This is a genomic window from Bacillus sp. MSP13 (assembly GCF_000815295.1).
Classification (GTDB): Bacteria; Bacillota; Bacilli; order Bacillales; family Bacillaceae; genus Bacillus; species Bacillus vallismortis.
Map to the genome: position 1 here is coordinate 115,343 of NZ_JXAQ01000007.1, position 57,671 is coordinate 173,013.

Genomic DNA, 57,671 nt, shown 5'->3' on the forward strand with positions numbered 1-57,671 from the left:
AGCGGCACAGCCCACCTTTGCCCCGTGAAGAATCTGAGGCCGGTTTTTCTTCATTAATTCCATCTCAATCCAATGGGAAATGTGATGCTCTCCGCCAGATGCCGGGCGGGAATGATCTAAAGCCAGCATGACAAGACCCGATACAATTAAAGATTCCATTAAAACCTGTATGCCTGTTTCCGTTTTCATCGCAATGTCTTCTGTATGTGCGATACAGGCTTCCAGCGCCTCCTGAACGATCTTAGCCCCCGTTGGAGAATAAGGCTCGCCGGCAAGGTGGCGGGATATTTCCCAATCAGCTAAAGACGTGATTTTCCCGAGCATGTCGCCAAATCCAGCCGCCACCATTGTCCGGGGTGCCGCTTTTAATAGATCCAGATCAGCGAACAGCGCGGACGGGGCCTTCGTTTGGATGGTTGTTTTCGTCCCGTATAAAATAAGCGGCGCCCCTGCTGACGTAAATCCATCTACAGATGGAGCAGTCGGATAGGATATAAACGGCAAATCCCTCTGAAACGCTGCAAAGCGGACGATGTCATGAATCGTGCCCGAACCGACCGCGATCATGAGATCCGTTGTTTTTTTCGTATGGATCAGCGCATGAATGAGCGAGCGTTCATCAGCTGTCACATCTCCGGCTTCATTTTCCGGAATGATCAGGCACTCCGCCTGAAATCCTTCTTGATGCAAGCGGTTTTCCAAATCGCTTCCCGCAATACGATGTGTATTCGAGTCGCAGACAAGGACAATCTGTTTGTTGTTTTTACTTTTTACATAATCCAATAGCGAATCAGCTGCTTGTTTGCCGATAACAATTTCTTCAACTTCTATAGGAAGTGTCTTTTCTCCGGCGATTTCAAAAGCTTGCTCAACGTCAGCTGCGATACGATTCATAAGAGAATCCCCTCCTCAGCCAATTTGGTTATATCCTTAATGGATTCCAACACATAATCCGGCGTGTACAAACGCTGTTCACCCGGTTTCGCAGAACCAGTAAGAACTAAGGCGCTTTTCATGCCATAAAGCTTTCCCATCGCAATGTCAGATTCAAGGCTGTCTCCGATAATCATGCATTCATGCGCGGACAGCCCCATTGCTGTGCAGGCAGCCTCCGCCATCAGCCACGACGGTTTTCCGACAACTAGCTCTGTTTTCGCTTGAGCAGAAGCCTCTATCGCCCCGATCATCCCGGCCACATCGATGGCATTGCCATCTTCGTCCGGAAAAGAGCGGTCTTTGTTCGTAGCCATGATACGAGCGCCGCCGGCGGCAGCTTGAAAGGCCTGGTTTAAATCTTTGTACGTGAGCGTTTCATGAAGGGAGATCACCAGCCAATCCGCTTCCTTTGGCTCGTTCGCGTGCTGGACACCGGCCAGACTTATCTCGTCTGCCAAACCTTGTTCTCCAAGCACCCACACCTTTGAAAAACGATAATGTTTTTTCAGAAAAGCCGCTGTGACACTTGACGACAGAACAATATCGCTTACGTCCGCTTCAATCCCCGCGCCGAGAAGTTTTTTTCTGCACATGGCACGGGAGATATTTCCCCGGTTGCTCAGAAAGACGATTTTCTTCCCCATTCCCCGAAGCGTACTAATCGCTTCTCTTGCCCCTTCAATCAACTCATTTCCTCTGAATACAGTACCATCCAAGTCAATCAAAATGCCGGCCGGTGACACAACGGGATCATGACTGGCCATAATACGCATTTGCTCCGTGTTTTCGATAAAAATGCTTTTCATGAAGGACTGTATTGATTGGGTTTACATCCTTGTTCAGCATAACGGAGTGATAGGCCATTTCCGCAACCGTTTCTAATACAACTGCGTTATGAATGGCATTTAAGGCGTCCGTGCCCCAGCAGAACGGGCCGTGATTATTCACGAGTACACCCGGAACTTGTTCGTAGTTATGGTGCTGAAAAGTTTCAGCTATGACTTTTCCTGTATTCAGTTCGTAGTCATGAATGATTTCTTCATCGTACATTTCTCTTGTACACGGAATCGCGCTGTCAAAATAATCAGCATGGGTCGTGCCTAAAGGCGGTATGTCTCTGCCCGATTGCGCCCAGCTTGTCGCCCATTGAGAATGGGTATGGACAATTCCCCCGATGTTCGGAAAGGCTTTATACAAATAAACATGAGTAGGTGTATCTGAAGAAGGCTTGAGCGAGCCTTCGACGACCTCTCCTTCAAGGTTCAAAACAACCAAGTCATCAACTGTCAGATCGCTGTATTCGACTCCGCTTGGTTTGATGACAATTCTTTCTTTCTCACGGTCAATGCCGCTGACATTTCCCCACGTAAAGGTTACCAGCTGATGCTCTTGAAGCTTCAGGTTTGCAGCCAGCACTTCTTTTTTTAATGTTTCAAGCATGCTCCATCACCCTTCATGAATTCTTTTTGGCGGCAGATGAAAATTGAAGATTTTTGATTGTTTTCAGACGCTTCATGACATGGTTTTCTTTTCCGAAGTAGTGAACCAGCTCTTTATATTCAGCGTACAATTTTTCATACACCGCGGCGTTTTCGGCGTTTGGCGTATAAGATATATCTTTCATTTTTCCCATGTGCGCCGCTGCCTCTTTGATGTCATCGTATCCGCCGTTTTCTTTACCGGCCGCAAGCGCGCCGAAAATGGCAGATCCTAAGGCAGGGGCTTGCGGAGAACCGGAGATTTTAATGTCCATGTTTGTCACATCCGCATAAATCTGCATGACAAACGGGTTTTTCTCGGCAATTCCGCCGGCTGCGTACAGCTCCTCAATCGGAACCCCGCTTTCTTTGAACGTTTCGATAATCATCCGTGTTCCGTAAGCTGTCGCTTCAACTAACGCTCTATAAATCTCTTCAGGCTTCGTCAGCAGCGACATGCCAAGCAACATTCCAGTTAAATCAGCATCAACAAGAGTTGATCGGTTTCCATTCCACCAATCTAAAGCAAGCAGGCCGCTTTCACCCGGCGCTTGAAGGTTTGCTTTCTCACTCAGCAGCTCATGAATGCCAATGTTTTTTTCCTCTGCTTCCTCTCGATACGCTTGCGGGACACATGTTTTTACAAACCAGTCAAAATGATCGCCGACACAGGACTGCCCTGCTTCATATCCCGCGTAGCCCGGAAGAATTCCGTTGTCCACGACACCGCACATACCGGGCACGATATGTACGTCTTCGCCTAGAAGCACATGGCACGTTGAGGTTCCCATAATCATCAGCATTTTCCCTGGCTCTGTAATGCCGACCGCTGGTACGGAAACATGAGCGTCCACATTTCCAACCGCGACAGCTATCCCTGGAAGAAGGCCTGTCAGATGGGCCATTTTTTCAGTCAGTCCTCCGGCTCTTTCCCCTACTGAATGAATAGAACCCGCTAATTTGTCATTTGTAATCGTTTTCATTAAAGGATTTAATTTGCCAAAGAATTCATCTGACGGATATCCCGCTTTTTCACTCCAAATCGCTTTATATCCTGCTGTACAATTACTTCGTTTGAGCGAGCCGCACAGCTGGTACACGATCCAGTCTGCAGCCTCGATGATCCGGTCAGCCGCTTCATAAATGTGCGGCGCTTCTTCCGCAATCTGCATGACCTTAGGAATCATCCATTCTGATGAAATCTTCCCTCCGTACCGCTGTAAAAAAGCCTCTCCTTCTTCTTCAGCAATTTGATTCAGCCGATCAGCGTGTTTTTGGGCCGCATGGTGCTTCCAAAGCTTCACATAGCTGTGCGGCTCCTCTTCATATTCCGGCAGCATGCATAACGGCTGTCCTGTACGGTCAACCGGCAGGATCGTACATGCCGTAAAATCAATTCCGATCCCGATGATGTCTTTCGGTTCAACACCCGTCTGTTCGAGTAGAGCCGGAATAGTCGTTTCCAAGACTTCCAGATAATCAGCCGGATCTTGAAGCGCCCAGTCCCGCGGCAGCTTATGACCCGTTTTTGGAAGAACGGTGTCAATGACAGCATGTCTGTATTCTTTTACAGCAGCCGCCAGTTCCTCCCCTGTTTCGACATGAACGAGCACCGCTCTTCCTGATAAAGTTCCAAAATCAACCCCTATAGTGTAAGCCAAGTGAATTGCCCCTTTCTACTTTTGAAGCCGGTAAAGCGCCTCGTTCCATTTTAATTCGTGTTTCAGCTTGTGAATTGTCGTATCACGGGAAATGAAAACACTTTCGATCCCCGCCATTTCCGCCCAATCGAGCATTTGCTCCGCTGTTAGTTCATAAGACAAGCAGGTATGGTGTGCGCCGCCGGCTAAAATCCATGCCTCGGCTGCTGTTTTCAATGATGGCTCCGGCTTCCAGAGAACACGGGCGACCGGCAGATTCGGCATCTCTTTTTCAATTTCCTGTCCATTGACCTCATTTAACACAAGGCGGAAACGCCCTCCGATATCAACAAGGCTTGCTTGAATGGCTGAACCGCTGATGCCGTTAAATACAAAACGCGCAGGGTCCTCCTTGCCGCCGATAGAAAGCGGGTGAACCTCGATTTTCGGCTGATCCAAAGCGACAGTCGGACACACTTCCAGCATGTGCGAGCCTAGAATCATTTCATTTCCAGGTTCAAAATGGTACGTATAATCTTCCATGAAGGACGTTCTTTTTCCTACAGCCATGATTTTCATCATCCGTACAAGAGCCGCTGTCTTCCAATCTCCTTCGCCGGCGAACCCGTAGCCCTTCTCCATCAGGCGCTGAACGGCAAGCCCCGGGAGCTGTTTCATTCCATGCAGCACTTCAAACGATGTTGTAAAAGCTGAGTATCCGCCTTGTTCAAGAAAAGCGGTTAAGCCAAGTTCAATTTTCGCCTGTTCTTTAATCGACGCTACCTTTGCTTCGTCACGTTTTGTTTCCTCACTGATCACATAGAGACGGTCATACTCCGCATAGAGCGTGTCAACTTCATCGTCCGTAATGCGGTTCATCACTTCGACAAGGTCTCCGATGCCATATCCGTCAACCTGCCAGCCGAATTGAATATGCGCTCCTACCTTGTCTCCGTCTGTTACCGCGACGTGACGCATGTTATCTCCGAATCTGGCAACCTTAATATGTCTGCTTTCATTTAATGCAGCCGCCGTATTCATCCACTGGGATATTTCTTTCTTCACTTCTTCATCATCCCAATAGCCGGCAACGACTTTTCGGCTCAGCCCCATTCGCGAGTTGATATAACCGTATTCACGATCGCCATGTGCGGATTGGTTGCTGTTCATAAAATCCATGTCAATCGTACCCCAAGGGATATCGCGATTATATTGAGTATGCAGATGCATAAGCGGTTTTTGATAAGAGGAAAGACCCTCAATCCACATTTTTGCGGGAGAAAATGTGTGCATCCATGTAATGATGCCGGCGCATGTCTCACTGTACTCCGCTTCTCTTAACAGCTGTCTGATGGTTTCTGGTGAAGTGACGACAGGCTTGTGAGTGATTTTATATCTGGACGAAACCCCGCTGAGCCCCTCACAAATGCTTTTCGCATGCTGATCGACCAGCTCTAGCGTCTCTTCCCCGTATAGGTGCTGGCTGCCTGTCACAAACCAGAATTCATAATCCTTTGTCTGAAGCATGTAAACTGCCCCTTTCTTCCTATAGTAAAACGCTTTCAATTACCTAAACAGATACGGACTAATAACAACAAATAAACTATTAACAATTAATTTGTACGAACAACTTCATTATATTAGTAGGTTTATTTACTGTCAATCATTTTTGTATTCTTTTACAAAAAGAAATAATTGGTTACAAGGTTTTCAGGTGAAAAAACGTGCTCTTACATCTATGATTGCTCCGTCAATTCATCTTCCGATTTCGCTTTCCATTAGAAAAAGCCCTGATGTATCAGGGCTAAACAAAGAGAATAAGATGTGAACGATTGGCTTTATCTTAATAAGACGGCCAGCCTGAACTCCAATTCAAATCATTGATTAACATCTTTGGAATTCCGTTGTCTTTTGCATCATAAGCATGGCGCACGAGTATGTTCCCGTTTACGATATCCTGTCCGCCCGGCCCTTTCCACTGTTCATTGCCGGCATCCAGAATCGTACCTCCTCCATCCATCATGCTTCTACCGTTTCTGTCTACATAAGGACCTGTAATATTTTTCGATCTGCCATAAGCAATTTTGTACGTACTATTTACGCCTTGACAGCATTTATCGAATGAAACCATTAAGTAATAGTAGCCATTATTGTATGTTAATGTAGGGGCTTCCAGAGCGCCGCCGTTATTTGGTCTGGCTGCTATTGAATATAATGAACCAGTTGGTTTCATCGTAGATTTATTTAATTTTGTTAATTTAATTCCGCCCCAAAATGAACCGAATGCAAGCCAAGGATTTCCATCTTTATCAATGGTTAATTCAGGATCAATGGCATTATAATTATTGGCACTTGTTGACCGAGTAACTAGCCCTTCATCCTTCCAGTTGCCCGAACTGAGATTAGTAGCTGAAGCAAGGCCAATTAAAGAGGTATTGCTTCCAAACGAAGAAACAGAATAGTAAAGCCAGTACTTTCCGTTGTAATATGACACATCCGGAGCCCATTGGTTTCGTTCAAAATTAGGCACGTATTGGCGCCACCATGATAAAGGACTGGTGAAAATGGATTTTTGAACTCTCCATACCCCGTTGCTGTCCGCTTTCAGTACACGAAGTCCGTTTTCCTCTGTAAGCCCCGTCCCGAAGGCATACCAAGTATTTCCTTCCTTTGCCATCGTCGGATCATGCAGAAGCTCATTCGATGCCCCCCAAAAAGCGGCTGATGCCGGTAAAGCGGACAACATTAAAGCACCAGCTGTTAAAGCTGCACAAGAAAAACGCAATAACCCAGAAAACGCTTTCTTTTTCATGTTCTTCAAATCCTCCTTTTTTTGAGATATAGAAAACTCGTCTATCATCCAGACTAGCACATATTTTCTATATATACCCTTATTGTAGGGCTGCTTATTGAATTTGTACAGACAAAAAAATAGAATCCGCCTTTTATAGCGGATTCTATTGATTTTTATTCGTATGTGATCTGGTCAACTGTCTTTTGGTCTAATTTCTTAATCACTTCTGTAATTAATTTGACCGCATTTTCATAATCATCACGATGCAGCATAGCCGCGTGTGTATGAATGTAGCGGGTTGCAATGGTAATGGACAGCGCAGGAACACCATTTGCCGTCAAATGGATGGCTCCCGAATCCGTTCCGCCGCCGGCAATGGCATCAAATTGGTACGGAATGCCAGCTTCCTCCGCCGTAGCCACAACGACATCCCGCAAACCTTTGTGAGAAACCATGGATGCATCATATACGATAATCTGCGGTCCTTCGCCCATTTTACTTTGCGCTTCTTTCTCAGAAATCCCAGGTGTGTCCCCTGCTATTCCTACATCAACACCAAACGCAATATCAGGCTGAATGGTGTAAGCTGCTGTTTTCGCCCCTCTCAAGCCGACTTCTTCCTGCACGGTACCCACGCCATACACAATGTTTGGATGGGCTGTGTTTTGTAAATTTCTTAACACATCAATGGCAATCGCACAGCCGATGCGGTTGTCCCACGCCTTCGCCAAGAGGAATTTTTCATTGTTCATGACTGTAAATTCAAAATGAGGAACGATCATATCTCCCGGAAGCACGCCCCATTCCAAGGCTTCTTCTCGGCTTGAAGCTCCAATATCAATAAACATCTCTTTTATTTCCACTGATTTTTTTCTTGCTTCAGGAGATAAAATATGAGGCGGCTTTGAGCCGATAACCCCTGTGATTTCCCCTTTTTTTGTCACGATGGTGACACGCTGGGCCAGCATTACCTGAGCCCACCAGCCGCCAACGGTTTGGAAACGGATAAAGCCTTTATCAGTGATTTGTGTCACCATAAAGCCGACTTCATCCAAATGACCGGCGATCATAATTTTCGGGCCGTTCTCCACACCTGTTTTTTTGGCAATTAAACTGCCCAGCCGATCCGTAGTCACCTCATCAGCAAATGGTTCTATGTATGATTTCATCACTTGCCTTACTTCTCTTTCATTGCCCGGTATGCCTTTTGCATCTGTTAAATCTTTCAGCATGGTCAGTTGTTCATCTAATTTTGCCATGTTCCAAAAACCTCCTTCTTGTCCTGCATTCTTATTATACAAAACCTGACGCTAACCATACGACTATTTCACTTGAAAATCGGGTATATGTTTTTAGAACTTTTCTTTTAAAAAAGTGAAACCTTTTTCTGTTCTCTTCGTATTACATCAGATCATCACAATAAGGGAGGTGCCTTCACCCAATGTTTACCATGGTTCTAAGGCTGATATTGCTTGCACTTTTTGCTTATTGTATTTATGCTGCAGTCAAATATGTCGCCAGTCCAAAGAGAAGGCTCAAACTGGCCCAATCAAAAGAACTTTTTTATATTATCGATGAACAGAACAATGCCCGAAAGAACTTTCAACTGACGTATAAAGGCGTGCTTTTTGAGGGAGAAAAGCATATTCCTTCCAAAGATCATCCGCTGTTTATCCATACCATTTTTGTTTGGACAGAATCTCCTGAGAAGCTGAGGCATTTCTCTGCAAAAGATTTCAAGAAGATTGAAGAAAAAGTGCTGGAACGATATCCGAATTGCAAGATTGACTGGGACCAGCCCATTAAACTCATAAAAAAAGCAGAAGAGCGCTAAAACGCTTTTCTGCTTTTCATAAATCAAACGGGCTGTAATAAATGCCGATCAAGATCGCTTCAATGACCAGAAGAAGCGGGACTCCGTACTTAAAAGAGGCATGCTTCGTTTTATGTCTGAAGGTTTGCATGCCAAGCCAGACACCGAGAGCTCCAAACACGATCGCTATCAGCCACAGACTGTCTTCAGAAATTCTCCATTTGTGCTGCTGCGCTCTTCGTTTGTCAGCGCCCATCACCCAAAAACCGCACAGATTGATCAGCACCAAATAAACAGCAATACCCATGTTTCTCATCCTTTATATAAAAAAGCCGCTCTGCTGGAGAGCGGCTCTATGTGATTACTTGTTTAATTGAGCTTTAGCAGTATCAGCAAGCTGATTGAATGCAGTAAGATCGTTTACAGCAAGATCAGCAAGCATTTTACGGTTTACTTCGATACCAGAAAGCTTAAGACCGTGCATTAAACGGCTGTAAGAAAGACCGTTCATGCGAGCAGCTGCGTTGATACGAGTGATCCAAAGCTTACGGAAATCACGTTTTTTCTGACGACGGTCACGGAAAGCGTAGTTTCCAGATTTCATGACCTGCTGGTTTGCTACTTTGTATAATCTATGTTTTGAACCGAAATAACCTTTTGCTAATTTAAGAACTTTTTTACGACGCTGACGCGACACAGTTCCGCCTTTTACTCTTGGCATTAAATTTCCCTCCTAATTGTTCCTTGTCCGATTACTTGATGTTAGCAAGCTGTTGTTTGATGCGTTTGAAGTCTCCTGCGCTTACAACAGCACTCTTGCGAAGCTTACGCTTTTGCTTTTGAGATTTGTTGGCGAATAAGTGACTTGTATATGCGTGAGAACGTTTTAACTTCCCAGAACCTGTCTTTTTAAAACGTTTAGCAGATCCGCGGTGAGTTTTCATTTTTGGCATGGGATTTCCTCCTTATTGCTTTTCGTTTTTCGGCGCGAGCATTAAGAACATGCTGCGGCCGTCCATTTTTGGTTTTGTTTCGACAGTCGCAACGTCAGCACAAGCTTCAGAAAAACGGTCTAACACACGCTGGCCGATTTCTTTATGAGTGATTGCGCGTCCTTTAAAGCGGATAGAAGCTTTCACTTTATCGCCTTTTTCAAGGAATTTAATCGCATTTCGCAATTTCGTATTAAAGTCATGCTCATCGATTGTCGGACTTAATCTAACTTCTTTTAAGTTAATGATTTTTTGATTTTTGCGTGCTTCTTTGTCCTTTTTCTGCTGCTCGAATCGGAACTTACCGTAGTCCATAATGCGGCATACAGGCGGTTTTGCATTCGCTGCAACTAACACAAGGTCAAGATTTGCGCGGCCGGCGATTTCAAGTGCTTCCTGACGGGACTTGATTCCAAGCTGGTCGCCATTTTGTCCGATTAAACGGACCTCACGTGCACGGATACCCTCATTAACCAATTGATCTTTGCTAATAATGAGCCACCTCCATAGTTTCTTCGAATTGATTCACAACTCATTTTGACTGCATTTTGCAGGCAAACAAAAAGTGTGGGCATTATAAAACACCCACACTACGAACATCTGTATCAATAAAAATGCACGGTCAACCTGCCAACTACATGCGTGTGTCAATCAGGTGAGAAGCGGGTGCTTCTGCTTGTGATTTATATTCAATTCAATAACTATTCTACACAATGCCGGATCTTTAGTCAAGAACGACTTCTCCGGAACAACTTTTTCATTGTAACATGGGTTTTCTATGAGCGCAAGAGAGAAAAAGAAAATCTTTCATCCTCATCCAGATTGCAAAGCTTCTGATCCGCTCAGCCGTGCACCAAGTGTCCTATTGAATAAGCTTGCGTTCAGCCCTTGCGGTGCTTCATGACCAATCCCCTGAAATACTAAAATAGCTGATTTACTGCCCTCTTACCCAGTAACTTTCAGGAAAAAATGTAAAACAAAGTTAACACTGCCGATATAAGAAGTGGAAGGGAGTCCGACATATGAACAAATCGATACAGCTTGCTTTATTTTTCACAATGATAGTAACCGGTTGCTCGAATAGCAGCACATCTGCCGAACCAAAAGTGGCAGATGTTAAGACAACCCCGTTTCAGCAAGAGAAGCTAGAAAAAGAGCGGAAAAAACTAAAACCTGTTTCATTGGAAAGGACATTTGAAAGTCCGCTCGCTGCTGAATTAGGAAAGCGGAAAGCAAAAGAAGAGACAGAGAAACAAAGACAAATCGCGGCCGCGAAAAAACGTGAAAAAGAGCGAGAGGCGAAACGAAAGAAACAGCAAGAGGAAGAGGCGGAAAGACAGAGATTGGCAGAACAGCAGGCGGCAGCAGAGAGACAGCGGTTAGCGGAAGCGGAAAGACAAGCTGAGCTCGAAAGACAGCGGCAGGCAGCAAGACAAAAAGAGCGGGAAGCGCAGGCACAACGGCAGCAAACCGAGACACGCTCCTCTAATAGCGAACATGCACCGTCTTCTTCGAACCAGACAGATGATACCATTCACAAGCCGGCACCAGAGCTTCCTGATAACGGCGGCTATGGTTATGAAGAGCGAAAAAAGTGGCATGACGATCAAGTGGAATGGGGCATTAAACAAGGATATATCGATCCCGAAGACGCACCTTAAAAGAAAAAGCCAAGGCCGCGGGCCTTGGCTTATCCTCCGATCAGCTGCACGAACACAGGAATGACCAGAACCGTTACCACTCCAACTACAACAACCGCAATACTTGCCATCGCTGCTTCGACTTCTCCCATCTCGATCCCGACGGCTACACCGAGTGCATGTCCGGACGTACCGAGAGCCAATCCTTTAGAAATCGGATTCTTTACTTTAAACACCTTCAAGAACAATGCTCCGAGCGCATAAACAATAACAGCGTTAAAGATGACTGCGAAAGCTGTGATGTCGCTGATGCCCCCGATGTCTTTTGATAGAGGTAGCGCAATCGCCGTTGTAGCCGCCTGCGGAAGCATGCTTTTCATCACGGCCGCATCAAGATGAATGCCTTTTGCAAGCAGATAAACAATCGTGACAGAGCAGATAGAGCCGGCAATAATGGAGGATATGATTTGCCACCAGTATTTTTTCAGCTTATCTCTTTGTTTGTATAGAGGAATGGCAAAAGCGATCGTCGCCGGTTCAAGGAAAAACTTAACGATCTCTCCCCCGTTATTATAGTCCGCGTAGGAAAAACCGCCGATTTTTAAAAATGCGATCCCTAGCACCATAGCAACAAACAAAGGCGTGAAAAGGAAGAATCCTTTCGTTTTCTTAAATAAAAAAGTGCCGATGCCGAATGCAGCCAGTGATACGACAATTCCAAAATAAGGACTCATTGTGCTTTCCATCTGATGAACCTCCTGTTTCCTTAACGGTGAACGAGTTCGTTATTGTTCTGGGGATTTTGCACTGGTTTTGTTTTCATGTCCGCTGCGGATTTGCGTTTTCCGCTCAGCGAAAGAATCAGCTGAGAAAACAATCCTGTAGCCCCTAGCAAAATGATCGTTGCAAGCAGTATGACAAGGACAATTTGCAGGCCGTATTGCTGCATGACACCGAGCGAATTCATAACAGATATGCCTGACGGGACAAATAAAAATCCGATCAAAGAGGTTAAAGACGTTCCGAGCGTTTCTACTTGTTCCAGTTTAATCACTTTCAAACACAATAGAAGAAATAATAAGACCAACCCTACAACCGATGCCGGGATAGGTATTGGGACAATAGCAGCAATCATATTCGAAATCAGCATAATGACGGCAAAAATAAATGCTTGTGTTAAAAACCCGTACACTTTTTTAGCACTCATTTTCTTCACCTCTTTCTCTTTGGTACCCTCATTATAAATAAGAATTCCCCATTATGAAGCGCTTACAAGATAACATGCCGAATTACGGGAATGAGTTGCAGAATCAAATGGCTGAAATGCAAAAAGCCGCCCATCAAATATGGAGCAGCTTTTTCAATTCCTTTGCGTATGTCCGGCTCACCGGTATTTTCGATCCGTCTTTCATGATCAGATTATATGTAGAATTAAACCATGGCTGAATTTCTTTAATATATTCGGTATTGACGACAAAGCTCCGATGGACGCGGATAAAATCAGCACCAGGCAGCTTTTTCTCAATGACAACGAGCGTATCGCTGACTGTATAAGAATTTTCGAAGGTTTTTACGTTGACATGACCATCTTCCGTTCCGGCATAGATGACGTCTTTCGTATCGACGATTACAATTGATTCTCCGACAGATAACGCGAGTTTATGCTGGCCGGCATGGCTGTTCTGTTCTGTTTCAACGATATCCCGACTGACTTTTTTATATTTTTTCAGCGTTTGTAGAATTCTTTCCTCATCGAAAGGCTTGGTTAAATAATCAAGAGCGTCCACCTCAAACGCTTTGAGCGCATACTGGTCATACGCGGTCGCAAACACAACAGCAGGAGGATGCTTCATTTTCTTCAACCGCTTTGCAATATCAAAACCGTTTTCTCCAGATAAATCTATGTCTAAAAACAGCAAGTCAGGTTTTTGATCCATCATTTGGTCAAAAGCAGATTCGATATTTTCCGCTTCATTGACTTCCATTTCTTCATTGGTCCGCTTAAGCAAGTAAGCCAATTCGTCCCTTGCCAGCATCTCATCATCAACGATTAACACCGTGAGCATGTTTTTCTCCCTCTTTCATCTGTTGCATTGGCACTTGAAAGGAAACCTCTGTCCCTTTCTGAACCTCACTTTTGATATTCAGTACGGCCTGCTGTCCGAATAAACCGGTCAGCCGCTGATTCAGGTTATAAAGCGCTGTACCGGTTCCCTCCTTAGACGGAAACGGCATCTTTCCCAGTTCCGGCAGGACGTCCGGCGGAATTCCCCGTCCGTTATCCATCACTTTCATATAGACGAATGAATCATCAGATAAGACACAGACCGTTACTTTGCACATGTCTTGTTTTTTCGGAAACGCATGCCGAAGCGCGTTCTCCACAAGCACCTGTAAAACAAACGGAGGGATTTCAATCTGCTCCAGTCTGCTGTCGATATTGAGCTCAACCTTATATTTCCCGGGAAAACGCGCCTGTTCTAATGACAAATAGGCGTGAAGATGGTTCAGCTCCTTTGATAGCGGAATCAGCAGCTGTCTGGCCCCTTGAAGGTTTGAACGAAAATATACACTGAGCTGCAATAAGAGCTTACGGGGTTTTTCAACATCTGTGCGGCATAATGCAGAAATCGTGTTGATCGCATTAAATAAAAAGTGCGGATTCACCTGTGCCTGAAGCGCTTTGATTTCAGCATCCTTGAGAAGTTTGCTTTGGAGCTCCGCTTCCCCAAGCTCAAGCTGTGTCGAAAACAGCATAGCCAGCCCTTCAGCAAGCTCCTCCTCTACCTGGCTAAGGCCTGCCGGGTTTTTAAAATACATTTTTAAGGTGCCGATAGTGTTGCCGTTTGATGTCAGCGGCAACACAATCGCCGCGTGCAAAGGACATTCAGCATGCGTGCATTCAATCGCTTCCTGAGAAATGGCCTTCATGATGTCTCCTGTTTTAATCACCTTTTTGGACAAGCCGGTGATCAAGCTTTTTGATGGGATGTGATGATCCATTCCCGCACCGACATGCGCGAGAATCTTCTCATTATCAGTGAGAGATACCGCATCTGTTCCGGTCAGCCTATGGATAATAGCCGCTACACTTTTACAGGAGTTCTCATTTAGTCCTTGGCGGAAAAATGGAAGTGTCTGGTCAGCAATCGTCAGCACTCTGTGCGTTTCAAGCGCCCTCGCCTGCTCCTCTTTGCGAATGATCGCCTGAATAATCGACAGGAAAATAAAACTGCCTGTTCCGTTGATGAGTATCATCGGAATCCCGATCATGCTGACAAGCTCCCAAGCGTCACTGAACGGCTTTGCCATCAGCAAAATAATCACCATTTGCAGTGTCTCCATGCCGATCCCCACAAGAGCGGCGATACGCGGTGTCGGCATTCGGTAGCGCTTCGTAAAATACCTGCCGATCAGGCCTGCAAGAACACCTGCTAAAACGGATGATACCGCACAGCTTAAGGCCGTGCTGCCGCCGAGCGAAAAGCGATGCAGCCCCGCCAGTACACCGATTCCCGCCCCTACAAACGGCCCTCCGAGGAGGCCTCCGATTTCCACGCCCAAAATACGGGTATTCGCGATAGAACCCGACGGATCTATCGCAAACACCCAGTCATTGTTTACAATCATATTTTTTTGAATTTCGATGCCTGTATAATTGCTGATGATGCTGAAGAGCGAAAAAATAGAGATTAAAACCGCTTTTCCTTTATAGCCGTCCTGATTTTGCAAAGCTTGTCTGAAGAGCTTCGTATGGGCGAGAATAAACCCCAAAATTACAATAATCCCTACTCTTTCAAGCATCATAATCATTAAATGAATCATGCATGTCACCTGTTCTTTCCGTTTTCATTCTAGCATGTTTTCGATCAATGAGCTTCACGGCTGACTGTTTTTTTAAAATCATCTGAAAACATATTTCACAAGGCTTTTATCTATTGTAAAATAAAACATGAGCCTTTTGGCTGAAAGATTTGAATCTGAAGCAGAGGAGAAGATCATGAAAGCCGTATTTTTTGATTTAGACGATACACTACTTTGGGATGAAAAAAGCGTCAGAACAACATTTGCAGAAACTTGTTTACAGGCGGAGAAAAAATATGGCCTTGACCCGCAGGTATTTGAAGCAGCTGTTCGCGAAGCGGCGAGAGAATTGTACATGTCATATGAGACGTATCCATATACAGTAATGATCGGCATTAACCCGTTTGAAGGACTATGGGCCAATTTCTCAGAACCGATCAGTGAAGGATTTGAGAAGCTGAACAAGATTGTGCCGGAGTACAGAAAAAACGCATGGACAAACGGACTGAAAGCACTTGGCATCGATGACCCCGCATATGGCGAATACTTGGGAGAGTTTTTCGCGGCTGAGCGCAGAAAACGCCCATTTGTATATGATGAAACATTTGAAGTGCTCGATCAATTAAAAGGCAAGTATGAATTGCTGCTTTTGACAAACGGTGATCCGAGTCTGCAAAAAGAGAAACTCGCCGGCGTTCCTGAGCTCGCCCCTTATTTCAATGAAATTGTCATCTCGGGCGCTTTTGGCAAAGGGAAACCGGATGTATCTATTTTTGAACACTGCCTGAAGCTGATGAATATTGAAAAAGACGATGCGATCATGGTCGGCGATAACTTGAATACCGATATTTTGGGCGCTTCAAGGACCGGTATCAAAACCGTTTGGGTCAACCGCACGGATAAGAAAAACGAAACCGATGTCACGCCTGATTACATCATCAGCAGCCTTCATGATTTGTTTCCTATCATAGAGAAATAAAAAAGCATGATCTCTTCTTTGAGATCATGCTTTTTTTGCTTATTTTTTCGCTTCAGCTACTGCCTTTTTCACAAAATCATCAAGTGAAATGGTGTCAGAATTCTGCTCTCCGTACTTACGGACGTTTACCGCTCCGTTTTCTGACTCTTGGTCACCGACCACAAGCATGTAAGGGATTTTTTGCATTTGCGCTTCACGGATTTTATAGCCGATTTTTTCATCACGGATGTCGACTTCTACGCGCAGGCCTTCACGCTGCAGGCGTTCCTGCACTTTTTTCGCATAGTCTAAATGCACAGCTGGAGAAACCGGGATGACTTGGAATTGAACCGGTGCTAGCCATGTTGGCAGCGCGCCTTTGTGTTCTTCGATTAAGAAGGCAACAAAGCGTTCCATTGTTGATACAACGCCTCTGTGGATTACAACCGGACGGTGCTGTTTGCCATCTTCACCAATATAAGTCAGATCGAAACGTTCAGGCAATAAGAAGTCAAGCTGAACTGTAGACAATGTTTCTTCTTTGCCGATCGCTGTTTTCACCTGAACATCAAGCTTAGGGCCGTAGAATGCCGCTTCACCTTCTGCTTCGTAATAGTCATGGCCAATTTCATCCATTGCCTCTTTCAGCATAGATTGTGCTTTGTTCCACATTTCATCGTCATCAAAATATTTCTCCGTGTCTTCAGGATCACGGTAAGACAGACGGAATGTGTAATCACTCAAGCCGAAGTCTTCATATACATCCTGAATCAATCGGACTGTACGGATAAACTCGTCCTTAATTTGATCGGGGCGCACAAAGATATGCGCATCGTTTAATGTCATGCCGCGCACACGCTGAAGGCCTGAGAGCGCACCTGACATTTCATAGCGGTGCATCGTTCCCAGCTCCGCAATCCGAATCGGAAGTTCGCGGTAGCTGTGAATGTCTTGTTTGTAAATCATCATATGGTGCGGGCAGTTCATTGGACGCAGCACAAGGGTTTCGTTGTCCATTTCCATTGGAGGGAACATGCCTTCCTGGTAATGCTCCCAGTGCCCTGATGTTTCATACAGTTCTTTGCTTCCAAGCACTGGTGTGTATACGTGCTCATAGCCGAGACTGATTTCTTTATCGACAATGTAGCGCTCGATGACGCGGCGGATTGTCGCGCCTTTTGGCAGCCAAAGCGGCAAGCCTTGTCCGACTTTTTGAGAGTTCGCAAACAGCTTTAATTCTTTGCCAAGCTTTCTGTGGTCACGCTCTTTCGCTTCTTCAAGCATGCGAAGATGCTCTTCAAGGTCAGCTTTTTTGAAGAAAGCCGTGCCGTATACGCGCTGAAGCATTTGGTTATTGCTGTCACCGCGCCAGTATGCGCCTGCAAGGCTTAACAGCTTAAACTCTTTGATTTTCCCTGTTGAAGGAACGTGCACGCCGCGGCACAGGTCAAAGAATTCGCCTTGCTCATAGATCGATACGGTTTCTCCCTCAGGAATCGCATCCAGTAATTCAAGCTTCAGGTCATCGCCGATTTCTGCAAAACGGGCTTTTGCTTCTTCACGGCTGACTTCTTTTCGAACGATCGGGAGGTTCGCATTGACGATTTTTTTCATTTCTTTTTCAATTTTCGGCAGATCCTCCGGCGTAATCGCTTCTTCCATCTCTACATCGTAGTAAAAACCGTTTTCGATGACCGGGCCAACACCGAATTTAACATCTCTGTAAATGCGTTTAATCGCTTGAGCCAGCAAGTGAGCCGTACTGTGGCGCATAATTTGAAGTCCTTCTTCAGAGCCTTCTGTAATGATTTCCACTGTACCGTCTTCATTGATCGGCATTTTCAGATCAATTTCTTTACCGTTCAGTTTTCCGGCTAATGATTTCTTCTTTAACCCCGGACTAATGGATGCCGCGATATCCTCTGTTGTTGTTCCTTTCGCAAACTCCTTGACTGCTCCATCAGGAAATGTGATTTTTACCATATCTGACATCTATGTCACTCCTTTTTTTGCATATAAAAACCCCGCCCCCTATGAAAGGGACGAGGTTGAATAAACGGAATCGTGGTTCCACCCTTTTTTCCGCAAAGCCAATCCTTCGGCACATGCGGCTCTAATCTCTGTAACGGGAGTTCCCGTCAGCTATTACTGCTCCTTATGAAGGGGTTCACAGCTGAAGTTCAAAGGCGGTAAAGCGAATGGTCCTTAGCTGGGAAGCTTACAGCCGGGGCTTCCCTCTCTTTGAGCCGGTATCATTCCTTCATGTCCTTATCAATACGTGTGTCTTTCTTGATCTCCTATGTATTATAAATTGTTCATTCCAAAAAATCAACACGATCGCATTGCCTTTTTTTCAAACCGACAGCCCTATATATACAGGCTGCCGGCCCTTATCCTTCTGATTGCTTTACCGGGATTTCAGCGGCTGAAAAAGCATGGAGCGGCATCATTTCCATTCGCTCAAGAAATACGTTTTGAATGGTCCTTGCCATCATATGCTCGGGCTGGTCGGTATAAAGCACCACTTCATCAGGTGCAATGGAGATTAACGGCGCGAGTAAATGAGAATCAATGTACATAGGATGATCCCTGACAAACCGCCTGTCTATGTATTTCATTTTTTCCCGTTCCGGCACATAGCGCAGCTCCCATATTGTAAAAGAACCGTCATGGACAATATGCACCTTTTTGATTCGCGGCTGTTTGGCTGTCACATAGTCTCTGAGTGTTTGAATAAAGTTTTGATATTCCTGTTCCATCTTATATTCATCTATAGCCGTTTCCGTAACGTCTCTCAGCTGCTTGTAGTATTGTCCAAGCCGGAATGTCTGAAAGGAACGAATGGAAAATACCCCTTCTTCTAAACAGATCGTTTGGAGTTCATCTAAAATAGCCTGTTTCCGAGAAAGCTTTATCGGCTCAAACGGAAGATTGTCCGCTTCGCCTTCAATAATACTGTGTGCGAGCTGAAGGATTTGCTGTTGTTCATCCTGATCGGTGAAACAGTATGTTCCCTCAATCAATGACAGCATATGCTCGTCTTCTTTGCATTCTAAAAAAAATTTGACCAGAATCGGCTCCATAAAACGCTGAATAGAGAAAGCCGGCTTCGCTTTTTCAATCCCGATTTTCCGTATGCCTTCACGGACAATGATATTGTTCCGATCGTCCGAATGCTGAATGAGATGTAAAAAAGCAGCTGCATCATGGTCGTCTTCAAAGATTATTTCAAGCATGTTTGTCCCCCCTTACGGCATCTGTTACAAGTATATGGGGGATGCTTTTAAAATAGACGTAAAGGTCATTGGCAAATCTTAATTTGATTCTTGGAACAAGTTTTGCATTTTCTTTCTGAAGAGAAACGGCAGCGAGACAAAAATGATATACAAAGCGAGCACCATAAAGAAAGCGGGCTGGTTCCCAGTTGAAACGCTCGCTCCCAGCACATTCAGCGCAATGGTTCCGGGGATGATTCCCGCGGCCGTTGCCGCAAAATACGGCAGCTTTTTGACATTGGAAAGGCCTGCCGCATAGCTGACGAAATCAAAATTAATCGGCAGGATTCTTAAAAGCAAGATATAAAAAAATCCATTGTCCTCCATCTGCTTCTGAATCGCTTCCAGTTTTTCGTATTGGCCGTTCTTTTTTCCCGCAAACAAACCGGCGGCAAAAAACGAAACAGCCGCAGCGCACATTGAACCGAATAATGTGTAAATCGTGCCGAGAAGCGGGCCAAACGCAAGTCCTCCCGCTATAGAAACAACAGATACAGGAAATAACACAAAAGGTCTGACGATGGATATTCCAATAAACATCAGCGGTGCAAAGACCCCGAACGATAATACCCATATCCTGATCTCTTTCGGCGAGAGATTCAAATACGTTTTATTTCCCCAAAAGATTAAACCAGCACCTGCAAGCACTGCCAGCCATTTAACAGCCGTTTTTCGTTTCATACTCTCAGTTCCTTCCCCTTTGAACCGCAGTTTACGGATGTCGGCGGTTTTCTCCGTCCAGGCGGATTGGAGCAGCCAAATATAAGATTCGCTCCATTAATCTTGCGGCTTTTACTTCTTCCTTTTCTCCCCTTTGCGAGTACGTAAAATGGTGTTTCAGCTCGTCAGGTGAGAAATTAGACGAAAAGAAAGTCGGCAGCTGCTGAGACATTCTGTGCTGGAGCACTGTTCCGATGACTTCATCCCTTACCCAGCTCGTCATTGACTCCGCTCCGATGTCATCAAGCATCAATACGGGTGTTGTTTTAACCATATTGAGCTTCTCTTCCAAAGACTTGTCTTGCAGCGAATTCTTAAGCTCTCTCACAAATTCGGGCACATAGACGATCATCGAGGAATACTCTTTTTCCGCGAGCTCATTGGCGATCGCAGCGAGCATAAACGTTTTTCCTACTCCGAATTTTCCGTACAAATACAGTCCTTTCCCTTTTCCCGTCTCATTATAGCTTTTCAGGAAATCCGTTACATGCTGGAACATCGCAAGCCTGCTCGGATCGCTTATATCAACTTGCTGGAAAGTCGCCCCGAGAAGATCCTGCTGAATATACATGCTTTTCATAAGGGATTTTTGTTTTTTCTGCTGATCGAGCTTCCGTTTAACCGGACATTCATAATACTCGATATCAATAGACCGGCCATTGACAACAAGCTTCGGATGGTAGCCCTCCAACAAATTGTTGCAATCTTCATCTTCCGAACAATAAGAGCATTTCTTGCTTTGCCCTGTATATTCATAAAGCTTATTCAAGCTCTTTTCGATCATTTTTTGGTCAATTATGTCTTCGTTTTCCTTCAAAAATGCCTGAACATCTTGATCCTTCATGACCTTTTCCTTCATTTGTTCAAGACGTTTTTGGAAATCCGGCCTGCCGGTTACGCCCTGCAGGGAACGGCCGATTGGTTCCATCTATTCCTTCACCCCGCATCTCTGTCTTTAATAGGCAGAGTATTTTTTGAGTTTTTCCATTTCTTCCATCATCTTTTTCTTCTGTTCTTCCAGATCCTGCGGTTGCAGCTTTTGCTGTCCGGATTCTGAATCGGACGCTGTCTCCTTTTCTTTCATCCAATCCGGAAGTTTTTCTTCGCGAATCACTTTTTGGTTTCGTTTTGAAGGCTGATTTGTTTTCCCTTCAGCCCATTCAAGATATTGACGGTTTTCTTCTATCGCGAGCCTCATCGCATCTCTGACCGTTTTCACCTTTTTACGCGCCCAATGCGAGGCGATTTTTTGGATATAGTTTTTCGACAGCTTCATGTCGGTTTTCAGCATGACGTAATAAATCAACACATTTGTAACGCCTGGCTCGAGCTTTTGTTCAAACATAATTTCTTCTATGATTTTCAGATCTGCTTTTGACGGCTCTGTTCCATCGGCAATGTCCTGCAAAAGCTTCTTCGGAGAAATCGTCTCCAGCAAGGCGATCAGCTTCCCGTCCAACGAATCCTCTTCCGCCGGTTTTTCGCCCTCACGCAAATGCACCGGCTGTGTTTTTTCCACGATGTTTGGCAGCTGTCCGTTTCTTTCAATTTGATACCAGTCGCTTGCCGCTTTTCTTAAAGCCTCCGACGTAATCACGTCACGTTCATCAATCGCGCTCATCACAACATTTTGCATCTGCAGCGGGTCTATTCCATACAGATAAGAAAGCTTTTTGATTGTGTCCCGCACCTGCTCGGTCATCGCTTTTTTCGGAATCATCGTCTCAGAAATCCCCGCTAAAAACAAATCAAAATCAAACACATCCTCCGTGATGGTGTAGGACGGAGCTTGTCCGACAGAAGTATATTCTGTGCCCGGGGCTAGTCTCACTGTTTCCTCCATATCAGATGTAAGCTTCCATTCACTCGGCTGCAGTGATTCAAACGCATGATTAAACGGACGCGTAATGTCTTTGGCATCTTCTGAAACGGCGGGGTGCGTGAAAAATTGTTTTAATTGCTGGTATTTTGTTTTTCCGACTCTATTATACAGAAAAACATTCAGCATCCCGTCTTCAAAAAACTCATTTGGCCTGAGCGGCGGAAGGATTTCATATATAAAGAGGCGCTCCTGCCGCTCGGACTCTTTCATATATACTTTTAGCAATCCGATGCCCTCGAGCTTCCCCTGTTCCTGATGGATTGTTTTTAAGTTAGACTGTGTCATCCCCATCAGCTGTCTATGTGTGGACTCACCGCCCCACAGACGGTTTTGTTCCAGCTCTCCCCACAATGTCATATAAAGTGAGAATGCAACAGGGCCGATTAAGGGCTGATACAGTTGTGTGATAATTTGTCTGTCTATATCCTGCAGCATCGATCTGCTTTTGACCACATACGGATCTACAGGCAGTACATCTTTCCAATAGTCAGCCATACATTCTCAAACCTTCCGAATTTGTTTCTACCTTTCATTTTACACCGTTTCGTATATCTATCAAATGCCAATTTTGCACATGAGAAAAGAGCTAGAAGAATCCTCTTAGCTCTTTTACCGCTCTTTCTTTATTAAATCTTTTAATTCGTCGATAAAGACGTTTATATCTTTAAACTGCCGATAGACTGACGCGAACCGCACATATGCGACCTCATCAATCTTAGCCAGCCGATCCATGACCATTTCCCCGACGAGCTCGCTTTTCACCTCAGAGCAGCCTTGATTGCGAAGTTCTTTTTCAATATCAAAGCACATGTCTTCAAGCGTTTTGAGTGGAACAGGTCTTTTTTCGCATGCTTTTATGAGGCCGCGCAGCATTTTTTCTCTGCTAAATTCCTCCCGCACGCCTTCTTTTTTCACGACGATGAGCGGGGTTTCCTCCACTTTCTCAAAGGTGGTAAACCGGTAATGGCAGGATTCGCACTCCCGTCTTCGCCGAATGGATTTTCCGTCATCCACAGGACGTGAATCTAGGACCCGCGTACCGTTATGCTGGCATGAAGGACATTTCAATAAAATCAGCTCCCAACTATTTCGTTCCCTGGAATGTATTTTCGGCAGCCTCCGCCTTTTTAAAATAGATGTGACATCTGTCGGGAGAGCCGTTGTGTAAAGCTGTATCTACAGCATCAGGTGGTTTGTGAAAATCTCTTTCTATTTTACAAAAAAAATGAAAAAAGAAAAAGCTGACCGCTTTATTTCTTTATAAAAAATAAAAGGAGCATAAGCTAAAAAGCGCATAACGGCTTTTTAGCTTGCTCCCTTTGTGTTCGTGTTTCCTTTATAGTACTTTCGCTTGTGCCTGTTTAATTTGCACAGGCCCCATTCCTCTTGGTATTTCAATGTTTTCTCTTGTATCAGCATGTAATGCCTCTGCGATGTAGTCAGCAGCGACATTAGGATCTAAGTCTCCACAAGTATAAACATCAATGCTCGCATATCCGTGCTCAGGAAAACTGTGAATCGTTAAGTGTGATTCAGAAATAATCACAACTCCGCTTACGCCTTGCGGTGCAAATTTGTGAAATGCAACCTCGCGCACCTCAGCACCTGATTTTAGAGCAGCATTTACAAACGTTTTTTCAATAAAATCCATGTCATTCAGCTTATCAAAATCGCATCCCCATAGCTCGGAGATAACGTGACGTCCCATTGTTTCCATAGTCATGGACCCCCCTTAACAAGAATTAAAAAGTGAAATTCCAACAACTGGGTCGGCCATTTACCACGGGGGAAAGTTAGTCCGGAGAGGTCCTAACCCTTTAAGTAATTCCGAAACAGTCTCAAGCAAGAAGTTCACGAAAAATAGTATACTGTGTTTAAGTCTAATTTGCAAGGTGCGTTTTTTCAGAAATATGCTGTTAAGGGTTTTTTCTTCAAAAAGCGTCCATGACCTTATTTTATACAGCAGACGGATGTTTCATTCGTGCCGCTACATGGCGGATCAGATCAACGACTCTGCAGGAGTAGCCCCATTCGTTGTCATACCAAGCGAGCACCTTTATTTTTCTGTCTTCCATTACCATTGTCGTAAGCCCGTCAATGACCGCTGAATGCGGATTTGTATTATAGTCAGTCGAAACGAGCGGTTCATCAGAATAATCAAGAACACCGTACATCGACGTTTTGGCAGCCCGTTTAAATGCTTCATTTACCTCTTCAGCGGTTACGTCCATTTTCAGATCGACAACGAGATCAACCAGTGAGACGTTCGGAACAGGGACGCGCAAGGCAAGGCCGTGAAGCTTTCCTTTCAGATGTGGCAGCACGAGAGAAAGCGCCTTTGCCGCTCCTGTTGTCGTCGGAATGATGGATTCACCGCATGCCCGCGCCCGGCGCAAATCTTTGTGGGGATTATCAATATTTTTCTGGTCATTCGTATACGCGTGAACAGTGGTCATCAGCCCGCTTTCAATGCCAAATTCTTCATCCAGCACTTTTACAACAGGCGCAAGGCAGTTTGTCGTGCATGACGCATTTGAAATAATGACATGGCGATCGGCGTCGAATTGGTCCTCATTTACTCCCATCACTATGGTAACGTCTTCATTTTTTCCTGGAGCAGTCAAAATGACTTTTTTCGCGCCCGCTTCTATATGGCCCATCGCTTTATCCTTTGAATTAAATTTTCCTGTTGCTTCCACGACTATGTCAATCTCATATTCCCGCCAAGGCAGCTGTTTTGGATCACGGCTGTTTAACAGAAGCACTTTCTTTCCATTTACGATCAGGCTGTTTTCATCAGCCACAACCTCTTTGTCGTACCTGCCGTGAATTGTGTCATACTTTATTAAATGAGCCAGCGTTTCTGCGGAATAGCTGGCGTTAATGGCCACTACTTGAATTTGATCGTCTAACATTGCTTTTCTAAAAACCATTCTTCCGATTCTTCCAAACCCGTTGATCGCTACTTTTACCTTCATGTTGGACACCCCTTATCAATTATGCCATCCTAATTTGTTATCATTTTTAATTAGTATAACACATTAAAACGAATTCGCCAGTACATATTGATAAAAATCAACGATTACAACGCTAATTTATGATGCATGATATATTTTCTTGCACACAAATTTAGTTCAAGAATCAAAAAGCAGCCAGCGCTCCGCACTGACTGCCCCCATTGTTTATGATTCCTGTTTTAACTTATCATTGAGCACACTTTCTTCCAGCACTAAAAATGTATCCCCGTACACTCTGTTGATATGGTGCGCCCCCAATCACACAGCATATCTAAAATCCCTTCTACCTCTGCGGCCGTATTCGCTGAGCTCGCACTCCACTTTGGGAGGCACCTGATTGTACACGATCCGGTTAATAACACCGTCCACTTCCTGCCAATCTATTCAAGAGTCGCTTCAACAGAAATGCTATATTTTTTTCTCCATACAAGCACCAAAAAGTGACTATAACACTTAAAAGTATGTACTTTTCTTTCCTAACAATATGTTTCATAATCACATTTGCCGGCTGATGTGAATCTGCTCTTTTTTATTTATATAGCTTGCTCGACAGAATTTCAATCATACAACACCATCATACAAAGGAGGATCATCATGACTTCAGCCCAATAAAAGCAGTATTCCTACACCCCTGACCTATGATCAATCAGGTGGAATTTCACCCGCGTCTTACACAAAAAGAGCAAAGCGTATTTGACTTTGAATTAACACAGGATGACATGAATCGCATCGATGGAATGAAAACCTGTGCGTAGACCCTGATCCGGACAACTTTGATTTTTCATGTCAAAAAACACCGTTCGTATTGAACGGTGTTCAGATTGTTGACAAAGTCATAAAACGGTTTTTGTTTTATGACTTTGTCATCTATTCAGCGTGATTGAAAACTCTTGAAGTCCAGGAAGGACGAGCATCGGAGCAGACTTTCACAGGAGGTGATGACGGCGGCGTTTAGGCAGGACGCCTAAGCATTTAGCCTCCGTTCCTTTCGTAAGCCGTGAGCACCAACGCACAGGACTGACAACGAATGCGAGGGTTTGTCGACACGCTGAAACACCGTCCGTATTGAACAGGGGTTTGTATTATGCCCAGCTGCTAATGATTTTATCAAGCTGCCTTCTGGTCTCTTCAAGCGTGCCGCTGTTATCGATGACTCGATCTGCTCTCGCTGTTTTTTCCTCTAAAGGCATTTGAGAGCAGATACGGCTGACTGCTTCTTCTTCCGTCAGCTGATTGCGCTTCATCAGACGCTCGAGCTGAAGCTCTTTTGTCACACTGACCACAATAATTTTATCAACTAAAGATTCCAACTTGCTTTCGAACAAAAGCGGGATATCCAATACAACAAATGCCTCCCGGTTCGCGATGGCTTCATCACGGCGCTTGAGCATTTCCTGCCTGACTGCGGGATGAACAATCGCATTTAAGGCGAGACGCTTTTGTTCATTTGTAAATACCAGCGCCCCTAGCTTTTTCCGATCTATATCACCGTCTGGAAGCAGTATGTCTTCACCAAATTCGTCAATGATTTGCCGGTAGGCCGGCATCCCTTTTTCTACCGCTTGTTTTGCAATGATATCTGCATCAATAACTGTAATCCCTTTATCAATCAGCATATTGGCAACCGTGCTTTTGCCGCTAGCTATTCCTCCCGTTAAACCAATGACTAAGGTCAAGAGATCCACTCCTTTTCACATTTTCCAGAGCCCGATCGTGATCAGCAGAAGCCCCGGCAAAAACGCCATTTTATCGATCCATTTCCACTTTGACAGAAAATGCCCGGCGTTGATTCCGATTGATACAAACAGCGAGCTCATGATCGCCACGGCGATGCTCATCACAATTGGTGAAAAACCGAGAATGGCTGCCCCTATCCCTGCTCCGAAGGCATCAATCGATAAGGCAAATCCCAATAAGACCGCCTCAATCCCAGTAATCACACCCGATTTGTCAATATCCGCACTCATAGGTTTTCTCAAAATATGAATCACAATCCCTAAAGACCGAACCTCTAAATTGAGCAGCGTTTTCTCATGCAATAAGTATTCTTTGTCTTTTGCCGGCTTGAAAAATTGATACAGAACCCACGCACCGATCCCGATCAATATCAACCCGCCAAGCTTCTCCGTTACATATACAGGAAAAAACTTTGTGAGAAAGCTTCCGATCAGCATGGATATAAACATGACAGCACCGGAACAGCAGGCGATAACCAAAATCGCTTTAAACGGTATTTTCATTTTTCTCAATCCGTACGTAAATCCAACCGAAAAACTGTCCAAGCTGACAGCCAACGCCAGCAGCAGTATAGAAACCATTTGCATAGCCGTTTCTTCCTTTCTGTTGGTGCTCTTATATCAGATGTGAAATGCCCGGGATTCACCACAATCATGTATATGGCAAAGTGAAAAATCCGTGTTTCAAAATCGGCAATTCCTATTCGTACAGAGTTACTGATATATGCACTGACAGCTTGGACAAAGAAGCTTTATGCTACTTTTTCTGGCATTTCGCGCAAAAATGCGTGCCCCTGCCTCCGACGACAATTTTTGAAATCATCGTTCCGCAATTTTTGCAAGGCTCGTCTTTTTTTCCGTACACAAAATGCTGCAGCTGAAACATTCCGATTTCCCCTTGGGAGTTGATATACGAGCGGACTGTGCTGCCGCCCGCGTCAATCGCCTCCTGCAAGGTGTTTTTGATTTCAGCGTGAAGCGTTTCAATTGTTTTTCCAGATAACGCATTTGCTTTCGTCTCGGGATGGACACCCGCTCTAAAAAGAGCCTCATCCACATAAATGTTCCCAAGTCCGACAACCGTTTTCTGATCCAGAAGAGCGGTTTTGACAGCGCGGTTTGTTTTGGCAAGCCGCGCTGTCAAATACACACTCGTAAATTCTTCTGCGTCTGGCTCCGGCCCTAACTGAGAAAGCGGGAGCTCGCCCGCTTCCTCTCCCGGTTTAAATAAATGCATGGTTCCAAACTTCCGCACATCCCTGTAACGAAGCTGGGTTCCGTCTGTCATCGTGAATATGACATGCACGTGTTTATCGTCCGGCTCCTCCGCTTGATGAAGCCCGTATTTCCCTTCCATTCGAAGGTGGGAAACCATGACATAATGATTTAAATGGAACAGCAAAAACTTTCCCCGTCTTCCGATAGACTGTATCGTTTCTCCTGCTAGATTTCGCGCAAATTCCTCCGGTTCGGCAGGCCGTTTGATGATATTCGGCCATCTGATCTCTACCGATTTGATTGTTTTTCCCTTTACAAGCCCGGTCAGAGTGCGCCGGACCGTTTCAACCTCTGGTAATTCCGGCACATCCATCACTTCCTATCTCTGTTTATTTCGCATCATACCAAGATGGGCCTGAGGAAAAGTCCACCTTTAACGGCACATCTAATGCAAGCGCATGCTCCATCACTTCAGGAACAAGCTTTTCAAGAATTTCAATTTCTTCCTGCGGCGCTTCAAAAATCAATTCATCGTGCACTTGAAGCAGCAGTCTTGCTTTCAGCTGTTTTTCTTTTAGCTTGGCAGCCATATCAATCATGGCTTTTTTGATGATATCAGCGGCGCTTCCTTGAATCGGCGTGTTCATTGCCGTCCGCTCTGCAAAACTGCGGATATTAAAGTTTCGGCTCGTCAGCTCAGGAATGTAGCGGCGGCGATGCATAAGCGTTGTCACGTAGCCTTTTTGCTTTGCGTCCTGAACCGAGTCCTCCATGTACGCTTTGACGCCTTGAAAGCTTTCCAAATAACGGTCGATGAATGCTCCAGCTTCCTTTCGGGTAATGCCGAGGTTCTGTGACAGCCCGTAATCGCTGATGCCGTATACGATGCCAAAGTTGACCGCTTTCGCTTGGCGTCTCATGGCAGAGGTCACTTCATCCTCAGCGACATGAAACACATCCATTGCCGTTTTCGTATGAATATCCATATCATTTGTAAAAGCTTCGATTAGATTTTCATCCTTTGAAATATGGGCAAGCACCCGCAGCTCGATTTGCGAATAATCGGCTGCAAAAATGAGCCAGTCGTTTTCAGACGGAACAAAAGCTTGTCGGATTTTGCGCCCTTCTTCAAGCCTGATCGGAATGTTTTGCAGATTCGGATCAGTCGAGCTGAGACGGCCTGTTTGCGTTAAAGCCTGGTTAAAACGTGTGTGCACCTTGTGTGAATCCTGTCTCGTCACCTTTAAGAGCCCTTCAATATATGTTGATTGAAGCTTGCCAATTTGTCTGTACTGCAAAATATAGTCGACAATGTCATGCTTGTCAGCCAGCTTTTCAAGCACATCGGCAGACGTTGAATAACCTGTTTTTGTTTTTTTCACGACAGGCAGGCCGATTTTTTCAAACAAGATGACGCCAAGCTGTTTCGGAGAATTAATATTAAACGGCTCTCCCGCAATCTCATGGATTTTTTCTTCATATTCCTTCAGCTTCGCGCCCAGTTCTTCACCCATCCGTTTTAAACGGTCAACATCGACCTTGACGCCCGTTGATTCCATTTCGCCGAGAATCAGCGCAAGCGGCATTTCAAGCTCTTCAAACAGTTCAAGCTGATCGTTGTTCTCCAGCTCCTGAACGAGCTTTTCACGGAGGGATTGTATCGCTAACGCTTTTCGGACAAGGTGCTCAGACAGTTCATTTTCTGGCGGCACCGCGCGTTTTGCTCCTCTGCCGTAAACTGATTCGTCACTTGAAACGAGATGCAAGCCGTAATCCTTCGCCACACTGGAAACGTCGTCATATGAATTGGCCGGATTGATGATATAAGCAGCAAGAAGCGCATCAAACTCCGCCCCTTTTAGCTCAATGCCCTGCCAGCGCAAAGCGACGACAGCCCGCTTGCTGTCGAAGACCCATTTCTTCTGCTTGTCATCCTCCACCCATTCCTTAAAAACTTCAGAGTCCACAGCAATGTCTTTCGGAATAAAATAAGATCCTGTTTCATTTACGATTGAAAATCCGAGAATCGGCTCTTCATGATAATTATCGCCAATCTGTTCAACGACAAAGGCGGATGGAGAAACCAACATACCGCTTGTCACGTCTGTGACGGTTTTGACATTTATTTCCTCTAACTCCTGTTCCTGCTCCGCTTCTGCGCTATCTTCACCAAGACGTTCAAGAAGCGTGTTGAATCCAAGATCTTTAAAGATGGAAATGACCTGTTCACGGTGAAAACCTTGATATTCCAGCCCGGAAACGGATACCTCAATCGGCGCATCCGTCATGATTGTTGCAAGCTCCTTGCTCATCAATGCCTGATCCTTAAACTCCTCAAGCTTTTCCTTCAATTTCTTCCCGCTCACCTCGTCAATAGACTCCAGCAGTTTTTCAACGGAGGCGAACTGTTTTAGAAGCTTAATGGCTGTCTTTTCTCCTACGCCGGGCACACCCGGGATATTATCCGAGGAATCGCCCATCAGGCCTTTCATGTCAATGATTTGCTCTGGCGTCAGCCCGTACTTCTCTTTGACGTGCTCCGGTGTGTAAAACTCAACATCGGTAATTCCTTTTCTCGTAATGGCAACTGTCGTTTGATCTGTTGCCAACTGAGTTAAATCCTTATCTCCTGAGAAAACCTTTACTTCAAATCCGTCTTTTTCAGCCGATTTGGCCAGTGTGCCGATAATATCATCGGCCTCGTATTGCTCCAATTCGTAGCGGCTGATCTGATACGCATCCAGCAGCTCGCGGATAAACGGCATTTGTTCGGAAAGCTCAGGCGGGGTTTTCTGTCTGCCGCCTTTATATTCTTTAAATGTGCCGTGGCGAAATGTTGTTTTCCCGGCATCAAATGCAACCAGCATGTGCGTCGGTTTTTCGTCCTCAAGCATCTTCATCAAAATCATCGCAAAGCCGTATACGGCATTCGTATGAACGCCTTTATCATTGCTTAACAGCGGCAAGGCAAAAAACGCCCGGTAAGCCAAACTGTTTCCGTCTACAAGCACTAATTTTTTTCGTTCCGTCATTCAATATCCTCCTAAGAAGCCTCAGGCTTCCGTTCATCTCTTACATAGTCATTAGCTCCTCTTATTTTAACAAAGTTCAATTTGAAAGGAAAATCCGTGAACTGCGAGAAGACACAAAAAAGGACGGGAACACAAAAAGGTTCCCGCCGTCAAAATTGGCTCCTTGGATGAAGGGGTTCTACTACATCCTACCAGCATAGGTTTAACAGTGCATGAAGATATTGTTAAACCTTTGTAAACATTAGGCGGACGTTTCAGCAGCACGTTTCAGCGTCACGGTAAAGACTGTTCCCCTTCCAGGCTCGCTTGTGACATCGATTTTCCCTCCATGAGCCTCTATTAAATGCTTGACGATCGCAAGACCCAGACCGGTTCCGCCTGAATTCCTGCTTCTGTCTTTATCTACGCGGTAAAAACGTTCGAAAATGCGCGGAATTTCTTCTTTCTGAATGCCGATTCCGGAATCGGCAACTTCAATTTGAATGTCGTTTTCTCTGGGCTTCACATTGATCGCTACAGAGCCTCCCTCAGGCGTGTAGGTTAACGCATTGTTTACGAGATTAAGGAAGACCTGTTTCAGCCTGTGCGGGTCACCCGATACATAAAGCGGGTCTTTCGGGACGTTCAGTTGTAAGAAGATGCCTTTCTCATCGGCCTTATGCTTAAGAAGCGTTTCAATCTCACTAAGCATTTTGGCTGGCTCAAATCTTTCAATGCTGAGCGTGAAATTTTGCTGCTCGATTTTTGAGAGATCGAGCAGATCCTGAACCAAAGACTGAAGCCTTTCGCTTTCCTTTAGAATAATAGAGAGAAACTCAGAAAGTGCTTCTTTGTCCTCCATCGCCCCGTCCAATAACGTCTCCGTAAACCCTTTAATAGACGTAATCGGCGTTTTCAGCTCATGAGAAACATTGGCCACAAAATCCTTTCTCATCTGTTCTAACTTCTTCGTCTCCGTCATGTCATGGAAAACAAGCACAATTCCTTTCCATTCATCGTCCGGTCCCATAATGGGAACGCCATCCACCTCAAAATAACGCCGTTCAATTTTAATCGGTAGCCTTAACAGCTTGCATTTCTTTGTCTCCGTCATAAAAATGTCTTCGACAAGCTGGATCACTTCTTCATGTTCAAACGCATCATGATAAAGACGGCGCAGCATTTGATTTGGATTGATATGGAATTGCTTGGCGTAAGACCTGTTCACGAGATTGATAAAGCCTCTTCCATCAATCATAATCAGCCCCGAGCCGATATTTTCAATGACTGTCAGCAGCCGGTCCCGCTGCATTTCTTGTGTTCTCGTCATTTCCATCAGATTAACGGCAAGGCTGTTCATCGAACGGCCGAGCTTATCTGAGCGCCTGATATAGCCGCCGTACGTTCTGGCATCGTAGTTCCCCTTGGACAGCTCTGTTGCTACGTTTGTCGCTGCCTCAATTGATCTTTTGTAACGTGAGGTCATGCTGGAATAAAAATAAACAATGACGATAAATGCGGTACAAAGACTGGCCGTCAGCATCCCCCACATTTCGCCTTTCAAGCCGTAGCTTTTTTCAGAGGCAGAAAGCAGCACATACCCTGTTTTTTCCCCTTCGCTTCTAAGCGAAATTCCGTAATAAAGTTTGTTATCCGCTTTTGATAGGACACCCTCATGGCCAGAAACAAGCGCCTGCACCTTTTGAGAATCTGCCGCTCTCCCATCTGATCCGTACAGCACCTTGCCGTCTGTATCAATAACGGATGCGCTCACATCGAGCGCGCCGCCTGCATCTTTAATGATTTTCTTATTCTCTTGATGATTCAGGTTGCCGGCATCAAGAAGCGAAGCCATATATTTGGCTTCTTTTTCAATGTGTTCCGCTGCTTTCCTTTGGCCAGACGTTTCAAAGAGCTGCTGCAAAAACAGCCCGAGAACAATAAACACCAGAATCATACAGACAACGAGTACAGAAAAAAGGCGCACACGGTATTTATTCATTCATTTTTGGCTCCTCCAATTTATACCCCAATCCCCTAATCGTTTTGATATAGATCGGTTTTTTTGTATTGCTTTCAATTTTGTCACGGAGATGGCTGATATGAACATCAACAATTCTCGTATCTCCGGCAAAATCGTAATTCCAGACAGCGCTCAGCAGAAGATCTCTCGTCAGCACTCTGCCTTTATGTCTGCCTAAATAGAGCAGCAGTTCGAATTCTTTCGGTGTCAGCTCAAGCTGATTGTCTTTAAAGTATGCTTCATAATGATCAGGCAGAATTTTCAGATCGCCAATCGTGATCTGACCTTCTATTTCATCGTTCTTCAATTCACTAGAGGGCGCAGCCATTTCGGAACGCCTTAAAATCGCTTTGACTCTTGCATTCACTTCCCTTGGACTGAAGGGCTTGGTCATATAATCATCAGCACCGAGCTCAAGCCCTAATACTTTGTCGAATTCCTCATCCTTTGCTGTCAGCATTAAAATCGGAAACATCAGTTTTTGCTGTCTCAGCTGCTTGCATACTTCGATTCCGTCCAGTTTTGGAAGCATCACATCCAGCACAATCAAATCGGGCTTCTCTGTTTCCGCTCTTTTTAGTGCTTCTTCCCCATCCGAGGCGGTAATAACATCATAGCCTGACCGTTCCAAATTGTACTGTAAAAGAGTAACAATAGATTCTTCATCATCCACAACTAAAATTTTCTTGTTCATGCTGTGCCTCCAGTATTATAATTCCCCGACATCCTATTTCTCTATTTTATGTCATCTTAACATGTTTCATGATTTTATTTTAGCGAAAGCAGGATGTTCCGGCAATTCGCCTTTTATATCATTTTTAAATCAAATGAAGACGTTATTGATAGCGCTTACAAATCTAACAAAAAGAGAAAGGCTTCTAGTGAGCAAGCCTTTCTCTCTTTTTATTAAGATAATACTTTCATGACATTTTTGACAGATTCAACTGATTGATTCAGCTGTGCTCTTTCATAGTCAGTCAGTTCAAGTTCAATGATTTGCTCAAGACCATTGCCGCCTACAATGGTTGGAACACCAAGATAGATGCCTTCATAGCCATATTCTCCTTCAAGATAAGCAATTGTAGGAAGGACGCGGCGCTGATCTTTCAGGATCGCTTCGACCATTTCTGACAGAGAAGCCGCAGGCGCATAGTACGCGCTTCCGTTTCCAAGAAGATTCACGATTTCGCCTCCGCCTTTTCTTGTGCGCTCCACAATGGCATCAATCCGTTCTTTCGGAATCAGTGTTTCAAGCGGAATACCGCCGGCATAAGAATAACGCACAAGCGGCACCATATCATCACCATGTCCGCCAAGAACGAAACCAGTCACATCTTTGACTGACAGGTTCAATTCTTCTGCCACAAATGTTCTGAATCTTGCCGTATCAAGCACGCCGGACTGGCCGATGACGCGCTCTTTAGGGAAGCCTGATTCTTTGTACACCGCGTATGTCATCGCATCAACAGGATTTGTCAGCACCACAATGATAGACTCAGGAGAATATTTCACGATTTCTCGTGTAACGCTTCTCATAATTTTTTCGTTTGTAGAGACTAGATCATCTCTGCTCATACCAGGTTTTCTTGCGATACCGGCTGTAATGACTACAATGTCAGAACCCGCTGTATCCTCATAATTGGATGTTCCCGTAATTTTCGCGTCAAAGCCTTGAACCGGGCTTGCTTCAAGCATATCAAGCGCTTTTCCCTTTGTCGGGTTCTCCAATTGCGGAATATCAACAAGAACAACATCTGCCAATTCTTTTTGAGCGATTAAAAATGCGGTTGTCGCTCCGGTAAAACCTGCTCCGATAACAGAAACTTTTTTACGAGTATTTCCCATGTCTCTCTTCTCCTTTATGGCTAGTTTTAGGCTGTTTCCTTGCTTAGTCCATGTTTTTAATCAATTCTTCTCCGAACTCTGAACATTTCACTTCAGTCGCGCCGTCCATTAATCTGGCAAAATCGTAAGTTACGACTTTAGAAGCAATTGTGTTTTCCATAGATTTGATAACCAAATCAGCCGCTTCTTTCCATCCTAAATGCTCAAGAAGCAGAACGCCAGAAAGAATAACTGAGGATGGGTTTACTTTATCAAGGCCCGCATATTTAGGAGCCGTTCCGTGCGTCGCCTCGAAAATCGCATGCCCTGTTTCATAGTTGATGTTCGCCCCAGGAGCGATACCGATTCCGCCGACTTGCGCAGCAAGAGCATCAGAAATATAATCTCCGTTCAGGTTCATTGTCGCAACGACATCAAACTCGTTTGGACGCGTTAAGATCTGCTGAAGGAAAATGTCAGCAATGCTGTCTTTGATAATGATCTTGCCTGCTGCTTCCGCTTCGCTTTGCGCTTTATTCGCAGCGTCTTTTCCTTGTTCTTCAACAATGCGGTCATATTGAGCCCATGTGAAGACTTTATCTCCGTATTCTCTTTCAGCCAGTTCATAGCCCCAGTTTTTGAAGGCGCCTTCTGTGAACTTCATGATGTTTCCTTTGTGAACAAGCGTTACAGATTTGCGGCCGTGTTCAATTGCATAATCAATGGAAGCTCTGACCAGACGGCTTGTTCCTTCTTCAGAAACAGGCTTAATGCCGATACCTGATGTTTCTGGGAAACGGATTTTGTTGACGTTTAGCTCATTTTGCAGGAAGCTGATGAGCTTTTGCACTTCTTCCGAGCCTTTTGCGTACTCGATGCCTGCGTAAATATCTTCTGTATTTTCACGGAAGATGACCATATCAGTATCTTCAGGGCGTTTAACCGGTGACGGCACCCCAGTAAAGTATCTTACAGGTCTTAAGCAGACGAATAGGTCAAGCTCTTGTCTGAGCGCTACGTTCAAAGAGCGGATACCGCCGCCGACAGGTGTCGTTAACGGCCCTTTAATGGCGATGAAATATTCACGGATCACGTCCAATGTTTCAGCAGGCAGCCACTCACCTGTTTTATTATAAGCCTTCTCTCCGGCATAAACTTCTTTCCAAGTGATTTTCTTTTCGCCTTTGTATGCTTTTTCAACTGCTGCTTCCAAAACCTTAGAAGCCGCGTTCCAAATATCAGGACCAGTTCCGTCTCCTTCGATAAACGGGATAATCGGGTTGTTTGGTACGTTTAATACTCCGTTAGAGACTGTAATTTTTTCACCTTGTGCCACAATAAAAACCTCCCAGTATGTAATTCGTATTTAGAAAACATTTTATTTTTCTTCTATAAAAAACAAAATGATTTTTCCCAATATTCAATTTAAATTGTAAACCATTTTTGATGTTCTGAACAAGAGGCTAACTTCATCAACCCAAGCCAGCCTCCAGTGGTTCTTTAGGCTCTTTCTTCAATTGGAACAAACGTTTGTTTGTCCGGCCCTGTGTAATCTGCGCGAGGGCGGATCAGACGGTTGTTGTCATATTGCTCAAGAATGTGAGCAATCCAGCCGGACATTCTGCTTACAGCAAAAATCGGTGTGAATAAATCATGGTCTATGCCGAGGCTGTGATAAACAGAAGCCGAGTAGAAATCAACGTTAGGCGGCAGCTTTTTCTCTGATGTGACGATCTCTTCTACGCGAATCGACATCTCATACCATTTGCTTTCGCCTGTCAGGTTGGTCAGGCGCTTGCTCATTTCTTTCAGATGCTTCGCGCGCGGGTCGCCATGCTGATAGACGCGGTGGCCGAAGCCCATAATTTTTTCTTTCTTTTCCAGCTTTGCACGGATATACGGCTCAGCGTTTTCCACTTCGGCGATTTCTGTCAGCATTTTCATTACGCCTTCATTCGCCCCGCCGTGAAGAGGGCCTTTAAGCGCGCCGATTGCGGCAGTAATGCCTGAATAGATATCGGAAAGTGTTGCAACGCAGACCCTTGCTGTGAATGTTGATGCGTTGAGCTCATGGTCAGCATGTAAAATCAGCGCTTTATTAAAGGCTTCAACCTCAATTGGTGAAGGCTCTTCACCGTTTAATGTGTAGAGAAAATTCTCTGCAATGCCGTAGTCCTCTCTCGGTTCAACAGGATCAAGGCCTTTGCGGATTCTGGAAAACGCTGCAACCAGGCCAGGCACCTTTGCCTGAAGGCGGATCGCCTTTCTGTAGTTGGCTTCCGGGTTCATGGTATCAGCCTCGCTGTCAAGCAGGCCCAGTAATGAAATTGCTGTCCGAAGAGCAGCCATGGGATGAACATTTTCGAGGGAATAAGATTTGAAGTGCTCAATAATTTCTTGCGGAACGGCAGCCTCCTTCGCAAACTGCTGCTTTAACTCTTCCAGCTCTTTTTTGTTTGGCAGCCTTAAATGCCAAAGCAAGTAGATGACTTCTTCAAAACTTGCATTCTCTGTTAAATCATCAATATCATACCCCACATATGTAAGGGTATCATCAATAATAGAACTAACAGATGATGTTGTTGCTACAACCCCTTCAAGACCGCGTGTCGCTGTCATATATAACATCTCCTTTTCAATAAATTTCCCCTTTAAGAGTGTTGTAAAAACATGAGGCTAACTTAAAAAGCATGATGCAAGTATTTCTCCCCCCAAAAGAAAATGCTTACATTTTAATGCCTGCTGGTAATGAAACCGCTTGCTTATGAAAGACCATAACAAATTCTTATAAGCTTATTTAAGTTTAAGCCTATTCTCATTATAAACAATAATCAGACATTTGTTAAATGTTTACCTATAATTTTTTTTTCATTCTGTGATTTCACCGAAAAAACGCCTTTATTTGCGGGTTTTTGCATATAAAAAAAAGCGGCTTTCGGCCGCTTTTTTCACGAAGTGAACAGTTTTACAATCTGCATGGCGATATAAGCAATCCCCGCTCCGATCAGCGGTCCCACCGCCACTCCTCCAAAAAGCGCGACTGCGAGAATGGTCCCGATCACGAGTGCAGTTGTAATATGCGGGTCATTTTCCAACAACGTCAGGCCATTTTTGGCAATCAGCGCCACTGCAATCCCCGCTCCCAATGCGATCCATGCATAGGAAGACCGCATTGCTTCTCCAAGCTGCTTGAACCCGATTTCACCGGTTGCAATCGGAACCAGAACGGCGATGGTAATAACGGTCACACCCCAGTTAATGCCTTTTGACTGGATGGTTGGCAATAACTTCTGGTCAAGTCCAATGATTTTGATGATCAAGAGGACGGATACAGCAAAAAGCAATGATTGATTTTTTGCGATAAGTGCGATAGCCAAGAGTAAAATTAAAAATAAATTTGCTTGTGTAAACACATGCCATCCCTCCTTTCAGATGAATGTATTCATACTCAGCCGGAGCGTGAATACATATAAAAAATAGGACATGCTGACGAGAGGAGGATTAATTTCATGAATCAATCTTATATCACTATTTTTTTCAGAACCCTCTTTGTCATATCAATTACCGCAGGAGTGATAGCTGCGGCTTATTATTCGTTTCCGTTAACTTATCCGTTCCTGATCGCCCTTATTCTTTCATCAGCGATTCATCCTGTTGTCGACTATTTGGACAAGGTGACGGGATTCCCCCGAACGCTAAACGTTCTGGGCGTGCTTGCTTTTTTTCTTCTCGCAGCCTTTGGCGTACTCACCATTTTGGTAGCCGAAATCGTGACAGGAACAGCCTATCTTGCAAAAACACTACCTCCGCATATCAGCACGTTTATCTCTTATTGCGAACAATTATTTACGACTCATATCCAGCCGCTTTATAACGAACTGACCGTTTTGTTTCAAGAATTGGAGACCAATCAGCAAGCTTCCATCGTCACTCATATTCAGACACTCGGTGATACCGCCGCCAAAAATGCCGGACTGTTGCTGTCACACATATTAGAAATGATCCCGGGGTTTTTCGCGCTTCTTCCAAATACAGCAGCTGTTCTGATTTTTTCTCTTCTGGCAACTTTTTTTATGACAAAAGATTGGCACAAGCTGAAAGGCTTGTTCGTTTCGATTCTGCCGGATCAGGTTACAGCCAGCAGTCGAGCGATCAGCAATGAGTTAAAAAAAGCAATGACCGGTTTTATCAAAGCGCAGGCCGTTCTCGTTTTCATAACGATGGTCATTGTATTTATCGGCCTTTCTCTCTTAAGCGTTGAACATGCCGCAACTATTGCTTTTTTAATAGGGCTTGTTGACCTTCTCCCTTATTTGGGTGCGGGCTCCATATTTGTGCCGTGGATTTTGTATTTATCGGTTACAGGCCAGCTGCCTCAGGCCATCGGAATCGGCGTACTATACCTTGTTGTTCTTATTCAGCGGCAGCTGACTGAACCAAAAATACTTAGTAAATCAATCGGCATCGATCCCTTAGCAACACTCATCTCTCTATTTGCCGGTTTTAAATTATTCGGATTTTTAGGACTCATTGCGGGGCCGGCTGTTCTCGTCATCATTCAGGCTTTCATCACAACGGGCACATGTAAGGAAATATGGTCGTATATCACCGTTCAGCAAAAATAAAACAGCAGCCCATATTCATGGCTGCCGTTTTTATTTGATGATGATCCGTTTGTTCTTCGACATTCCTCTCAGCCATTTGAACAGAATCGGCTTCCACCAGCTGCGGGTAAACGGAATAAGTAAACAGGCGCCGGCCAAATCTGATAAAAAGCCCGGAAGCATCAGCAAAAGACCGCCAATGAAAATGCACAGGCCGTCAACAATCGTTTCTCCCGGCATATTGCCATATTGAAGATCACGCTGAACCTTGTGATACACTTCGGTTCCTTGTTTTTTTGCAGCTGCTGCGCCGATAATGCCCGTCAGAATCATGAGAAGGACCGTCGGCAAAATGCCGATCAGCTTGCCTGAAAACAGGAAAATCCCGATTTCTATTGCCGGAAACACAATAAAAAGCAAAAATAAAAATCTCATATCCGAGCCCCCCCACACGTGTAACACGCCTCTGTCAATATAAGGCAAGATAAAGAGAAAAGGAAGGGATTCCCCCTTCCGTTTTCACCTGTGATTAAAGAACGCTCGCGCGGCCTTGGTAGACTGCCCCTCTGGATGCGTCAACTGTAATATCCTGGCCGTCTGTTAAAGTAGATGTCGCTTTTTCAAGGCCAACGATAACCGGAATGCCGAGGCTTAATCCGACTACCGCAGCATGGCTTGTCAAGCCGCCTTCTTCTGTAATAAGGGCAGACGCTTTTTCAAGAGATGCAATCATGTCACGGTCAGTGCTTTTAGTCACGAGTACCGCACCGTCAGTCATTTTTTGCTCAGCTTCTTTTGCATTTTGTGCAATGACAACCGGGCCAAACGCTGATTTGCGTCCGATACCTTGTCCTTTAGCGATGATATCGCCGACAGTGTAAACTTTCATTAAGTTCGTCGTGCCAGACTCACCGACAGAGCCTGCTGTAATAACGATCAGATCGCCGTGTTTTACAATTCCGCTGTTCAATGAATTTTGGACAGCATCCTCGAGCATTTCATCTGTTGTGTTCGCATTTTGGCCGCTTTCCGCGAATACGCCAGATACGAGCGCAAGTTTTCTAGAAACAGAATCATTCACAGTAACCGCAACAATCGGCGCCTGAGGGCGGTATTTCGCGATCATGCGCGCTGTATGGCCGCTTTCAGTCGGTGTTACGATCGCAGCAGCGTTCAGGTTAATCGCAGTGTGCGCGACAGATTGTCCAATGGCGTCTGTAATCGTCATGCCTACTTGCCCTCTGCGTTTAGAAAGAATTTCTTTATGATTTAAAGCTTCTTCAGAACGGGACGCGATGTTGTGCATGGTTTGAACCGCCTCAACCGGATAACTTCCGGCAGCTGTTTCACCAGAAAGCATGATGGCGTCTGTGCCGTCGAAGATCGCGTTTGCAACGTCACTTGCTTCCGCACGAGTCGGACGCGGGTTGCGCTGCATGCTATCGAGCATTTGCGTCGCTGTAATAACAGGTTTTCCTAACGCGTTGCATTTTTTGATCAGTTCTTTTTGCACGAGCGGCACTTCTTCAGCTGGGATTTCCACGCCTAAGTCTCCACGTGCAACCATTAAGCCGTCAGACACTTCGAGAATAGCATCGATGTTGTCAACGCCCTCTTGGTTTTCGATTTTAGGGATGATTTGAATATCCTGTGCTTTGTGCTCTTCAAGAAGCTCACGGATTTCAAGCACGTCCGTGGAACGCCGTATGAAAGATGGGGCGATGAAGTCTACTCCTTGCTCAATACCGAAAACGATATCTCGTGCATCTTTTTCAGTGATACCCGGAAGATTGACGCTTACGCCTGGTACGTTAACACCTTTTTTGTTTTTGAGTGTTCCGTTGTTTAATACTTTTGTTTTGATTTCGCGTTTAGCGGCATCAACATCAAGCACTTCAAGGCCGATAAGTCCGTCATCTAACAGAATCGTTGAACCCTGTTCAACATCATCGACTAAACCTTCATAAGTCACTGAAATTTTATCTGTTGTTCCTACTACCTCGTCCATTGAAACGATAAGCTCTTTGCCTGTTTCAAGCTCAATGCCGCCGTTTTCCATTGTATGTGTGCGGATTTCAGGACCTTTTGTATCAAGCAGGATACCAACGTTTTTGCCTAGCTTTTTGCTTGCTTCACGGATATTTTTAATTCTTGCGCCATGCTCCTCAAAATCTCCGTGAGAAAAATTCAAACGAGCCACGTTCATTCCAGACTCCATTAATTTCGTAAGCATTTCAATGCTTTCACTTGCCGGACCAATGGTACATACAATTTTAGTTTTTCTCATTTGGTTCACTTCCTTCTGAAATCTTCAGCCTTCAGCTGCACGTTAGATAGACAGTTCTTTTGAAAGCTTATACATGTTTTGCTCAACTGTGTGTTTTGTCTCCAATATTTCTATAATATCATGGTCTACAAGCTTATTGTTTTGTATACCTACACAGCGTCCGCCTTTTCCTTCAAGCAGCAGTTCAACCGCATAGGCCCCTAGACGGCTTGCCAGCACACGATCAGCAGCGCTTGGAGAACCTCCGCGCTGGATATAGCCCAATACAGATACCCTAGTTTCAAGATTTGTTTCTTCTTCAATGCGTTTCCCGAATTCAACTCCGCTGCCTACACCTTCGGCCACAATAATAATACTGTGCTTCTTGCCGCGTTCGTGGCCGCGTTTTAAGCGGGCAATGATTTCGTGCATGTCATAGTCTGCCTCAGGGATGAGGATTGATTCCGCGCCCCCTGCAAGGCCGGCCCACAATGCGATGTCGCCGGCATGGCGGCCCATTACTTCGATCACATATGTACGTTCATGAGAAGTCGCTGTATCGCGGATCTTATCAATTGCGTCAATTACTGTATTTAAAGCCGTATCAAAACCGATTGTAAAATCAGTGCCCGGAATGTCATTATCAATTGTACCCGGTACACCCACACATGGAAACCCGTGTTCCGTTAATTTTTTCGCACCCATATAGGAGCCGTCTCCGCCGATGACAACAAGGCCTTCAATACCAAGCTTCTTCAAGTTTTCTATCCCTTTTTCACGGCCTTCAACCGTTTTGAATTCAGGACATCTTGCCGTATATAGCTTTGTTCCTCCGCGATGTATAATATCGCCTACAGATCCGAGTTCAAGCTTTTCAATCTTTCCGCTGATCAATCCTGCGTATCCGTTGTAAATGCCGTAAACTTCAACATCATGATAAATCGCTTTTCTGACTACTGCGCGAACTGCTGCGTTCATTCCCGGGGAATCCCCGCCGCTCGTTAATACCCCTATACGTTTCATTCTCCATTCACCTCAGCAACATATATGATTAAAGATAACATGATCATTGCCCTAAAAACAATGAAAAGGGATCTCCATCCTCCCTATGAAACCTTACCTATTATACAATTAAATAAATTGTTTTTAAATAAAATTTAAAGAATGTCACAAAAAAGAAACGTGAGCCAAAGGCTTCACGTTTATTTAGTTTACCCCGATAAATTGTTCTTCATTCGAGACTTTGCCAATTGCTTTATATTTTTCATACCGCTGCTGGACTAATTCTTCTTCGCCCAGCTTCAGCAACGTTTTTAGCGATTGCTTAAGGGTTTCGTCCATATAGCTTGCCTGCAGCTTAACATCGTGGTGCGCTCCGCCTTTTACTTCTTTTATCATATGATCTATAATACCTAATTCTTTTAAATCGGGCGCAGTGATTTTCATTGTTTCTGCTGCTTTTTTAGCAAGACTGGAGTCCTTCCATAACAGTGCCGCGGCACCTTCCGGAGAAATAACTGAATAAGTAGAGTTTTCCAACATATGCAAGTGGTTGCCCACACCGAGACCAAGGGCTCCGCCGCTTCCGCCTTCACCGATGACGATGCAGATAACAGGCACTCGAAGGCCGGCCATCTCAAAGAGATTTTTGGCAATGGCTTCGCTTTGTCCTCTTTCTTCCGCTGCTCGTCCCGGGTATGCTCCCTTCGTATCGATAAAACAAATAATCGGCCTGTTGAATTTGTCAGCCTGCTTCATGAGACGAAGCGCTTTTCGATAGCCTTCAGGATGCGGCATTCCAAAATTGCGGACAAGGTTTTCCTTCGTGTCTTTGCCGCGCTGATGCCCGATTACTGTTACAGGAAGGCCATGGAACTTCGCAATGCCGCCGACAATAGCTTCATCGTCACCGTATGCTCTATCTCCGTGACATTCAAAAAAGTCGGTAAACAGATGTTCAATATAATCAAGCGTTGTCGGACGGTCCGGCAGACGAGCGATTTGAACCCGGTCCCAAGGCTTCAGATTTTTGTAGATTTCATCCTGTAGCTTAGCGAGACGGTCTTCGAGCCGTTCAATTTCCGCACTCAGATCCATATCCGAGTCTTGGGTGAATTTTTTCAATTCGACGATTTTCGTTTGCAGTTCAATTACCGGTTTTTCAAATTCTAATCTTGCAGCCACTCAATGTCACCTCCCGTTTGATGCATATCCAGCAGATTTTCTAATGTTTGTTTCATGTCTTCGCGATGGATAACCGCATCAAGCTGTCCATGTTTTAATAAAAACTCGGCCGTTTGGAAGTCCTCAGGCAATTTTTCACCTATTGTCTGTTCAATAATCCGTCTTCCAGCAAAACCGATCAGCGCTCCAGGCTCAGCAAAATTATAATCTCCAAGTGAAGCAAAGCTGGCCGATACGCCACCGGTTGTCGGATGCGTCATTACTGAGATGATGAGGCCCTGTTCTTCACTGAACAGTTTTAAGGCAGAGCTTGTCTTAGCCATTTGCATCAAGCTTAGTATGCCTTCCTGCATTCTCGCGCCGCCTGAAGCCGTAAAAATAATAAACGGTACTTTATCAGCTTTTGCTTTTTCAATCGCAAGCGTGATTTTTTCACCGACGACTGAGCCCATGCTGCCCATTCTGAATGAAGAATCCATGACGGCGACCACAGCCGGGTGTCCGCCGATGGTGCCCTTGCCTGTCACAATAGCCTCGTTCAAGGATGTTTTCTCGCGATCTTTTTCAAGCTTTTCGAGATATCCCGGGAAACCAAGCGGGTTTTCTGATAACATTCCTTGGTTAAATTCCTCAAAGGATTCATCGTCCATCAAACTTTCGATACGCTGTTTTGCGTTCATCGGGAAATGATAATTGCAGTTCATGCATACCCGCATATTTTTATCCAACTCTTTAGTGAGCATGATTTTTTTACACTTGGGACATTTTGTCATAATGCCTTCCGGAACATCGTGCTTCGCTTGCTCAGACGGTACGGAAGCATACTTTTTCTTTTTCGTGAATATATCCTTTAACACATGATTACCTCCCTTTTGTGAAGGGTTCTCTTCACCGCATGTCATCAACCGATAGACTTGCTAATAACTTTACCGAAACTATTGTACTTTTTTTGTCAAACGCTGTCATCCTCAATTCGACAACTTTTTATTCAATCACGCCGTCATAAAAGCACGTATGAGACTAGATAAGGTGTTGAACCGGCAGGGTTGACAACGCATTCAAACGTAACGTTAAACTCGGCTGAAATTTTTTTAAAGCCCAACCCCTAAAAAAATTTCAGCCAACAGTTTAACTTGTAAACAGCGCGCCGGTTTCGGGCCAACGCGCTGCCATTTATGGAATGAATGAAAATTATTCACCAATAATCGTAAGTTTTCTCGTTTTTTCAGCAACTTCCTCAGGGTCAACAGTAATTCTTGCGACACCTGTTTCCATCGCCGCTTTTGCCACAGCTTTCGCAACAGCAGGCGCAACACGTTTATCAAACGGTGCAGGGATGACGTAGTCTGCGCTAAGCTCATCTTCTGAAACCAATGAAGCGATAGCTTCAACCGCTGCGATTTTCATTTCTTCGTTAATGTGAGTGGCGCGAACGTCAAGCGCTCCGCGGAAAATACCAGGGAATGCAAGAACATTGTTGACTTGGTTCGGGAAGTCAGAACGGCCCGTTCCAATAACGCTTGCGCCAGCTTCACGCGCATCTTCCGGCATAATTTCCGGATTTGGATTTGCCATCGCGAAGATAATCGGATCTTTCGCCATGCTTTGCACCATTTCTTTTGTTAACGCTCCTGCTACAGATACGCCGATAAATACGTCAGCGTCCACGATGACATCTTCCAGAGAACCGTCTTTGCGGTCTTGGTTTGTGAATTTCGCCACTTCGTTTTTGACATCGTTCATGCCTTCTGGACGCCCTTCATAAATCGCTCCTTTTGAATCGCACATCACGATGTCGCGTACGCCGTAATGGTGAAGAAGCTTGATAATCGCGATACCAGCCGCACCCGCGCCATTTGCGACAACTTTAATGGACGACATGGATTTCCCTGACAGTTTCAGCGCGTTTACAAGGCCTGCTACCGTTACAATGGCAGTACCGTGCTGATCATCATGGAAGACTGGAATGTTTGTTTCTTTTTTGAGACGCTCTTCAATGATAAAGCAGTTTGGCGCCGCAATATCTTCAAGGTTGACGCCGCCAAATGTCGGTTCAAGCAATTTAACAGTTTCAACGATCTTATCAACATCGTTTGTGTTTAAAGCAATCGGGAACGCGTCTACACCCGCAAAGCTTTTGAATAGAACAGCTTTCCCTTCCATAACAGGAAGCGCGGCTTCAGGGCCGATATTTCCAAGACCAAGCACAGCTGTACCGTCAGTTACAACTGCTACCATGTTCCCCTTCATTGTATATTCATATACTTTGTTAATGTCTTCATGAATATCCTTACACGGTTCTGCAACACCAGGGGAATACGCTAGGCTTAAATCTTTCGCGTTTCTGACTTCTACTTTCGATTTAGACTCCAGTTTCCCCTGATTGACTTTATGCAGGTGTAATGCTTCTTCTCTTAATGACATTCTCCTAAACACTCCTTATGGATATTTTTGATTCGTATACTGGTGCGTTGATTGCTGCATTCTGCGGAGTTAATAATCTATCTGAATATTTAAATAGGATGACATAATTGCTCCAATTGTATAACAAAAAGTTCATCGTTACCACTGTTTTAAAACGACGTTTTTTTGACCCAACAGCTCTTTTAAGCGATATAACACCTGGTGATCCGCATTGATATGAAACGACTCAGGAAGCTTAATCGTCTGTTTTTGCTTTTCATAATAGAGATAAACGCCTGTTTCCCCCTTATGCTCCAGCAAAATGCGCTTTATCTTTGCCAGGAGCTCCTGGCTGTGCTGACTGCTTTCTATTTTTATATAAACCGATGGCGCTTTTTCCGCATTCATATTTTCTAATAATTCTGCCCGGGACATGATGAACTGGACCTTATCCTGCCTTACTTCACATTTGCCTGCTGTGAACAATAGAGCGCCTTCTCTTAAAACGGGAGAAAGCTGTCTGAATTGTTCAGGGAAGACAACGGCCTCCATTTCGCCTGTTTCATCACTGAGCGTTAAAAACGCCATGTTTTGACCTGTTTTCGTCCGAATCGTTTTGATCTTCGACAGCAGGCCCCCGAGAGATAGCGGCCTTTTGACAGTCTGCTGGGCCTGCAGAATGGACGCTGCCCCATACGCAGCCAGCTGTTTTCGGAAGGCAGAAAGCGGATGATTTGAAAAATAAATGCCAAGAGTTTCTTTTTCAAACGCAAGTAAATCCACAAGCGGAAGTTCCTCCGTCTCCACATACTTTGGCTTAATCGAAAACGATTCATCTAAAAACAATCCCATTTGGTCATCGTCCGCCGCGAATAGCTCAGCATGTTCCAAAGCAACGTCAATGGATGCGAGCAGCGTCGCCCGGTTTTTGCCGAATTCGTCCATCGCACCAGAAAAAATAAGTGCTTCAAGCATTTTGCGATTGACGTTTTTTAACGGCACGCGAAAGCAGAAATCGAAAAGATCTTCAAATGGTTTCTCTTTTCTCGCTTTATATATATCTTTGACTGCTGAGACGCCTACGCTTTTTATCGCGCGGAGGCTGTATCTGACAGATCCGTCTTCAACTGTAAACGGAAAACTGCTTTTGTTCACTGACGGAGGAAGGATACGAATCCCGCTCCCCTTTGCTTCGTGAAGATATTGAGATATTTTATCCTCATTGCCAATGACGCTTGTCAGCAATCCGCACATAAAATATAACGGATAATGAGCTTTCAAATACGCAAGCTGGCATCCGATCATGCTGTATGCCACCGCATGGCTTCGGTTAAAGCCATAGTTTGCGAATTTGACGATTAAATCGTAGACTTCATTTGCAGTGTCTACAGAATACTCCTTTTTTAAGCACCCTTCAACAAAATGGCTCCGCTCTCTATCTAGGATTTCTTTTTTCTTTTTGCTGACTGCCCGTCTCAGCAGGTCCGCTTCTCCTAGTGAAAACCCCGCCATACGGAAAGCTATCATCATAATCTGTTCCTGATACACAATGACGCCATATGTATCTTCCAAGATGTCTCTTACATCTTCATGTGGATAGTGAACAGGCGCCCGGCCATGTTTACGGTCAATAAATAACGGGATATTTTCCATCGGACCAGGCCGGTACAGCGCATTAACCGCCACAATATCCTCCAAGCCTGAAGGTTTAAGCCGCTTCAGGACGCTTCTCATCCCTGTAGATTCAAGTTGAAAAATCCCTGTCGTATCCCCTTTTGACAGCAAGGAGAACGTTTTGTCATCCTTGTAGGAAATATTCGAGAGGTCTAGTTTGATGTTTTCTTCTTTTTCAATCATTGAAGTGATGGACTCGATGAGCGTCAGGTTGCGCAAGCCTAAGAAATCCATTTTTAAAAGGCCTAAGTCTTCAAGATGGTCCATCGCGTATTGCGTCAAATAGATCCCTTCATGCCCTTCCTGAAGCGGAACAACATCGGTTAACGGTTCTTCACTCAGGACCACGCCGGCTGCATGGGTAGAGGTATGCCTTGGCAGCCCTTCTATTTTTCGGGCTATGGTGTAGACTTGCTGAAGCAGACTTGACTCCCGAAGCCGCTTATTCAGTTCAGGCGATTGCTGTCTTGCTTCATCCAGCGTCATGCCGGGCCTTGAAGGGATAAGTTTTGCAAGCTGATCTGCTTCCTTCGGGCTGACGCCGAATACTCTGCCGACGTCCCGAAGCGCCGCTTTTGCCGCCAGTGTTCCAAAGGTAATAATCTGCGCAACATGCATCGCACCGTATTTCTGCTGAACGTATTGAATGACTTCATCTCTTCTTGTATCCGGAAAGTCAATATCAATATCAGGCATACTGACACGTTCTGGGTTTAAAAACCGTTCAAACAGCAGGTAATGTTTCATCGGGTCAACATCTGTGATATACAGCACATAAGCCACAAGTGAGCCTGCCGCAGAACCACGTCCCGGTCCTGTAACGATTCCTTTCTCATGGGCGTGCTTCATAAAATCCCATACGATCAGAAAGTAATCGCTGAACTTCATCCGTTTGATGACATCAAGCTCATATTGAAGACGGCGAAGGTATCGTTCATCAGGCGTGCCAAAGCGGCTGGTGAGACCCGCCATACAGATGTCCGTTAAATAATCATCAGCTGATGTTCCGTCTGGGGTCGGAAAAGACGGGAGACGGGCCTGCCCGAGGCTGACGTCAACCCGGCATTGTTCCGCGATCTCAACAGAAGCTTGCAGTGCTTCGGGATGCTCTTGATAAATGTTTTGCATTTCTTCGAGCGGTTTCAAATCGAGATCAGGAAGGTCTTCGGCGGGTGCATCCGCCAGTTTTTCGCCTGCTTTAATCGCTTTCAGACAGCGGTAGGCAGCCTTATCTTCTTTCCTTATGTAATGCACGTCTCCTGTCGCTGTAACAGGGATGCCTGTTTCTTCAGAAAGTTTCAGAATCTGCTCGGACAAGACTTGCTTCCCTTTATAAGGCTGATAGGAGAAATAAAAAGCTCCCTTTCCGAAAATAGACTGAAATTCAAGAGCGGCTTGAGCGGCCTGTTCAAACAGCCCTCCTTCAAGCAGCATTTCAATATACCCTTTTTCACCGGGCGTCAGTGCGATAATGCCTTCCCGATAACTGTGAAGCCATTTCTGTTTTAGCCCGCCTTTTGATTTCGATTGCAGAACACTGCTGATTTTCAGCAGGTTTTGATAACCGCTATTTGATTTGGCCAGCAGGACAATCGGATAGGCTTCAAGCTCGCTGTCATCTGTGAAAACAGAAGCTGTCAAGCCGATTATCGGGTTGATCCCTCTCGCCTTGCATGCTTTATAAAATGGTATGGCTCCGTACATGACATGATCATCTGTCAGCGCCAAAGACGCATATCCGAGCCTGTCGGCTTCACTGACGAGCTCTTCCACCGCCGCGGCGCTGTTTAGCAGGCTGTACCCGCTATGCACTTGCAGGTGAACAAAAGACATGCTATCACCTCTTTCTCATTACGATCCATTTCTTTCTTCATTATAAGTCCGGTTTCCAAAAGAAACAAATGTTCTTTTTCGACTACTCATCATACTTGTCCCGAAAGCTCAATATGATATAAAAGGTGAGGTGATAAAGATGGATCAGGAAGCAGGATTTATGGTGAATTTTATCAATAGTTACTTTATTGCGTTAGGGGTGCTGATCGGAGGCGCGCTCATCGGAGGGCTGGGAGCATATTTGGCAGGCGAAGCGCCGCTTACGGCCATTACAAAGCTAGCAAACAGGTTGAAAATATGGGCGCTTGTCGCAGCAATCGGGGGCACCTTTGATGCGGTATACAGCTTTGAACGGGGCATTCTAGAAGGCAATACGCGAGATATTTTTAAACAGCTTCTCTTGATTATCTCGGCTATGGGCGGCGCGCAAAGCGGCTGGCTCATTATTTCGTGGCTGACCCAGGAGCATCTTTCTTCATGAGAGTGCCCCAGCATTACAAAAAACCGGGGTGGCAGCGTTTTTTCGCGGGAATGATGTGCGGAGCCGTGATCAGCTGGTTCTTTTTCCTGTTTACTTACGGTACATTCCAAGAGGAGCAGGTCAGCCTCATCGAAAAACAAAAAGAGCATGTGAAAGATTTAAACAATCAAATTTCAATCTATCAGGAAGACCTCCATAAACTGAACGAAGACAATAAAAGAAAACTCTTGATCCAAAACGTCAGCGTGAAATTACAAAATGGGGATAAATATAAAATATCACAGCCGGATAAAACGAAATTCGAGGAGCATGTAAAGGATAATATTTCAGAAGTGATTACAAAAGACATAGAGAGCGTCTATCAAACAAAGGATCTATTGATACGCACAATTGAAAATAAAGTCTATATGATCAACGAAAAAAAATACAAGGCAACCGTCAAAGAATTAATTATTTATACGAGACTGACAGTAGAACTTGACATATCATTTGCCGCGTAATTATGGATTTTTTTTAAATTCTCCAAACTTCTGTCGCTTTTTCCCATTCTTTTTTATAAACTATATGTGAGAGGCTTAATGGCGAAAGAAAGGAGGAAGGGAAATGGAGGTTTACAGTGACCGTCAGTTAGCAAAAGATCAAGCAGCCCGGCTCAGACAAGGTTTTTCTGCATATGCCGAAACAAACTCACTCGCTTCCCTCATTAAAAAAGAACTTCAATCTCACAATCTCCAAGTCTACGAGGACCTTACTGATTTCGGCTGCTGGTTCATCCCCGTCACAGATGAACACTAAGAGAGAGGGTCTCCCCTCTACTCGTGTTCTTTACATAATGTTTCCAGATCAGCCAATATCCGATCAGCTTCATCCCAGCTGTAAATAGAGGCGCCTGAAGCTAGCGGATGCCCTCCGCCGTTATATTTACGGGCAAGTCCGTTAATGACAGGACCCTTCGAACGGAATCTGACTCTGATTTGATCATCTTCTTCTACGAAAAACACCCAAGCGCGAATACCCGAGATATTGCCAAGCGTCCCGACTAGCTGTGACGCTTCTGAAGCCGTGGTGCCGAACTTTTCAAGCGTATCCTTTTTGATGAAAACAGAAGCGGCGCCGTTTTCGGACAATGACACATTTTGGAAGATAAAGCCATTAAGCTTCACCACATTCAGTTTTGTTTCATATAATTGATTAAACAACTCTGAGGAAGAGAAAGGATATTGAATGAGCTCGCCTGCATATTTTAATGTTTTTTCCGTTGTATTCGGAAATAAGAAGCGCCCGGTATCTCCGACAATGCCGGCATAGATCAGCTCTGCCGCTTTCGTATTCAGCTTCCAGCCGTGCTCTTTTCCTTCTAAATACAGCTCATAAATCATTTCACTTACTGAGCTGGCGTTCGTATCGACCCAGAGAAGGTCACCGTATGGATCTTCGTTCGGATGGTGGTCGATTTTTATCAGTTTTGCGCCTGAAGGATAACGCTGATCGTCGATTCTTTCCTGATTTGCCGTATCGCAGACAATGACAAGTGCGCCTTCATATGTTTCATTGTCCACCACATCAAGGGAATATAGGAAAGAGAGGGACGGTTCAGGCGTGCCGACCGCGAAAATATTTTTTTCTGGATACGTTTCACGCAGGATTTCCGTAAGTCCGCACTGAGATCCGTAGGCATCTGGATCAGGACGCACATGTCTATGTAAGATAATCGTGTCATATAATGATATGGTTCTGATTATTTCTGTTTTCATTTGATACTCCTTTATTGTTTTTATTCATTAAATCACATTCTTTGCCGACGGAAAAGAAAAATAACGTCAAAACCAAGCCCGTTTTTGTATAGAATGGGTTTGTAAACTTTTACGATGGAGGATTTCATTTATGCTGGTTCTTGTTTTTTTGATTGGGCTTTCAGCCTGCTTTTATGTGTACTATAAAGTAAAAGGCGTACGGGCAAAGCAAGCTTTGGAAAAAGAAATCTGTTCGGCAAAAGCAAGCATGGCCTTAGGGTCACTGGTTCTGTTCTACGGGCTCAACCAAATGATATTATTCCATTCAGTCTTAACGTTCGTAATCGGCGGTGTCTTTATCCTCATAGGAGCAGGAAGCGCTTGGGCAGGTTATAAAGCTTACAGGCATTACAATCCCCTTCACGCCAAAGAAGCTGAAAGAGACCACGCGTAAGGGGCGCCTGAACGTCCCTTAGCTTCTTTCCATCAGCTGAACCATCAACATCGCTTTAGACACGATATGGCCTTGGCTGTGCACTTCAACTTCCATTTTTCCGAACTTTCTCCCGGCCTCTAAAATACGGGGTTTGACTTCGATGACCGATTCCATCTGCACAGGCTTCAAAAAGAAAATGGTGATGCTTTCAATGACGAGCTCGCCGCGTTTTTTCGAGCGCAAAAACCGGTTTGCCGCTTGCGTCAAAATGGTCGTAAACACACCATAAGAAATCGTTCCGAGCTGGTTGGTCATCTGCGGCGTGACTTCATACTCGTATACCGTTTGCTCCTCTTTATCATCACCCTCATCTTTAAATCCCCTTGAAACGATATCATCAAGCTTCTCCCCGACCTGCGGCTGCTTTTGAATCATTTGGAGGGCTTTTAACACGTCTTGGCGGCTGATCATGCCGATCAGTTTTTGGTTGCCGTCAGTGACGGGAAGCACTTCAATTCCTTCCCATACCATCATTTGCGCCGCCGAGGCGACAGATGTTTTCCCAATAACTGTAACGGGATTTTTGGTCATGACCTTTTCGATGGAATTGTTTCGGTCGTAGCCGGCAATATCTTTTGATGTCAGAATCCCATGGATCTTCATCTGATCGTCGACAACCGGGAACCGGCCGTGCCCCGTCTCAAAGTTTTTCTCATACCATTTTTCAAGTTTATCCTTAGGCGACAGATATACCGTACGGTTAGCGGGCGTTAGGATGTCCTCAACCAGGACGATTTCTTTTTTGATCAGCTGGTCATAAATCGCCCTGTTAATCATCGCGGCGACTGTAAAGGTGTCATAGCTCGTGGATAAAATCGGCAGCTCAAGCTCATCCGCAAGCTGTACAATGCTGTCATCCGTGTTAAATCCGCCTGTCACCAGTACAGCCGCACCCGCTTCAAGCGCCTGCCTGTGTGCGTTGATTCTGTTTCCGACAATCAGAAGATTTCCCGCTGCGGTGTAACGCATCATCGCGTCCAGCTCCATCGCGCCGATAACGAATTTATTTAATGTTTTATGGAGTCCGGCCCGGCCCCCGAGCACCTGTCCGTCTATGACATTTACAACCTCTGCATAGGTAAGCTTTTCAATATTCTCTTTTTTCTTTTGCTCAATCCGGATTGTGCCCACACGTTCAATCGTGCTGACAAATCCTTTATTTTCTGCTTCCTTGATCGCTCTGTACGCGGTCCCTTCGCTTACTTTCATTTCCTTTGCAATTCTTCGCACAGAAATTTTTTCACCGACAGGCAGTGAATCAATATACGTTAAAATTTGTTCATGCTTCGTTGCCAAGCCTTTCACCTCTAAGGACAGTCTTCTGTTTTTATTATAAGGGCTCGGAGGATTCATGCGCAATGAGCGGGAAAAATAAAAAACACCCCCTGGTGAACCAGGAGATGTGATCAGCCGGTTATAGCTCGATCGTCTCACCAACCGCCATGACTTTACCGACTCCGCCCGGCAGGCTGTCAGCAAATGCCTCAGGATCTTGTTCGATAACCGGGAATGTATTGTAATGAACCGGCACGACCTGTTTTGCCCGGAGCCATTCAGCGGCAAGCTTGGCGTCTTCAGGCCCCATCGTAAAGTTATCGCCAATCGGCAGGAAGGCAAGATCAATATGATTCAATTCGCCAATCAGCTTCATATCGGAGAAAAGAGCCGTATCGCCTGCGTGGAAAATCGTTTTATCTTCTACCGTCAGCAAAATACCAGCTGGCATGCCTGTATAAGTGATCGTTTTGTTTTCTTCATCTGTGATCGCTGATCCGTGAAAGGCCTGTGTGAGCTTCACTTTACCAAAATCGAACTGGCGGGAGCCGCCGATGTGCATTGGATGAACATTCAAGCCTTTCCAGCCTAAGTACACAGCGAGCTCGTTCGGAGCTACAACCAGCGCGTTGTTTTGCTTGGCAATTTGTTCTGTGTCGCCGACATGGTCATTGTGGCCATGCGTCAATAAGATGACATCTGCTTTTACATCCTCCGGCTTTAGATCCGTTAACGAATTCCCTGTCAAAAACGGGTCAAATATTATATGATGGCCCTTTGTTTCCACTGTGATAACAGAATGTCCGTGATATGTCACTTTCATTACTTTCACCTCGTCACATTATTTTGATTTTTTTATTTTCCCTTTTTAAAAAGCTGAAAAACTTATGTTGTTTGATTCTTATTAATGACATTGAGTCCCCCTGTTGCTTCAATGACAGTCCCTGTCACTAGGTCTGAGTCCTCTTCACACAAGAAAGCGATAATCCGGGCGATATCCTCGCCTGTGCCAGATCTTCCTATCGGCGTTTTTTCTTTGCCGATTCGCTGTCTGGCTTCTTCTATTGACGCTTCCTTCATGTCGCCGACAATGTCTCCCGGGCAAACCATATTGGCTGTTATGCCGAATTCGGCTTCTTCAATGGCAATGGTCTTCGTCAAAGAAGCCAACCCCACTTTCGCAGCGCCAAAAGCCGATCGGTGAAGCCAACCGGGCGCGTGCGCCGCACCTTGAAATCCGTACGTGATAATGCGTCCGAACTGCTGTTGTCTCATGGCCGGAATAACCGCTTTGAATAAATGAAAAACGGCGCTTAAATTCCCTTCCAGCATCCCGTACCATTCATCATCAGTATAATCGGCTAACTTTTTACGTTCAAATATGTATGGGCCCGCGTTGTTAATCAAAAAGTCGATCCTTCCAAAGCGGTTTAAGGCAGCCTCTGCAATACGGAGCAAATCTTCTTTTTTGGTGACATCACCTTTTACAAATTGCAGCCGATCAAGACAATCAGGACAGGATTCCTTCAGGCGGCTGACAGCCTCCTCATCGTGCCTGTAATTGACTGTTACTGAATACCCCTTTGCAAGCAACGTCTCAGTCACTTTGCGGCCTAACCCCTTCGAACCGGCAGTAATTAAAGCATGTCGCACATAAATACCTCCCAAAGCAACGTCGCCGCTTTCAATAAAGTGTTTCTTCTTCTACTTTACTATAAAAGGCCCCCAATATCACTTTTTACACTTTGACATACAAAAAAAGCTGCCTGTACAGACAGCTTATTCCGCAGAAGATGAAGGCTCCTGATCAGGCATATCGACATAACCGCTTTGATAGGCTTCTGAAATGAGTCTTGTTGTCTCCTGGCTTTCTTGTTCATCATAAATATAGCGTTCCGATTCTTTTTTCATTCTTCTTCCTCCCATCATTATAGAGATAGGTTGGCTATAATGACGGGATTTTATGAAGGGAATTTTAACAAACTCCGGCTGCCACGCAAGCTTTCGCTTTTTTTAGCGCCTGCTCCACCTGTTTGAACCCGGTGCCTCCGGCGCTCATTCTTTTTTCAACTGCGTGGTATGGATCTAACACAGTGTAAATATCTTCTTCGAAGAGCGGGCTCGCCTGCTGAAATTCAGCAAACGGCATATCGCTTAAATAGATCCCTTTTTCGATGCATGTGTACACAAGTTTTCCGACTACTTCATGCGCTTCTCTGAACGGCATTCCTTTTTTCGCTAAATAATCGGCCAGTTCCGTCGCATTTGAAAAGTCTTGTTTTGTCGCTTGCTTCATGACCTCTTTGTTTACAATCATTGTTTGGATCATGCCTGTGAAGATTTGCAGGCTGCCCTCGACCGTTTTCACCGTGTCAAACATGCCTTCTTTGTCTTCTTGAAGGTCTTTGTTGTAAGCGAGCGGAAGGCCTTTCATGATCGTAAACAGCCCCATCATATCACCGTATACGCGTCCTGTTTTGCCGCGGATCAGTTCTGCCATATCAGGGTTTTTCTTTTGCGGCATCATGCTGCTTCCCGTTGCGTACGTATCGTCAAGCTCAATGAATTTAAACTCCTGAGAGCACCATAGAATGATCTCTTCAGAGAAACGGGATAGGTGCATCATCAGCATACTGCTGTTGCTTAAAAACTCTAAAATGAAATCTCTGTCGCTGACGCCGTCCAGGCTGTTTTCATAGATAGAATCAAAACCGAGCAGTTCTGCTGAATAGTCACGGTCGATAGGGAAGGTTGTTCCCGCGAGCGCTCCGCAGCCGAGCGGAGATTTGTTAATCCGTTTCATTGAATCCTGAAAGCGCTCCTTGTCGCGCTCCAGCATCCAGAAATACGCAAGCAAATGGTGGGCGAATGAAATCGGCTGGGCGCGCTGCAGATGTGTGTAACCCGGCAGAATCGTTTCAACATTCGCTTCCGCCTTTTCAATCAATACGCTTTGGAACGCCTCAATCAGCTCAATAATGTGGCTGACATGATGTTTTAAGTATAAATGCATGTCAGTCGCCACCTGATCATTTCGGCTTCTTCCAGTATGCAGCTTGCCGCCGAGAGGGCCGATTTCATCAATAAGCATTTTCTCAATGTTTAAATGAATATCCTCATAATCAACTGAGAATTCCAATGCCTCTTCCTCTGCTTTTTGCAGAAGGGTATTCAGTCCCTCGCGGATTTTCAGCTCTTCTTCCGATGTCAGGATACCGCATTTTTTCAGCATGGCAGCATGTGCGAGAGACCCTGTAATGTCTTCAGTCACTAAATTTCGGTCAAATGATATAGACGCGCCGAACTCGTCGACCCATTTTTCCGGCGTTTTTTGAAATCGGCCTCCCCAAAGCTTCTTCATGCTTTCATCTGCTCCTTCTTTTTCACGATGCTGTTCACTTTTGTAGGAAGTCCCCAAAGCTCGATAAACCCGATTGCCGCATGGTGATCAAACGCATCGTCTTTTGTATATGTTGCGAGTTTTTCGTCATATAGAGAGTATTCTGATTTGCGTCCCTCTACAATTGCATGGCCTTTAAACAGTTTCACGCGGACAATGCCTGTGACATGCTGTTGTGTTTCTTTTAAGAAAGCGTGCAGCGCGTCTTTTAACGGTGAGAACCATAAGCCGTTGTAAATGATTTCTGACATTTTTTGCTCGATGATCGGTTTAAAATGGGCTACTTCTTTTACTAGTGTTAAATCTTCCAGTTCTTTATGTGCTTTGATGAGTGTCATCGCACCAGGGCATTCGTATACTTCCCGGGATTTAATGCCGACAAGGCGGTTTTCCACATGGTCAATACGCCCGACGCCGTGCGCGCCTGCCATTTCATTCAGCTTCAAAATCAATTCAGAAAGCGAGTAGGATACGCCGTCAATGGATACAGGCACACCTTGTTCAAACGCAATTTCAATCACTTCCGGCGTGTCCGGGGTTTTTTCCAGCGGAGCTGTTAAA

The 57,671-nt window shown here is 45.0% G+C and carries 54 protein-coding genes, 3 pseudogenes and 1 other annotated feature (2 of these 58 running past the window's edge); of the genes and pseudogenes, 9 read left to right on the forward strand and 48 right to left on the reverse strand.

What is annotated here, in order from left to right; all coding sequences use genetic code 11:
• From egsA to SC79_RS08710, 7 genes are all read right to left on the reverse strand, one after another.
• Positions 1-894, reverse strand: partial view of a sn-glycerol-1-phosphate dehydrogenase gene (egsA, locus tag SC79_RS08680; RefSeq protein ID WP_039074713.1) — the 5' portion only. It extends 291 nt beyond the left edge of the window; 894 of the gene's 1,185 nt are visible here — the first part of the coding sequence; it begins with the start codon at positions 892-894; its stop codon lies beyond the left edge, outside the window.
• Complete coding sequence (locus SC79_RS08685) at positions 891-1,709, reverse strand: HAD-IIA family hydrolase (protein ID WP_082022624.1); 819 nt, start codon at positions 1,707-1,709, stop codon at positions 891-893. The genes egsA and SC79_RS08685 overlap by 4 nt, the downstream gene beginning before the upstream one ends.
• On the reverse strand, positions 1,687-2,376 hold the full coding sequence (gene araD, locus SC79_RS08690) for an L-ribulose-5-phosphate 4-epimerase (RefSeq protein ID WP_039074715.1): 690 nt from the start codon (positions 2,374-2,376) through the stop codon (positions 1,687-1,689). The genes SC79_RS08685 and araD overlap by 23 nt, the downstream gene beginning before the upstream one ends.
• Positions 2,377-2,389: 13 nt before the next feature.
• Positions 2,390-4,075: a ribulokinase gene (araB, locus tag SC79_RS08695; protein WP_039074716.1), complete on the reverse strand. Its 1,686-nt coding sequence runs from the start codon at positions 4,073-4,075 to the stop codon at positions 2,390-2,392.
• A gap of 15 nt (positions 4,076-4,090) precedes the next feature.
• Positions 4,091-5,581, reverse strand: coding sequence for an L-arabinose isomerase (gene araA, locus SC79_RS08700; RefSeq protein WP_039074717.1), 1,491 nt, complete (start codon positions 5,579-5,581; stop codon positions 4,091-4,093).
• 316 nt (positions 5,582-5,897) lie between these two features.
• Positions 5,898-6,866: a glycoside hydrolase family 43 protein gene (locus SC79_RS08705; protein WP_039074718.1), complete on the reverse strand. Its 969-nt coding sequence runs from the start codon at positions 6,864-6,866 to the stop codon at positions 5,898-5,900.
• Between the two features lie 155 nt (positions 6,867-7,021).
• Positions 7,022-8,107, reverse strand: a complete 1,086-nt coding sequence (locus SC79_RS08710) for a M42 family metallopeptidase (protein ID WP_039074719.1) — start codon at positions 8,105-8,107, stop codon at positions 7,022-7,024.
• Between the two features lie 182 nt (positions 8,108-8,289).
• Between SC79_RS08710 and SC79_RS08715 the strand changes: the two genes are divergently transcribed.
• Positions 8,290-8,682 (forward strand): hypothetical protein, encoded by a 393-nt coding sequence (locus SC79_RS08715; RefSeq protein WP_039074720.1) that lies wholly within the window; start codon positions 8,290-8,292, stop codon positions 8,680-8,682.
• Positions 8,683-8,698: 16 nt separating this feature from the next.
• Here SC79_RS08715 and SC79_RS08720 read toward each other — a convergent pair whose 3' ends face one another.
• Genes SC79_RS08720 through infC form a run of 4 tightly spaced genes read right to left on the reverse strand, consistent with a single transcriptional unit; the run spans position 8,699 to position 10,148 of the window.
• The gene (locus tag SC79_RS08720) at positions 8,699-8,968 is read right to left on the reverse strand and encodes a DUF1294 domain-containing protein (RefSeq protein ID WP_010329714.1); all 270 of its coding nucleotides are present in this window, start codon (positions 8,966-8,968) and stop codon (positions 8,699-8,701) included.
• A 54-nt stretch (positions 8,969-9,022) separates the two neighbouring features.
• Positions 9,023-9,382, reverse strand: a complete 360-nt coding sequence (rplT, locus tag SC79_RS08725) for a 50S ribosomal protein L20 (protein ID WP_010329713.1) — start codon at positions 9,380-9,382, stop codon at positions 9,023-9,025.
• A gap of 31 nt (positions 9,383-9,413) precedes the next feature.
• On the reverse strand, positions 9,414-9,614 hold the full coding sequence (gene rpmI, locus SC79_RS08730; RefSeq protein ID WP_003184267.1) for a 50S ribosomal protein L35: 201 nt from the start codon (positions 9,612-9,614) through the stop codon (positions 9,414-9,416).
• 12 nt (positions 9,615-9,626) lie between these two features.
• Positions 9,627-10,148, reverse strand: coding sequence for a translation initiation factor IF-3 (infC, locus tag SC79_RS08735; protein ID WP_082022621.1), 522 nt, complete (start codon positions 10,146-10,148; stop codon positions 9,627-9,629).
• Between the two features lie 58 nt (positions 10,149-10,206).
• Positions 10,207-10,337, reverse strand: a sequence feature (ribosomal protein L20 leader region).
• A 338-nt stretch (positions 10,338-10,675) separates the two neighbouring features.
• Between infC and SC79_RS08740 the strand changes: the two genes are divergently transcribed.
• Positions 10,676-11,314 (forward strand): hypothetical protein, encoded by a 639-nt coding sequence (locus SC79_RS08740; RefSeq protein WP_039074721.1) that lies wholly within the window; start codon positions 10,676-10,678, stop codon positions 11,312-11,314.
• A 29-nt stretch (positions 11,315-11,343) separates the two neighbouring features.
• On the opposite strand, the gene lrgB is transcribed toward SC79_RS08740, so the two are convergent.
• The 4 genes from lrgB to lytS all read right to left on the reverse strand — a co-directional run bounded on the left by lrgB (position 11,344) and on the right by lytS (position 15,118).
• Positions 11,344-12,039 (reverse strand): antiholin-like protein LrgB, encoded by a 696-nt coding sequence (gene lrgB, locus SC79_RS08745; RefSeq protein ID WP_039074722.1) that lies wholly within the window; start codon positions 12,037-12,039, stop codon positions 11,344-11,346.
• A gap of 20 nt (positions 12,040-12,059) precedes the next feature.
• Positions 12,060-12,500 carry an antiholin-like murein hydrolase modulator LrgA gene (gene lrgA, locus SC79_RS08750; RefSeq protein WP_039074723.1) on the reverse strand — a complete coding sequence of 147 codons (441 nt, stop codon included), beginning with the start codon at positions 12,498-12,500 and terminating at the stop codon, positions 12,060-12,062.
• A gap of 133 nt (positions 12,501-12,633) precedes the next feature.
• Positions 12,634-13,359 carry a two-component system response regulator LytT gene (lytT, locus tag SC79_RS08755; protein WP_039074724.1) on the reverse strand — a complete coding sequence of 242 codons (726 nt, stop codon included), beginning with the start codon at positions 13,357-13,359 and terminating at the stop codon, positions 12,634-12,636.
• Complete coding sequence (gene lytS, locus SC79_RS08760; RefSeq protein WP_039074725.1) at positions 13,337-15,118, reverse strand: two-component system sensor histidine kinase LytS; 1,782 nt, start codon at positions 15,116-15,118, stop codon at positions 13,337-13,339. Before lytS ends, lytT begins: the two co-directional genes overlap by 23 nt.
• Positions 15,119-15,293: 175 nt before the next feature.
• On the opposite strand from lytS, the gene SC79_RS08765 reads away from it, so the two are divergent.
• Positions 15,294-16,076 (forward strand): HAD family hydrolase, encoded by a 783-nt coding sequence (locus SC79_RS08765; RefSeq protein WP_039074726.1) that lies wholly within the window; start codon positions 15,294-15,296, stop codon positions 16,074-16,076.
• Positions 16,077-16,115: 39 nt separating this feature from the next.
• On the opposite strand, the gene thrS is transcribed toward SC79_RS08765, so the two are convergent.
• The 9 genes and pseudogenes from thrS to SC79_RS20510 form a co-directional block, all read right to left on the reverse strand.
• Positions 16,116-18,047 carry a threonine--tRNA ligase gene (gene thrS, locus SC79_RS08770; protein ID WP_039074727.1) on the reverse strand — a complete coding sequence of 644 codons (1,932 nt, stop codon included), beginning with the start codon at positions 18,045-18,047 and terminating at the stop codon, positions 16,116-16,118.
• Positions 18,048-18,445: 398 nt separating this feature from the next.
• A complete protein-coding gene (gene ytxC, locus SC79_RS08775; protein ID WP_039074728.1) occupies positions 18,446-19,291 on the reverse strand; it encodes a putative sporulation protein YtxC in 846 nt (281 codons plus the stop codon).
• A gap of 78 nt (positions 19,292-19,369) precedes the next feature.
• Positions 19,370-20,011, reverse strand: coding sequence for a TVP38/TMEM64 family protein (locus tag SC79_RS08780; protein ID WP_039074729.1), 642 nt, complete (start codon positions 20,009-20,011; stop codon positions 19,370-19,372).
• Positions 20,012-20,042: 31 nt separating this feature from the next.
• Entirely contained in the window at positions 20,043-20,978 is a 936-nt protein-coding gene (gene dnaI / locus SC79_RS08785) for a primosomal protein DnaI (RefSeq protein ID WP_039074730.1), read from the reverse strand.
• A 27-nt stretch (positions 20,979-21,005) separates the two neighbouring features.
• Positions 21,006-22,427 (reverse strand): replication initiation membrane attachment protein DnaB, encoded by a 1,422-nt coding sequence (gene dnaB / locus SC79_RS08790; RefSeq protein ID WP_039074731.1) that lies wholly within the window; start codon positions 22,425-22,427, stop codon positions 21,006-21,008.
• Between the two features lie 114 nt (positions 22,428-22,541).
• Positions 22,542-23,000: a transcriptional regulator NrdR gene (nrdR, locus tag SC79_RS08795; RefSeq protein ID WP_010329700.1), complete on the reverse strand. Its 459-nt coding sequence runs from the start codon at positions 22,998-23,000 to the stop codon at positions 22,542-22,544.
• Between the two features lie 268 nt (positions 23,001-23,268).
• On the reverse strand, positions 23,269-23,649 hold the full coding sequence (gene speD, locus SC79_RS08800) for an adenosylmethionine decarboxylase (RefSeq protein WP_003223584.1): 381 nt from the start codon (positions 23,647-23,649) through the stop codon (positions 23,269-23,271).
• A gap of 238 nt (positions 23,650-23,887) precedes the next feature.
• Positions 23,888-24,910, reverse strand: a complete 1,023-nt coding sequence (locus SC79_RS08805; protein WP_039074732.1) for a glyceraldehyde-3-phosphate dehydrogenase — start codon at positions 24,908-24,910, stop codon at positions 23,888-23,890.
• A 204-nt stretch (positions 24,911-25,114) separates the two neighbouring features.
• Positions 25,115-25,321 (reverse strand): annotated as a pseudogene (locus SC79_RS20510) (winged helix-turn-helix transcriptional regulator); the annotation flags it as partial.
• Positions 25,322-25,584: 263 nt separating this feature from the next.
• On the opposite strand from SC79_RS20510, the pseudogene SC79_RS20955 reads away from it, so the two are divergent.
• A pseudogene (locus SC79_RS20955) lies at positions 25,585-25,730 on the forward strand (aldo/keto reductase); the annotation flags it as partial.
• Between the two features lie 301 nt (positions 25,731-26,031).
• Here SC79_RS20955 and coaE read toward each other — a convergent pair.
• The 10 genes and pseudogenes from coaE to SC79_RS08855 form a co-directional block, all read right to left on the reverse strand.
• Positions 26,032-26,625, reverse strand: coding sequence for a dephospho-CoA kinase (gene coaE / locus SC79_RS08810; RefSeq protein ID WP_039074733.1), 594 nt, complete (start codon positions 26,623-26,625; stop codon positions 26,032-26,034).
• Positions 26,626-26,640: 15 nt separating this feature from the next.
• Positions 26,641-27,291 (reverse strand): annotated as a pseudogene (gene ytaF, locus SC79_RS20515) (sporulation membrane protein YtaF); the annotation flags it as partial.
• Positions 27,292-27,442: 151 nt separating this feature from the next.
• Positions 27,443-28,270, reverse strand: coding sequence for a DNA-formamidopyrimidine glycosylase (gene mutM / locus SC79_RS08820; protein ID WP_039074734.1), 828 nt, complete (start codon positions 28,268-28,270; stop codon positions 27,443-27,445).
• A gap of 22 nt (positions 28,271-28,292) precedes the next feature.
• A complete protein-coding gene (gene polA / locus SC79_RS08825; protein WP_039074735.1) occupies positions 28,293-30,935 on the reverse strand; it encodes a DNA polymerase I in 2,643 nt (880 codons plus the stop codon).
• Positions 30,936-31,176: 241 nt separating this feature from the next.
• Positions 31,177-32,916: a sensory box histidine kinase PhoR gene (phoR, locus tag SC79_RS08830; protein WP_039074736.1), complete on the reverse strand. Its 1,740-nt coding sequence runs from the start codon at positions 32,914-32,916 to the stop codon at positions 31,177-31,179.
• The gene (phoP, locus tag SC79_RS08835; RefSeq protein WP_039074737.1) at positions 32,909-33,631 is read right to left on the reverse strand and encodes a two-component system response regulator PhoP; all 723 of its coding nucleotides are present in this window, start codon (positions 33,629-33,631) and stop codon (positions 32,909-32,911) included. The genes phoR and phoP overlap by 8 nt, the downstream gene beginning before the upstream one ends.
• A 212-nt stretch (positions 33,632-33,843) precedes the next feature.
• Positions 33,844-34,782: a malate dehydrogenase gene (gene mdh, locus SC79_RS08840; RefSeq protein WP_010329690.1), complete on the reverse strand. Its 939-nt coding sequence runs from the start codon at positions 34,780-34,782 to the stop codon at positions 33,844-33,846.
• A gap of 43 nt (positions 34,783-34,825) precedes the next feature.
• On the reverse strand, positions 34,826-36,097 hold the full coding sequence (icd, locus tag SC79_RS08845) for an NADP-dependent isocitrate dehydrogenase (RefSeq protein ID WP_010329689.1): 1,272 nt from the start codon (positions 36,095-36,097) through the stop codon (positions 34,826-34,828).
• A gap of 164 nt (positions 36,098-36,261) precedes the next feature.
• Entirely contained in the window at positions 36,262-37,380 is a 1,119-nt protein-coding gene (gene citZ, locus SC79_RS08850; protein WP_039074738.1) for a citrate synthase, read from the reverse strand.
• Positions 37,381-37,709: 329 nt separating this feature from the next.
• Positions 37,710-38,174, reverse strand: a complete 465-nt coding sequence (locus SC79_RS08855; protein ID WP_010329687.1) for a DUF441 domain-containing protein — start codon at positions 38,172-38,174, stop codon at positions 37,710-37,712.
• A gap of 96 nt (positions 38,175-38,270) precedes the next feature.
• On the opposite strand from SC79_RS08855, the gene ytvI reads away from it, so the two are divergent.
• Positions 38,271-39,386 (forward strand): sporulation integral membrane protein YtvI, encoded by a 1,116-nt coding sequence (ytvI, locus tag SC79_RS08860; protein ID WP_039074739.1) that lies wholly within the window; start codon positions 38,271-38,273, stop codon positions 39,384-39,386.
• Between the two features lie 30 nt (positions 39,387-39,416).
• Here the strand turns inward: ytvI and SC79_RS08865 are convergent, their stop codons facing one another.
• The 7 genes from SC79_RS08865 to dnaE form a co-directional block, all read right to left on the reverse strand.
• Positions 39,417-39,800: an FxsA family protein gene (locus tag SC79_RS08865; RefSeq protein WP_039074740.1), complete on the reverse strand. Its 384-nt coding sequence runs from the start codon at positions 39,798-39,800 to the stop codon at positions 39,417-39,419.
• Between the two features lie 94 nt (positions 39,801-39,894).
• Positions 39,895-41,652, reverse strand: a complete 1,758-nt coding sequence (gene pyk, locus SC79_RS08870; protein WP_039074741.1) for a pyruvate kinase — start codon at positions 41,650-41,652, stop codon at positions 39,895-39,897.
• 42 nt (positions 41,653-41,694) lie between these two features.
• Complete coding sequence (gene pfkA, locus SC79_RS08875; RefSeq protein ID WP_039074742.1) at positions 41,695-42,654, reverse strand: 6-phosphofructokinase; 960 nt, start codon at positions 42,652-42,654, stop codon at positions 41,695-41,697.
• 183 nt (positions 42,655-42,837) lie between these two features.
• Complete coding sequence (gene accA / locus SC79_RS08880) at positions 42,838-43,815, reverse strand: acetyl-CoA carboxylase carboxyl transferase subunit alpha (RefSeq protein ID WP_039074743.1); 978 nt, start codon at positions 43,813-43,815, stop codon at positions 42,838-42,840.
• Positions 43,800-44,672: an acetyl-CoA carboxylase, carboxyltransferase subunit beta gene (gene accD, locus SC79_RS08885; protein WP_010329680.1), complete on the reverse strand. Its 873-nt coding sequence runs from the start codon at positions 44,670-44,672 to the stop codon at positions 43,800-43,802. Before accD ends, accA begins: the two co-directional genes overlap by 16 nt.
• A gap of 334 nt (positions 44,673-45,006) precedes the next feature.
• Positions 45,007-46,239 carry an NADP-dependent malic enzyme gene (maeB, locus tag SC79_RS08890; protein ID WP_039074744.1) on the reverse strand — a complete coding sequence of 411 codons (1,233 nt, stop codon included), beginning with the start codon at positions 46,237-46,239 and terminating at the stop codon, positions 45,007-45,009.
• A 138-nt stretch (positions 46,240-46,377) separates the two neighbouring features.
• The gene (gene dnaE, locus SC79_RS08895) at positions 46,378-49,725 is read right to left on the reverse strand and encodes a DNA polymerase III subunit alpha (protein WP_039074745.1); all 3,348 of its coding nucleotides are present in this window, start codon (positions 49,723-49,725) and stop codon (positions 46,378-46,380) included.
• 139 nt (positions 49,726-49,864) lie between these two features.
• On the opposite strand from dnaE, the gene ytrH reads away from it, so the two are divergent.
• From ytrH to SC79_RS08910, 3 genes are all read left to right on the forward strand, one after another.
• The gene (ytrH, locus tag SC79_RS08900) at positions 49,865-50,206 is read left to right on the forward strand and encodes a sporulation membrane protein YtrH (RefSeq protein WP_003223537.1); all 342 of its coding nucleotides are present in this window, start codon (positions 49,865-49,867) and stop codon (positions 50,204-50,206) included.
• Positions 50,203-50,706: a sporulation membrane protein YtrI gene (gene ytrI / locus SC79_RS08905; RefSeq protein WP_010329677.1), complete on the forward strand. Its 504-nt coding sequence runs from the start codon at positions 50,203-50,205 to the stop codon at positions 50,704-50,706. Before ytrH ends, ytrI begins: the two co-directional genes overlap by 4 nt.
• 103 nt (positions 50,707-50,809) lie before the next feature.
• The gene (locus SC79_RS08910) at positions 50,810-51,001 is read left to right on the forward strand and encodes a hypothetical protein (RefSeq protein WP_003229407.1); all 192 of its coding nucleotides are present in this window, start codon (positions 50,810-50,812) and stop codon (positions 50,999-51,001) included.
• A gap of 17 nt (positions 51,002-51,018) precedes the next feature.
• On the opposite strand, the gene nrnA is transcribed toward SC79_RS08910, so the two are convergent.
• Positions 51,019-51,960: a bifunctional oligoribonuclease/PAP phosphatase NrnA gene (gene nrnA, locus SC79_RS08915; protein ID WP_039074746.1), complete on the reverse strand. Its 942-nt coding sequence runs from the start codon at positions 51,958-51,960 to the stop codon at positions 51,019-51,021.
• A 130-nt stretch (positions 51,961-52,090) separates the two neighbouring features.
• Here nrnA and SC79_RS08920 point away from each other — a divergent pair, with 130 nt between their 5' ends.
• Entirely contained in the window at positions 52,091-52,393 is a 303-nt protein-coding gene (locus SC79_RS08920; protein ID WP_010329674.1) for a YtpI family protein, read from the forward strand.
• 18 nt (positions 52,394-52,411) lie between these two features.
• On the opposite strand, the gene SC79_RS08925 is transcribed toward SC79_RS08920, so the two are convergent.
• From SC79_RS08925 to SC79_RS08945, 6 genes are all read right to left on the reverse strand, one after another.
• Positions 52,412-53,731, reverse strand: coding sequence for a CBS domain-containing protein (locus SC79_RS08925; RefSeq protein ID WP_039074753.1), 1,320 nt, complete (start codon positions 53,729-53,731; stop codon positions 52,412-52,414).
• Between the two features lie 118 nt (positions 53,732-53,849).
• On the reverse strand, positions 53,850-54,533 hold the full coding sequence (locus SC79_RS08930) for a metal-dependent hydrolase (RefSeq protein WP_010329672.1): 684 nt from the start codon (positions 54,531-54,533) through the stop codon (positions 53,850-53,852).
• 62 nt (positions 54,534-54,595) lie between these two features.
• A complete protein-coding gene (locus tag SC79_RS08935; protein ID WP_039074747.1) occupies positions 54,596-55,363 on the reverse strand; it encodes an SDR family oxidoreductase in 768 nt (255 codons plus the stop codon).
• Between the two features lie 126 nt (positions 55,364-55,489).
• Positions 55,490-55,621 (reverse strand): hypothetical protein, encoded by a 132-nt coding sequence (locus SC79_RS21515; protein WP_052245584.1) that lies wholly within the window; start codon positions 55,619-55,621, stop codon positions 55,490-55,492.
• A gap of 64 nt (positions 55,622-55,685) precedes the next feature.
• Positions 55,686-57,071: an argininosuccinate lyase gene (gene argH / locus SC79_RS08940; protein ID WP_039074748.1), complete on the reverse strand. Its 1,386-nt coding sequence runs from the start codon at positions 57,069-57,071 to the stop codon at positions 55,686-55,688.
• Positions 57,068-57,671 carry the 3' end of an argininosuccinate synthase gene (locus SC79_RS08945; RefSeq protein WP_039074749.1) on the reverse strand. Its footprint extends 608 nt past the window's final position, so 604 of the gene's 1,212 nt are visible here — the last part of the coding sequence; its start codon lies beyond the right edge, outside the window — the gene reads right to left on this strand; the stop codon is at positions 57,068-57,070. The genes argH and SC79_RS08945 overlap by 4 nt, the downstream gene beginning before the upstream one ends.

What these genes read in the sequence shown, in the direction of transcription:
- SC79_RS08685 (WP_082022624.1), bottom strand. Translation starts at nt 1,709, where the DNA reads ATGCGTATTATGGCCAGTCATGATCCCGTTGTGTCACCGGCCGGCATT.
- araD (WP_039074715.1), bottom strand. Translation starts at nt 2,376, where the DNA reads ATGCTTGAAACATTAAAAAAAGAAGTGCTGGCTGCAAACCTGAAGCTT.
- araA (WP_039074717.1), bottom strand. Translation starts at nt 5,581, where the DNA reads ATGCTTCAGACAAAGGATTATGAATTCTGGTTTGTGACAGGCAGCCAG.
- SC79_RS08705 (WP_039074718.1), bottom strand. Translation starts at nt 6,866, where the DNA reads ATGAAAAAGAAAGCGTTTTCTGGGTTATTGCGTTTTTCTTGTGCAGCT.
- SC79_RS08710 (WP_039074719.1), bottom strand. Translation starts at nt 8,107, where the DNA reads ATGGCAAAATTAGATGAACAACTGACCATGCTGAAAGATTTAACAGAT.
- SC79_RS08715 (WP_039074720.1), top strand. Translation starts at nt 8,290, where the DNA reads ATGTTTACCATGGTTCTAAGGCTGATATTGCTTGCACTTTTTGCTTAT.
- SC79_RS08720 (WP_010329714.1), bottom strand. Translation starts at nt 8,968, where the DNA reads ATGGGTATTGCTGTTTATTTGGTGCTGATCAATCTGTGCGGTTTTTGG.
- rplT (WP_010329713.1), bottom strand. Translation starts at nt 9,382, where the DNA reads ATGCCAAGAGTAAAAGGCGGAACTGTGTCGCGTCAGCGTCGTAAAAAA.
- rpmI (WP_003184267.1), bottom strand. Translation starts at nt 9,614, where the DNA reads ATGCCAAAAATGAAAACTCACCGCGGATCTGCTAAACGTTTTAAAAAG.
- SC79_RS08740 (WP_039074721.1), top strand. Translation starts at nt 10,676, where the DNA reads ATGAACAAATCGATACAGCTTGCTTTATTTTTCACAATGATAGTAACC.
- lrgB (WP_039074722.1), bottom strand. Translation starts at nt 12,039, where the DNA reads ATGGAAAGCACAATGAGTCCTTATTTTGGAATTGTCGTATCACTGGCT.
- lrgA (WP_039074723.1), bottom strand. Translation starts at nt 12,500, where the DNA reads ATGAGTGCTAAAAAAGTGTACGGGTTTTTAACACAAGCATTTATTTTT.
- lytT (WP_039074724.1), bottom strand. Translation starts at nt 13,359, where the DNA reads ATGCTCACGGTGTTAATCGTTGATGATGAGATGCTGGCAAGGGACGAA.
- lytS (WP_039074725.1), bottom strand. Translation starts at nt 15,118, where the DNA reads ATGATTCATTTAATGATTATGATGCTTGAAAGAGTAGGGATTATTGTA.
- SC79_RS08765 (WP_039074726.1), top strand. Translation starts at nt 15,294, where the DNA reads ATGAAAGCCGTATTTTTTGATTTAGACGATACACTACTTTGGGATGAA.
- thrS (WP_039074727.1), bottom strand. Translation starts at nt 18,047, where the DNA reads ATGTCAGATATGGTAAAAATCACATTTCCTGATGGAGCAGTCAAGGAG.
- ytxC (WP_039074728.1), bottom strand. Translation starts at nt 19,291, where the DNA reads ATGCTTGAAATAATCTTTGAAGACGACCATGATGCAGCTGCTTTTTTA.
- SC79_RS08780 (WP_039074729.1), bottom strand. Translation starts at nt 20,011, where the DNA reads ATGAAACGAAAAACGGCTGTTAAATGGCTGGCAGTGCTTGCAGGTGCT.
- dnaI (WP_039074730.1), bottom strand. Translation starts at nt 20,978, where the DNA reads ATGGAACCAATCGGCCGTTCCCTGCAGGGCGTAACCGGCAGGCCGGAT.
- dnaB (WP_039074731.1), bottom strand. Translation starts at nt 22,427, where the DNA reads ATGGCTGACTATTGGAAAGATGTACTGCCTGTAGATCCGTATGTGGTC.
- speD (WP_003223584.1), bottom strand. Translation starts at nt 23,649, where the DNA reads ATGGAAACAATGGGACGTCACGTTATCTCCGAGCTATGGGGATGCGAT.
- SC79_RS08805 (WP_039074732.1), bottom strand. Translation starts at nt 24,910, where the DNA reads ATGAAGGTAAAAGTAGCGATCAACGGGTTTGGAAGAATCGGAAGAATG.
- polA (WP_039074735.1), bottom strand. Translation starts at nt 30,935, where the DNA reads ATGACGGAACGAAAAAAATTAGTGCTTGTAGACGGAAACAGTTTGGCT.
- phoR (WP_039074736.1), bottom strand. Translation starts at nt 32,916, where the DNA reads ATGAATAAATACCGTGTGCGCCTTTTTTCTGTACTCGTTGTCTGTATG.
- phoP (WP_039074737.1), bottom strand. Translation starts at nt 33,631, where the DNA reads ATGAACAAGAAAATTTTAGTTGTGGATGATGAAGAATCTATTGTTACT.
- mdh (WP_010329690.1), bottom strand. Translation starts at nt 34,782, where the DNA reads ATGGGAAATACTCGTAAAAAAGTTTCTGTTATCGGAGCAGGTTTTACC.
- citZ (WP_039074738.1), bottom strand. Translation starts at nt 37,380, where the DNA reads ATGACAGCGACACGCGGTCTTGAAGGGGTTGTAGCAACAACATCATCT.
- ytvI (WP_039074739.1), top strand. Translation starts at nt 38,271, where the DNA reads ATGAATCAATCTTATATCACTATTTTTTTCAGAACCCTCTTTGTCATA.
- SC79_RS08865 (WP_039074740.1), bottom strand. Translation starts at nt 39,800, where the DNA reads ATGAGATTTTTATTTTTGCTTTTTATTGTGTTTCCGGCAATAGAAATC.
- pyk (WP_039074741.1), bottom strand. Translation starts at nt 41,652, where the DNA reads ATGAGAAAAACTAAAATTGTATGTACCATTGGTCCGGCAAGTGAAAGC.
- pfkA (WP_039074742.1), bottom strand. Translation starts at nt 42,654, where the DNA reads ATGAAACGTATAGGGGTATTAACGAGCGGCGGGGATTCCCCGGGAATG.
- maeB (WP_039074744.1), bottom strand. Translation starts at nt 46,239, where the DNA reads ATGTCATTAAGAGAAGAAGCATTACACCTGCATAAAGTCAATCAGGGG.
- dnaE (WP_039074745.1), bottom strand. Translation starts at nt 49,725, where the DNA reads ATGTCTTTTGTTCACCTGCAAGTGCATAGCGGGTACAGCCTGCTAAAC.
- ytrH (WP_003223537.1), top strand. Translation starts at nt 49,865, where the DNA reads ATGGATCAGGAAGCAGGATTTATGGTGAATTTTATCAATAGTTACTTT.
- ytrI (WP_010329677.1), top strand. Translation starts at nt 50,203, where the DNA reads ATGAGAGTGCCCCAGCATTACAAAAAACCGGGGTGGCAGCGTTTTTTC.
- SC79_RS08910 (WP_003229407.1), top strand. Translation starts at nt 50,810, where the DNA reads ATGGAGGTTTACAGTGACCGTCAGTTAGCAAAAGATCAAGCAGCCCGG.
- nrnA (WP_039074746.1), bottom strand. Translation starts at nt 51,960, where the DNA reads ATGAAAACAGAAATAATCAGAACCATATCATTATATGACACGATTATC.
- SC79_RS08920 (WP_010329674.1), top strand. Translation starts at nt 52,091, where the DNA reads ATGCTGGTTCTTGTTTTTTTGATTGGGCTTTCAGCCTGCTTTTATGTG.
- SC79_RS08930 (WP_010329672.1), bottom strand. Translation starts at nt 54,533, where the DNA reads ATGAAAGTGACATATCACGGACATTCTGTTATCACAGTGGAAACAAAG.
- SC79_RS21515 (WP_052245584.1), bottom strand. Translation starts at nt 55,621, where the DNA reads ATGAAAAAAGAATCGGAACGCTATATTTATGATGAACAAGAAAGCCAG.
- argH (WP_039074748.1), bottom strand. Translation starts at nt 57,071, where the DNA reads ATGAAGAAGCTTTGGGGAGGCCGATTTCAAAAAACGCCGGAAAAATGG.